Source organism: Thalassotalea profundi, assembly GCF_014653195.1.
Lineage (GTDB): Bacteria > Pseudomonadota > Gammaproteobacteria > Enterobacterales > Alteromonadaceae > Thalassotalea_B > Thalassotalea_B profundi.
Genome location: NZ_BNAH01000011.1, coordinates 115,344 through 163,109 on the forward strand (window position 1 = coordinate 115,344; position 47,766 = coordinate 163,109).

47 protein-coding genes (1 of these 47 cut by a window edge) are annotated in these 47,766 nt (G+C 35.7%); 22 read left to right on the top strand and 25 right to left on the bottom strand.

The window, feature by feature from the left end; translation table 11 throughout:
• The 17 genes from atpG to rpmH form a co-directional block, all read right to left on the bottom strand.
• Nucleotides 1-813: the 5' portion of a F0F1 ATP synthase subunit gamma gene (atpG, locus tag IE155_RS13670; RefSeq protein ID WP_189378806.1), read on the bottom strand. 48 nt of this gene lie to the left of the window's left edge; only the first 813 of its 861 coding nucleotides appear in the window; its start codon is at nt 811-813; its stop codon lies beyond the left edge, outside the window.
• 28 nt (nt 814-841) lie between these two features.
• On the bottom strand, nt 842-2,383 hold the full coding sequence (atpA, locus tag IE155_RS13675; RefSeq protein ID WP_189378807.1) for a F0F1 ATP synthase subunit alpha: 1,542 nt from the start codon (nt 2,381-2,383) through the stop codon (nt 842-844).
• A gap of 13 nt (nt 2,384-2,396) precedes the next feature.
• Nucleotides 2,397-2,930, bottom strand: coding sequence for a F0F1 ATP synthase subunit delta (gene atpH, locus IE155_RS13680; RefSeq protein ID WP_189378808.1), 534 nt, complete (start codon nt 2,928-2,930; stop codon nt 2,397-2,399).
• 14 nt (nt 2,931-2,944) lie between these two features.
• A complete protein-coding gene (atpF, locus tag IE155_RS13685; protein WP_189378809.1) occupies nt 2,945-3,415 on the bottom strand; it encodes a F0F1 ATP synthase subunit B in 471 nt (156 codons plus the stop codon).
• 40 nt (nt 3,416-3,455) lie between these two features.
• A complete protein-coding gene (gene atpE, locus IE155_RS13690; RefSeq protein WP_444545874.1) occupies nt 3,456-3,701 on the bottom strand; it encodes a F0F1 ATP synthase subunit C in 246 nt (81 codons plus the stop codon).
• A 48-nt stretch (nt 3,702-3,749) separates the two neighbouring features.
• Nucleotides 3,750-4,604 carry a F0F1 ATP synthase subunit A gene (gene atpB / locus IE155_RS13695; RefSeq protein WP_189378810.1) on the bottom strand — a complete coding sequence of 285 codons (855 nt, stop codon included), beginning with the start codon at nt 4,602-4,604 and terminating at the stop codon, nt 3,750-3,752.
• Nucleotides 4,605-4,650: 46 nt separating this feature from the next.
• On the bottom strand, nt 4,651-5,034 hold the full coding sequence (locus IE155_RS13700) for an ATP synthase subunit I (protein ID WP_189378811.1): 384 nt from the start codon (nt 5,032-5,034) through the stop codon (nt 4,651-4,653).
• A 145-nt stretch (nt 5,035-5,179) separates the two neighbouring features.
• Nucleotides 5,180-6,064: a ParB/RepB/Spo0J family partition protein gene (locus IE155_RS13705; protein ID WP_189378812.1), complete on the bottom strand. Its 885-nt coding sequence runs from the start codon at nt 6,062-6,064 to the stop codon at nt 5,180-5,182.
• The gene (locus IE155_RS13710; RefSeq protein ID WP_189378813.1) at nt 6,061-6,879 is read right to left on the bottom strand and encodes a ParA family protein; all 819 of its coding nucleotides are present in this window, start codon (nt 6,877-6,879) and stop codon (nt 6,061-6,063) included. Before IE155_RS13710 ends, IE155_RS13705 begins: the two co-directional genes overlap by 4 nt.
• 26 nt (nt 6,880-6,905) lie before the next feature.
• The gene (gene rsmG, locus IE155_RS13715; RefSeq protein ID WP_189378814.1) at nt 6,906-7,532 is read right to left on the bottom strand and encodes a 16S rRNA (guanine(527)-N(7))-methyltransferase RsmG; all 627 of its coding nucleotides are present in this window, start codon (nt 7,530-7,532) and stop codon (nt 6,906-6,908) included.
• 23 nt (nt 7,533-7,555) lie between these two features.
• Nucleotides 7,556-9,445, bottom strand: a complete 1,890-nt coding sequence (gene mnmG / locus IE155_RS13720) for a tRNA uridine-5-carboxymethylaminomethyl(34) synthesis enzyme MnmG (RefSeq protein WP_189378815.1) — start codon at nt 9,443-9,445, stop codon at nt 7,556-7,558.
• 401 nt (nt 9,446-9,846) lie between these two features.
• Nucleotides 9,847-10,299, bottom strand: coding sequence for an FMN-binding protein MioC (gene mioC, locus IE155_RS13725; RefSeq protein ID WP_189378816.1), 453 nt, complete (start codon nt 10,297-10,299; stop codon nt 9,847-9,849).
• 264 nt (nt 10,300-10,563) lie between these two features.
• Nucleotides 10,564-11,949, bottom strand: a complete 1,386-nt coding sequence (mnmE, locus tag IE155_RS13730; RefSeq protein WP_189378817.1) for a tRNA uridine-5-carboxymethylaminomethyl(34) synthesis GTPase MnmE — start codon at nt 11,947-11,949, stop codon at nt 10,564-10,566.
• Between the two features lie 138 nt (nt 11,950-12,087).
• Nucleotides 12,088-13,737 carry a membrane protein insertase YidC gene (gene yidC / locus IE155_RS13735; RefSeq protein WP_189378818.1) on the bottom strand — a complete coding sequence of 550 codons (1,650 nt, stop codon included), beginning with the start codon at nt 13,735-13,737 and terminating at the stop codon, nt 12,088-12,090.
• A 4-nt stretch (nt 13,738-13,741) separates the two neighbouring features.
• Nucleotides 13,742-13,990 (bottom strand): membrane protein insertion efficiency factor YidD, encoded by a 249-nt coding sequence (gene yidD / locus IE155_RS13740; protein ID WP_189378819.1) that lies wholly within the window; start codon nt 13,988-13,990, stop codon nt 13,742-13,744.
• Complete coding sequence (gene rnpA, locus IE155_RS13745; protein WP_189378820.1) at nt 13,957-14,331, bottom strand: ribonuclease P protein component; 375 nt, start codon at nt 14,329-14,331, stop codon at nt 13,957-13,959. The genes yidD and rnpA overlap by 34 nt, the downstream gene beginning before the upstream one ends.
• Nucleotides 14,332-14,355: 24 nt before the next feature.
• Nucleotides 14,356-14,490 carry a 50S ribosomal protein L34 gene (gene rpmH, locus IE155_RS13750; protein ID WP_011045771.1) on the bottom strand — a complete coding sequence of 45 codons (135 nt, stop codon included), beginning with the start codon at nt 14,488-14,490 and terminating at the stop codon, nt 14,356-14,358.
• A gap of 461 nt (nt 14,491-14,951) precedes the next feature.
• Between rpmH and dnaA the strand changes: the two genes are divergently transcribed.
• The 6 genes from dnaA to glyS all read left to right on the top strand — a co-directional run bounded on the left by dnaA (nt 14,952) and on the right by glyS (nt 24,145).
• Complete coding sequence (dnaA, locus tag IE155_RS13755; RefSeq protein WP_189378821.1) at nt 14,952-16,310, top strand: chromosomal replication initiator protein DnaA; 1,359 nt, start codon at nt 14,952-14,954, stop codon at nt 16,308-16,310.
• 29 nt (nt 16,311-16,339) lie between these two features.
• Nucleotides 16,340-17,443, top strand: coding sequence for a DNA polymerase III subunit beta (gene dnaN, locus IE155_RS13760; RefSeq protein WP_189378822.1), 1,104 nt, complete (start codon nt 16,340-16,342; stop codon nt 17,441-17,443).
• A gap of 3 nt (nt 17,444-17,446) precedes the next feature.
• Nucleotides 17,447-18,535 carry a DNA replication/repair protein RecF gene (gene recF / locus IE155_RS13765; RefSeq protein WP_189378823.1) on the top strand — a complete coding sequence of 363 codons (1,089 nt, stop codon included), beginning with the start codon at nt 17,447-17,449 and terminating at the stop codon, nt 18,533-18,535.
• A 10-nt stretch (nt 18,536-18,545) separates the two neighbouring features.
• Nucleotides 18,546-20,990 carry a DNA topoisomerase (ATP-hydrolyzing) subunit B gene (gene gyrB / locus IE155_RS13770; protein WP_229817322.1) on the top strand — a complete coding sequence of 815 codons (2,445 nt, stop codon included), beginning with the start codon at nt 18,546-18,548 and terminating at the stop codon, nt 20,988-20,990.
• Nucleotides 20,991-21,158: 168 nt separating this feature from the next.
• Complete coding sequence (gene glyQ, locus IE155_RS13775) at nt 21,159-22,076, top strand: glycine--tRNA ligase subunit alpha (protein ID WP_189378824.1); 918 nt, start codon at nt 21,159-21,161, stop codon at nt 22,074-22,076.
• A complete protein-coding gene (gene glyS / locus IE155_RS13780; protein WP_189378825.1) occupies nt 22,076-24,145 on the top strand; it encodes a glycine--tRNA ligase subunit beta in 2,070 nt (689 codons plus the stop codon). The genes glyQ and glyS overlap by 1 nt, the downstream gene beginning before the upstream one ends.
• Nucleotides 24,146-24,241: 96 nt before the next feature.
• On the opposite strand, the gene tusA is transcribed toward glyS, so the two are convergent.
• Entirely contained in the window at nt 24,242-24,493 is a 252-nt protein-coding gene (gene tusA / locus IE155_RS13785) for a sulfurtransferase TusA (protein ID WP_189378826.1), read from the bottom strand.
• 327 nt (nt 24,494-24,820) lie between these two features.
• On the opposite strand from tusA, the gene IE155_RS13790 reads away from it, so the two are divergent.
• The 5 genes from IE155_RS13790 to IE155_RS13810 all read left to right on the top strand — a co-directional run bounded on the left by IE155_RS13790 (nt 24,821) and on the right by IE155_RS13810 (nt 31,286).
• Nucleotides 24,821-26,743, top strand: a complete 1,923-nt coding sequence (locus tag IE155_RS13790; RefSeq protein WP_189378827.1) for a transglycosylase SLT domain-containing protein — start codon at nt 24,821-24,823, stop codon at nt 26,741-26,743.
• Nucleotides 26,744-26,823: 80 nt separating this feature from the next.
• Complete coding sequence (gene pepQ / locus IE155_RS13795) at nt 26,824-28,143, top strand: Xaa-Pro dipeptidase (protein ID WP_189378828.1); 1,320 nt, start codon at nt 26,824-26,826, stop codon at nt 28,141-28,143.
• 20 nt (nt 28,144-28,163) lie between these two features.
• On the top strand, nt 28,164-28,775 hold the full coding sequence (locus IE155_RS13800; protein ID WP_189378829.1) for a YigZ family protein: 612 nt from the start codon (nt 28,164-28,166) through the stop codon (nt 28,773-28,775).
• Between the two features lie 83 nt (nt 28,776-28,858).
• A complete protein-coding gene (locus IE155_RS13805) occupies nt 28,859-30,250 on the top strand; it encodes a TrkH family potassium uptake protein (RefSeq protein WP_373295375.1) in 1,392 nt (463 codons plus the stop codon).
• 241 nt (nt 30,251-30,491) lie between these two features.
• Complete coding sequence (locus tag IE155_RS13810) at nt 30,492-31,286, top strand: NF038132 family protein (protein WP_221435178.1); 795 nt, start codon at nt 30,492-30,494, stop codon at nt 31,284-31,286.
• Between the two features lie 62 nt (nt 31,287-31,348).
• Here the strand turns inward: IE155_RS13810 and trkA are convergent, their stop codons facing one another.
• From trkA to def, 4 genes are read right to left on the bottom strand one after another with little or no spacing between them, the layout of a single operon-like run.
• Nucleotides 31,349-32,728 (bottom strand): Trk system potassium transporter TrkA, encoded by a 1,380-nt coding sequence (trkA, locus tag IE155_RS13815; protein WP_189378831.1) that lies wholly within the window; start codon nt 32,726-32,728, stop codon nt 31,349-31,351.
• On the bottom strand, nt 32,725-34,020 hold the full coding sequence (gene rsmB / locus IE155_RS13820; RefSeq protein WP_189378832.1) for a 16S rRNA (cytosine(967)-C(5))-methyltransferase RsmB: 1,296 nt from the start codon (nt 34,018-34,020) through the stop codon (nt 32,725-32,727). Before rsmB ends, trkA begins: the two co-directional genes overlap by 4 nt.
• The gene (gene fmt / locus IE155_RS13825; RefSeq protein ID WP_189378833.1) at nt 34,020-34,994 is read right to left on the bottom strand and encodes a methionyl-tRNA formyltransferase; all 975 of its coding nucleotides are present in this window, start codon (nt 34,992-34,994) and stop codon (nt 34,020-34,022) included. The genes rsmB and fmt overlap by 1 nt, the downstream gene beginning before the upstream one ends.
• Nucleotides 34,995-35,035: 41 nt before the next feature.
• Nucleotides 35,036-35,548, bottom strand: a complete 513-nt coding sequence (gene def / locus IE155_RS13830) for a peptide deformylase (RefSeq protein ID WP_189378834.1) — start codon at nt 35,546-35,548, stop codon at nt 35,036-35,038.
• A gap of 117 nt (nt 35,549-35,665) precedes the next feature.
• Between def and IE155_RS13835 the strand changes: the two genes are divergently transcribed.
• The 4 genes from IE155_RS13835 to IE155_RS13850 all read left to right on the top strand — a co-directional run bounded on the left by IE155_RS13835 (nt 35,666) and on the right by IE155_RS13850 (nt 39,243).
• Complete coding sequence (locus IE155_RS13835; protein WP_189378835.1) at nt 35,666-36,808, top strand: LysM peptidoglycan-binding domain-containing protein; 1,143 nt, start codon at nt 35,666-35,668, stop codon at nt 36,806-36,808.
• Nucleotides 36,809-36,854: 46 nt separating this feature from the next.
• Nucleotides 36,855-37,985: a DNA-processing protein DprA gene (gene dprA, locus IE155_RS13840; RefSeq protein ID WP_229817324.1), complete on the top strand. Its 1,131-nt coding sequence runs from the start codon at nt 36,855-36,857 to the stop codon at nt 37,983-37,985.
• 9 nt (nt 37,986-37,994) lie between these two features.
• Complete coding sequence (locus IE155_RS13845) at nt 37,995-38,468, top strand: DUF494 family protein (protein ID WP_189378836.1); 474 nt, start codon at nt 37,995-37,997, stop codon at nt 38,466-38,468.
• Nucleotides 38,469-38,685: 217 nt separating this feature from the next.
• A complete protein-coding gene (locus tag IE155_RS13850) occupies nt 38,686-39,243 on the top strand; it encodes a DNA topoisomerase family protein (RefSeq protein ID WP_189378837.1) in 558 nt (185 codons plus the stop codon).
• Nucleotides 39,244-39,352: 109 nt separating this feature from the next.
• Here IE155_RS13850 and IE155_RS13855 read toward each other — a convergent pair whose 3' ends face one another.
• Together IE155_RS13855 and purE are read right to left on the bottom strand one after the other, a co-directional pair.
• A complete protein-coding gene (locus IE155_RS13855; RefSeq protein ID WP_189378838.1) occupies nt 39,353-40,513 on the bottom strand; it encodes a 5-(carboxyamino)imidazole ribonucleotide synthase in 1,161 nt (386 codons plus the stop codon).
• Between the two features lie 13 nt (nt 40,514-40,526).
• Nucleotides 40,527-41,009, bottom strand: a complete 483-nt coding sequence (gene purE / locus IE155_RS13860; RefSeq protein ID WP_189378839.1) for a 5-(carboxyamino)imidazole ribonucleotide mutase — start codon at nt 41,007-41,009, stop codon at nt 40,527-40,529.
• A gap of 356 nt (nt 41,010-41,365) precedes the next feature.
• On the opposite strand from purE, the gene IE155_RS13865 reads away from it, so the two are divergent.
• From IE155_RS13865 to IE155_RS13895, 7 genes are all read left to right on the top strand, one after another.
• Nucleotides 41,366-42,994 (top strand): acyl-CoA synthetase, encoded by a 1,629-nt coding sequence (locus IE155_RS13865; protein ID WP_189378840.1) that lies wholly within the window; start codon nt 41,366-41,368, stop codon nt 42,992-42,994.
• Between the two features lie 95 nt (nt 42,995-43,089).
• On the top strand, nt 43,090-43,647 hold the full coding sequence (tsaC, locus tag IE155_RS13870) for an L-threonylcarbamoyladenylate synthase type 1 TsaC (RefSeq protein ID WP_189378841.1): 558 nt from the start codon (nt 43,090-43,092) through the stop codon (nt 43,645-43,647).
• Nucleotides 43,644-44,555 (top strand): oxygen-dependent coproporphyrinogen oxidase, encoded by a 912-nt coding sequence (hemF, locus tag IE155_RS13875; protein ID WP_189378842.1) that lies wholly within the window; start codon nt 43,644-43,646, stop codon nt 44,553-44,555. Before tsaC ends, hemF begins: the two co-directional genes overlap by 4 nt.
• 2 nt (nt 44,556-44,557) lie before the next feature.
• Complete coding sequence (locus IE155_RS13880) at nt 44,558-44,929, top strand: diacylglycerol kinase (protein ID WP_189378843.1); 372 nt, start codon at nt 44,558-44,560, stop codon at nt 44,927-44,929.
• 156 nt (nt 44,930-45,085) lie between these two features.
• Nucleotides 45,086-45,760 (top strand): OmpW/AlkL family protein, encoded by a 675-nt coding sequence (locus tag IE155_RS13885; protein WP_189378844.1) that lies wholly within the window; start codon nt 45,086-45,088, stop codon nt 45,758-45,760.
• Between the two features lie 148 nt (nt 45,761-45,908).
• A complete protein-coding gene (aroE, locus tag IE155_RS13890; protein ID WP_189378845.1) occupies nt 45,909-46,721 on the top strand; it encodes a shikimate dehydrogenase in 813 nt (270 codons plus the stop codon).
• A 7-nt stretch (nt 46,722-46,728) separates the two neighbouring features.
• Nucleotides 46,729-46,950 carry a hypothetical protein gene (locus IE155_RS13895; RefSeq protein ID WP_189378846.1) on the top strand — a complete coding sequence of 74 codons (222 nt, stop codon included), beginning with the start codon at nt 46,729-46,731 and terminating at the stop codon, nt 46,948-46,950.
• A gap of 13 nt (nt 46,951-46,963) precedes the next feature.
• Here IE155_RS13895 and IE155_RS13900 read toward each other — a convergent pair whose 3' ends face one another.
• A complete protein-coding gene (locus IE155_RS13900; protein WP_189378847.1) occupies nt 46,964-47,497 on the bottom strand; it encodes a gamma carbonic anhydrase family protein in 534 nt (177 codons plus the stop codon).
• Nucleotides 47,498-47,766 lie beyond the last annotated feature (269 nt).

Consider the following 47,766-nt stretch of genomic DNA (forward strand, 5'->3'; position numbering starts at 1 on the left):
ACTTGCTTGGCGAGCTTTGTTATATATCAATTGTAAATCATCAATTAAGTCACCCGCATTATCAGTTGCAGCTTTCATTGCAACCATACGAGCAGCCTGTTCACATGCGAGATTTTCAACCACACCTTGATATACTTGAGATTCTGTATATCGAACTAATATTTGCTCAAGAATTTCTTGAGCATCTGGTTCGTATAAATAATCCCAGCGATGCTTATAAGCGTCATCATCTGACTTAGGCAAAGGTAAAAGTTGATCGATTGTCGGTTTTTGCGTCATCGTATTTACAAATTTATTATATACGATGTACAACCTGTCTATCTCTTCATTATCATAGGCATCTAACATAACACGAACACTACCAATTAAATCAGTAAGTGAAGGGTTATCACCTAATCCTGAAATTTGTGATACGACTTTAGCCCCCATATTATTGAAAAAGGCTGTAGCTTTAGAGCCTACTACGGCAAATTCAACTTGAGCGCCAGCTGCTTGCTGTTTACCAGCATCAGCAAGTACCTGTTTAAATAAATTAATATTTAAACCACCACACAAACCTCGGTCTGTTGAGACAACAATATAACCTACGCGCTTAGCTTCACGTTCAACCATATAAGGGTGACGGAATTCTAAATTACCTAGCGCGATGTGACCGATCACATTTCGCATATTTTCAGCGTATGGACGAGAGGCAGCCATGCTATCTTGCGCTTTGCGCATTTTACTAGCTGCAACCATTTCCATTGCGCTGGTGATTTTCTGTGTATTTTGTACACTTCCAATCTTCGATTTTATCTCTTTAGCGCCGGACATGACTATATCTCCCGAAAAGGTTAACTAATTACCAAGTTTGGGTTGCTTTGAAAGCTTCTATTGCTTTCGAAAGACCTGACTCGATATCTTTATTATAGTCACCCTTTTCGTTGATAGTAGCCATCAACTCAGCGTGATCATTGTTTACGTATGTACGTAATGCTGCTTCAAAATCAACTACTTTGTTAATTTCAACATCATTTAAATAGCCTTTTTCTGCGGCAAATAACGATACTGCTGTTTCAGCAATTGACAATGGGCTGTATTGCTTTTGTTTCATTAACTCAGTTACACGTTGTCCATGCTCTAATTGAGCACGAGTCGCATCATCTAAGTCAGAAGCAAATTGAGCAAAGGCTGCTAATTCAGCATATTGTGCTAATGCTAAACGAATACCACCACCTAATTTCTTAATGATTTTCGTTTGAGCTGCACCACCTACACGAGAAACTGAAATACCAGCATTAACCGCAGGACGAATACCTGAGTTAAATAAGTTAGATTCTAAGAAAATCTGACCATCGGTAATTGAGATTACGTTTGTTGGTACGAATGCTGATACATCACCTGCTTGTGTTTCAATAATTGGTAATGCAGTTAAAGAACCTGTTTTACCTTTTACTTCACCGTTAGTGAATTTTTCAACATAAGCTTCGTTAACACGAGCAGCACGTTCTAATAAACGACTGTGAAGATAGAAAACATCACCTGGGTATGCTTCACGGCCCGGTGGACGACGTAAAAGTAATGAAATTTGACGATAAGCAACAGCTTGCTTAGACAAATCATCATATACAATTAGTGCATCTTCACCACGGTCACGGAAGTATTCACCCATAGTACAACCAGAGTAAGCTGATAAGTACTGTAAAGCTGCAGCTTCAGAAGCGGAAGCAACAACAACGATAGTATTATCTAACGCGCCGTGCTCTTCTAATGAACGAACTAAGTTCGCAACAGTAGAAGCTTTCTGACCGATTGCTACGTACACACACTTAATACCTGTGTTTTTCTGGTTAATAATTGCATCTAGTGCGATCGCTGATTTACCAATTTGACGGTCACCAATGATAAGTTCACGTTGACCACGTCCAATTGGAATCATTGCATCAATTGATTTGATACCAGTTTGTACTGGCTCATCAACTGATTTACGATCGATAACACCAGGAGCAACTACTTCAACTGGTGCAAAACCATCATTTTCGATTGGTCCTTTACCGTCAATTGGTTCACCTAAAGTGTTTACTACACGGCCTAATAAGCCACGTCCTACTGGTACTTCTAAAATACGACCAGTACCTTTTACTTTTACGCCTTCAGCTAGATCCGCATAAGGACCCATAACTACCGCACCTACCGAATCACGGTCTAGGTTCAACGCTATTGCGAAGCGGTTGCCAGGAAGTTCGATCATTTCGCCTTGCATTACATCAGCAAGACCATTGATACGAATAATACCATCTGTTACAGAAACAATAGTACCTTCGTTACGAGCTTCACTAACTACGTCAAACTGTTCAATACGATTTTTGATCAGTTCAGCGATTTCAGTGGAATTCAGTTGCATGCTCTATTCCCCGTTAAGATTGCATTGTTGTTGCTAAGCGGCTCAATTTACCTCTAATTGAACCATCTATCACCATGTCGCCAGCTTTAATAACTAAACCGGAAACTACGTTTTTATCAACATTACAATTGAGCTTTACTTTTCGAGCCAAACGCTTTTCAAGCGCAGCGCTAATAACTTTTTGTTGGGCTACTTTCAACTTAACAGCTGATGTAACATCCACTGTGATCTCTTTCTCATATTCAGCTTTTAATTCGCTAAATAAAGTAAGCACTTGTGGTAATACCAACAAACGTTCGTTTTCGGCCATTACTTTTATTAAGTTTTGACCGTTACTATTAAGTTGCACATCACAAACTTTCAAAAAAATGTCAGTTGCTTGTTCAACTGATGCTCCACCAATAATATATTCTTTGATGGTGACATCTTTTGAAACTTCCGCAGCAAATACTAGCATTTCATGCCAGCTATCAAGTGCATTAGCTTCAACAGCATAATCGAACGCTGCTCTAGCGTAGGGACGAGCGACGGTTGTCAATTCAGACATAGCTCTATCCCCTCTTAAAGTTCAGCTACAAGTTTATCTAAAATGTCGCTATGTTCAGCGGCATCAATTGAACGTTCGAGAATTCTCTCTGCACCAGCTATAGCAAGAACAGCAACTTGTTTACGAAGCTCTTCTTTAACTTGATTACGTTCATTCTCTATTTCTGCATAGCCAGCAGCGATAATTTTCGCTTTTTCTGCTTCAGCTTTTTCTGCAGCTTCTTCAACTATTTTAGCTTCACGCTTTTTAGCAGCATCAACAATACCTGCCGCCTCTGCTTTCGCTTCTTTTAGTTGAGCCGTGGCTTTTTCTTGAGCAAGCTCTAAGTCTTTAGCAGCACGATCTGAAGCAGCTAAACCATCTATGATTTTTTTCTGGCGAGCTTCAATAGCGTCGTTTAGTGGTGGCCACACAAATTTCATGCAGAACCAAACAAAAACGATAAAAGCTATTAATTCACCAATTAGAGTGGCGTTTATACTCACAACCGCTCCTCCTTAATAGTAAGCTGTTCAAAGAATGGAATTAAAGTACAAACAATAATACCATCGCGATACCAACACCGATCATTGCTACAGCATCGATTAGACCAGCTAGAATGAACATTTTTACTTGTAGTGAAGGTGCTAATTCTGGTTGACGTGCACACGCTTCCAAGAATTTACCACCCATGCTACCAAAACCAATAGCAGTACCAATAGCACCAAAACCGATTAGTAAAGCAACAGCAATAAACTTAATTGCTTCTGGCATTGTTAAAAGTTGTTCCATTTTGTTTCTCCAAAGTTTTAATTACAAAGTTTAAGTTAAAGTTAAAAATTAATGATTGTCTGAACTAGCCATACTTAAGTAAACAATTGTTAGCATCATAAATACAAATGCTTGAAGTACAATTACTAATATATGGAAAACAGCCCAAACAAAATGTAACGGTAGTTGCATTAGACCCACCGCGCCGATTAGGATAAATATTAATTCACCGGCATATAAGTTACCAAATAAACGCAATGCTAATGAAAAAGGTTTAGCAATCAATGCAATAGTTTCAAGTAGTAGGTTACAAGGAATTAAAAAGACCATTGCAAGTTTGTTATCTGTGCTAAAAGGGTGCAACGTAAGCTCTTTAATGAAACCACTAAGTCCTTTAATTTTGATCGAATAACCAACCATCAATAAAAACACACCTACAGCTAAAGCTGCTGTAAGGTTAATATCTGTCGTTGGTACGATTTTCATATAAACATCATGAGAGTCCATACCAAAAGCGGTTTCACCTACAAACCCAGCAAACGCAGGCAAGAAATCAACAGGAATTAAGTCCATTAAGTTCATCAAAAACACCCAAACAAATATTGTTAGCGCTAATGGAGCAATTAATGTGCTTTTACCTTGGAAAGTTTTATTAACGTTATCGCCAACAAAATCAATAATCATTTCAATAAAACATTGAAATTTACCAGGAACACCAATTGTTGCTTTGTTTGCTGCTCTGCGGAATATCCATAAGAATAAAAGCCCCAAACCTATTGACCATGCAAGGGTATCTATATGCCATGTCCAGAAACCACTATCACTACATGCTTTATTAAATGCTAAACCGCTGTCAGTTGAACACATTTTTGCATTAGTTAAATGATGCTGAATATGGCCTGAGAGAGTAACTTCTTCTGCCATTTTCTTTTCCCAAAAGTTAAAGTTTATAAATTTTTTATACCGACGTTTAATGTTCTCTTAAAACAGCCGGAAGTAGTAGTGGTAAAAACACGACTACGCAATATGTACTTAAAAGCGCTACGGGTGTAATAACTAAAAACTTAAAAGCTAACGCAAATAAAAGCGCTGTATATAACATTTTAATTTTTACACCACTATAAAAAGATTCCATCACCTTTCTAGCTGACTGCGCGCCCGCATATTTAAATGCTTTAAAGGCAAAAATAATATTGGGTATTATTGCTATTATGCCGCCAACAAAGGCTGATTTTGCATAATTTGCACCCCAAATAAAATAAACCATCAGTGTTATTAGCAACATTAAAACAGTAGTGAATAATATTTGTGTAAGTGCTATTTTTCGCCCTACCGTTGCTAATTTATTATTCATATATGCTAATAAAAAACAGGTTTTAAAAGTTTGCGCAAGTATACTTAACTTGTCTTTTATTGCAAGAAAATAGGGCAGTAACGCCCTATTTTTGTGCTAATAGTTATTATCAATAAAATATATATAACTAAATGTATAAAATATTTTAATTTATTTTAGAGATAATACCATCTAATTCCTCTAAATTTGCATATGAAATAACTAAGGTACCTTTACCTTTTTTGCTATGTTTAATTGTTACTTGTGATCCTATTTTTTCTGATAAGTTCTGTTCAAGTGATTTAGTATCGGGATCTTTTTCAACTTCTACTTTAGGTTTTTCTGGTTGTTGAATTTTTTTAATTAACGCTTCTGTTTCCCGTACTGTTAATTCTTTAGCTGCAACAGTACGTGCTGTTGTTGTTTGTAAATCATTTTCTAATGCTAGTAGGGCACGTGCATGGCCCATATCAATATCACCATGTTCTAGTAATGTTTTAACATCAGAGTTTAAGTTATTTAATCGTAAAATATTGGTGACAGTTGTCCGTGATTTTCCTACAGCATCGGCAACTTCTTGATGCGTTAACTCAAATTCAGTTAATAAGCGCTCTAATGCAACAGCTTCTTCCATTGCGTTAAGATCTTCACGTTGAATGTTTTCAATTAATGCAATTGCAACAGCAGCTTCATCGGGTACTTCTTTTATCAAACAAGGTACTAAGTCTAATTCGGCTAACTGTGCTGCACGCCATCGACGTTCACCAGCAATAATTTCATAACTGTCTTTACCTATCGGACGAACAACAATAGGTTGAATAATTCCTTGGGACTTTATTGAAGATGATAATTCTTCTAAAGCATCTGGAGACATATCTTTTCGCGGTTGATATTTGCCAGGTGATAGCTGTTCTATAGGAAGTTTTTGTAGTTCACTTGTATCAGTATGTGTTGTTGGTGTTGAATCACCATTTTCAGCTTCTTTATTTGGGGCATTAGTTAATAATGCATCTAAGCCTCTACCTAGGCCTCTACGTTTTGTCGGGCTCATATTTTTCCTTGCTGAATTGGTAATTCTGCTTGTTTTTTATTTTTCTTTTCTTGTTCTGTTTTTCTAAGTACTTCACCCGCTAATGCTAAATAAGCTTTAGCGCCTGTTGATGATTTATCATAGTACATAACTGGTGCTCCAAAACTAGGCGCTTCGGCAAGTCTTACATTCCTTGGAATAACAGTACGATAAACTTTATCGCCAAAATGTCGTTTAAGTTGTTCTGACACATCATTAGCTAAACGATTTCGAGGATCGTACATAGTTCTTAATATTCCCTCAATATGTAAATCACCATTTACGACAGAAGTTAATTGAGAAATGGTATCCATTAATGCAGTAAGCCCTTCTAATGCATAATATTCACATTGCATTGGAACAAGTACAGAATCTGCCGCAGTCATAGCATTAACAGTTAAGGTATTTAAAGAAGGGGGGCAATCAATGATAATAAAGTCGTATTGGTTAATAACAGGAGATAATGCTTTTTTTAAGCGTTGTTCTCTAGCATAGACTTCCATTAACTTAATTTCTGCGGCTGTTAAATCTGAATTTGCAGCAATTAAATCATAAATACCGCTAGTATCTTTACAAACAACTTGTTCAAACGGTTTTTCTTCTACAAGTAATTCATAACAAGTGGCAGGAACTTCATATTTATCTATTCCACTCCCCATAGTTGCATTACCTTGAGGATCTAAATCTATCAACAATACTTTACGTTTGGTTGCGGCTAAAGATGCCGCTAAATTAACAGCGGTAGTTGTTTTGCCTACTCCACCTTTCTGGTTGGCAACTGCGATTATTTTTCCCACTAGCACCTCAAACCTTATTATTGTTGTTAGATTTTTTTAAGCTCTATTAAATGCCTTTCACCCTGAAGTTGTGGCACAACAATAGAATAACTTGTTACTAATTCTATATCATCAGGTAATTTAGACAATTCACTTTCTGGATATTGCCCTTTTAACGCATAAAATCTTCCATTTTCGTTTGCTGGTAAATGTTTACACCAGCTAACCATATCGTTTAAAGAAGCAAATGCACGACTCAGTACACCATCAAATAACTGTTCCGGTAGAAATTTTTCAACTCTACTTAAAGCAGGAGATACATTATCAAGTTTTAATTGAAATACAACTTGTCGTAAAAAAGTAATTCTTTTACCTAAACTATCGAGTAAAGTAAATTCTTTTTCAGGGTATAAAATAGCTAATGGAATTCCTGGTAAACCAGGGCCTGTACCCACATCAATAAATCGATTACCTTTTATGTACTGACCTACCATTAAACTATCCATTATGTGCTTAACTAGCATATCACTTGGATCTCTAACAGATGTTAAATTATAAGCCTTATTCCATTTTATTAACATCTCAACATATTGTATTAATTGCGAAATTTTTTTATCTGTTAATTTAAGACTTGATTGATCTAACAATCCAATTAATTGATCTTGTAATGACATTTGTTTACCTGAACAATGTATGATTAAGCTGATTTACGTAATAAACCATGTTTTTTTAAATAAACTAATAGTAATGATACTGCAGCAGGAGTTATACCTGATATACGTGATGCTTTACCAATAGTTTCAGGTTTTGCTTCGGTCAATTTTGCCACGACTTCATTTGAAAGCCCTGATATTTGGTCATATTTAAAATCAGAAGGTATTAAAGTATCTTCATTGCGCTTTTTCTTTGCTATATCATCTAACTGTCTTTCAATATAACCAGCGTATTTTATTTGTATTTCAATTTGTTCAGAGGCTTGAACATCTGTTAGTGCTGGGCCTAATCCTTCTATTTTCATTAAGTCTTCGTAACGTACTTCAGGACGTCTTAATAAATCTTCAAGACTATTTTCTTTCGTGATTGATGACTTAACTAAGGCATTAATTTGTTCAACGGCTTTATGATCTTTTTGGATCCATGTTGATTTTAAACGTTGGCGTTCTAATTCGACACTTTCCATTTTTTCATTAAACCTAGCCCAACGTTTTTCATCAACTAAACCAAGTTTATAACCAATTTCTGTTAAACGAATATCAGCATTATCTTCACGTAATAATAAACGATACTCAGCTCTTGAGGTAAACATTCTATAAGGTTCTTTCGTACCAAGCGTTGATAAATCATCAATGAGAACTCCCATATAAGCTTGATCTCTACCTAATATTAATTGATCTTTACCTTGAACTTTCGCTGCAGCATTAGTTGCTGCAATTAATCCTTGGGCCCCAGCTTCTTCATAGCCAGTAGTGCCATTTATTTGGCCTGCAAAATATAAATTTTCGATAAACTTACTTTCAAGCGTTTGTTTTAAATCTCTTGGATCAAAAAAATCATATTCAATAGCATAACCAGGGCGGGTTATATGTGCATTTTCAAAACCTTTAATTGATCGGACTAAGTTCATTTGGACATCAAAAGGAAGACTAGTTGAAATTCCATTAGGGTAAATTTCATGCGTTGTTAAACCTTCAGGCTCTACAAATATTTGATGCGTTTCTTTATCAGCAAAACGCATTATTTTATCTTCAATTGAAGGACAATATCTTGGTCCAATACCTTCGATAACGCCTGTATACATAGGAGAACGATCTAATCCATTACGAATTATATCGTGAGTATTACTATTGGTATGAGTGATATAACATGAGATTTGTTTAGGGTGATCTTCCCGTGATCCCATAAATGAAAATACTGGACGAGGATCATCACCAGGTTGTTCTTCCATTTGAGAAAAATCAAGACTTCTAGCATCAAGTCTTGGCGGTGTACCCGTTTTCAGACGATCCATTCTAAATGGCATATCACGCAATTTATTTGCTAAGTTAACACTTGCAGGATCTCCTGCTCTACCACCTTGATAGTTATTCAAACCTATATGTATTTGGCCTGCTAAGAACGTTCCTACGGTTAATACAACTGAGTGAGCTTTAAATTTTAAACCCATTTGCGTTGATACACCAATGACCCGATCGTTTTCTAAAATAAGATCGTCGCATGGTTGTTGAAATATGGTTAAATTTTCTTGATTTTCTAAATAACTTCTTACAAATGAACGATATAGCACGCGATCAGCTTGAGCTCTAGTTGCCCGTACAGCAGGACCTTTACTCGCATTTAATGTTCTAAATTGGATAGCTGAATGATCAATTGCTGTAGCCATCAATCCGCCCAAAGCATCTATTTCTTTTACTAGATGTCCTTTTCCTATTCCGCCTATGGCTGGATTACATGACATTTGGCCTAAAGTATCAATATTATGGGTAAGCAATAATGTTTTACAGCCCATACGTGCTGAGGCTAAAGCAGCTTCTGTACCTGCGTGACCACCACCAACAACAATAACGTCATAAGACTCTTGATACCACATTGATTAACAACCTTTGTTAAAAGTATTTAAAAATAAAAGGGCACGTATTTTAACTGTTTTTATCGATTAGGGGAATGATCATTTTAAATAAAAGATCATCTTAGGATCCTTTAATAATATATAAGATCTATTTAAAGATCTTATTATTACTTATTATTAGTAAATTGCTTTTCTGTTGATAAGTAATTTATTTATATGTATTTCATAATGTTAGTACACATCTAATACTGTGATCAAACTTTGATCTCTTATAGGAAAAGCTATGATCAAAAGGGCCTTTTATCCACAGTGATATTTTAAATAAATACTGTCAACTGAATAATAACTATTAATTAATAGCTTATCCTTATAGTTATCCACAAAAGTTATTTTTAAACTATTTTTTTGTGAATAACTAGTTGTTAACTCTGTATTAAAAGATCTTTATTAAATGATATCCATTGTTGAGCAATTTCTTCAGGATCTTCTTCATCTAGAATATTAAGAGTTTTTAATTCTATTATTTCACTGCAACCCTTTGATTTTAATAAGTTTGATATATTTTTAGCCGCATAACAATATGTATCATAACTGCTATCTCCTGTACCAATAACCCAAAAATTAATTGAAGATAGATCGTCTTTACTACTTTCTAACTCTTTTACGAAAGCTTGTATATTATCTGGATAATCACCCGCTCCGTGTGTTGAAGTACAAATAAGCCAAGTGGTACCTTTATGTAAAATTTCTAAGAAATTAGGTTGAAAATGTAGATCTGATTGAATATTTAGATCATTAAGTGCCTCCTGACATGCTTCTGCAACATATTCAGTGCCACCTAACATACTGCCAACTATTATTTGGATATTAGCCATTAATTGAACCTTTTTGAAAGTGTTATAGTCTGTCTATAATTATATTAACGTTGGCTGCTTTAATTTGGAAATTAATACATTAACGAATAAGAATGGTTTTACATTGATAGTGATGAAGATTTTTAATTAATCGAAAGCAATAATATAAATGCTGATTATTGTCATCTTCGTTATACTCAAGACAGTGATCAGATTATATTTTTTATCTACAATGGTAAAAATTCTAGTTGTTATAACCTTAACTGGAAAGTAACTAATTACCAATTATTTTCCAATACAAAATGATGAAAATATCTGACCAAGTAGATCATCGTTTGTAAATTCACCTGTGATCTTATTAAGTTCTTGCTGACATAATCGGAGCTCTTCAGCTAGTATTTCTCCTGCTACAAAAGATTCAAGTTGATCTAAACCTGTTATTAAATGTTGATAAGCCGATTCTAGTGCCGCTAAATGTCTGCGTCTTGCCATAAAGCCGCCTTCATTACTACCTTGATAACCCATGATAGCTTTTAGGTGTTCTTTTAGCTGCTCAACTCCATCGCCTGTTTTAGCCGATAATGTAATAGTGGGTATTTTATTTTCTGTTGTTAACCCTGTAACTCTTTCGCTAATATCGGCTTTATTTTTAACTACAGTTAATCCTATATTTTTCGGTAATTTTTCAAAAAACTCAGGCCAAATTTCAGTTAAAGTTTCTGTTTGTTCTTTGCTTGAGTCAACCATGAGTAATACACGGTCGGCTTGATTAATTTCTTGCCAAGCGCGTTCAATACCTATTTGCTCTACCTTGTCAGCACTTTCTCTTAATCCTGCTGTATCGATTATATGTAATGGCATTCCATCAATATGTATTTGTTCTGACAAAACATCTCTTGTTGTTCCTTCAATATCAGTCACAATAGCGCTCTCACGTCCACTGAGCGCGTTTAATAGGCTTGATTTACCTGCATTAGGCCTACCTGCGATAACGACTCGCATTCCTTCTCTAATAATTGCTCCTTGTTGAGCTTGCTTCTGAACAGTTTCAACTTGGTTAATTATTACTTTTAAATCAGTTATTATTTTTTTATCAGCTAAGAAATCAATTTCTTCTTCAGGAAAATCAATAGATGCTTCAACATACATCCTCAAATGAATGGTATCTTCAACCATTTTATTGATTAAACTTGAAAACTCACCTTTCAGGGAATGTAAGGCACAACGAGCTGCTTGTTCGGAGCTAGAATTGATTAGATCAGCAATTGCTTCTGCTTGAGTTAAATCGAGTTTGTCATTTAAAAAAGCTTGTTCACTAAACTCTCCTGGATTTGCCATTCTTACTCTAGGTAATGATAATATTTCTTTTAACAGCATATCTAAAATAACAGGGCCACCATGACCTTGTAATTCAAGAATATCTTCTCCGGTAAAAGAGTTTGGTCCTTTAAAATATAAGGCAATCCCTTGATCTAGTGGTTGTTTGTTTAAGTCGTGAAAAGTTAGATATTCAGCCTTACGTAATTCTGGTAACTTTCCAAGAATAACTTGTGCAACATTGATTACTTCTGGACCAGAAATTCTAATAATTCCAACTCCACCTCTTCCTGGCGCTGTTGCTTGTGCTGCTATAGTTTCTTTATCAGAAAAAGGTGTAACTTGGTCATTCATGTAATATTCAACGTGTTTTTAATAGTTAAAAGAATTTTAATTATAAACGTTAAAACTTTAGGGTGGTAGCTCACTTATATTTATATGCTTATTAGACATAAAAAAAGCGACCTAAGTCGCTTTTTATTTTAGTAAACTTTATTTACTCTCAATCTTTTTTCCTGCTTTTTTCTCTAAACCTGAGAATATTATTTTCATTTGAATTATTGAAATAATATTACTGACTAACCAATACAATACTAAGCCTGAAGGGAACCAGAAAAAGAATATAGTAAACATAACTGGCATATATTGCATGATTTTTTGCTGCATTGGATCTTGTACGGTCATCGGCTGCATTTTTTGCATGATAAACATACTGACACCCATTAATACAGGGAGAATAAAATAAGGATCTTTTGATGACAGATCTTGTAGCCATAAACCAAATGTAGCATGGCGTAGTTCAACACTTTCTAAAAATACCCAATATAAAGCTAAGAAAATAGGCATTTGAATAAGCAAAGGTAAACAACCCCCAGCAGGATTTACTTTTTCTTTACGGTAAAGCTCCATCATTCCTTGCGACATTTTTTGTCTATCATCACCAAAGCGCTCTTTAAGTTGAGCCATTTTAGGTTGTAATGCTCGCATTTTTGCCATTGATGTATACTGAGCTTTCGTAAGCGGATACATTAAACCTTTAACAATAATTGTAATTATAATAATGGCTAAGCCCCAGTTAACTACAAATGATTGAATCATTATTAGTAACCAGTGTAATGGTTGGCTGATCATGAATAAGAAACCAAAATCGACGGTTAATTCTAAACTTTTCGCAATTTCAGCTAGTTTTTCTTGATTCTTAGGGCCCACATAAAAAGCCGTAGATGCGATTGCTTCGTTATTAGGTTCAATTATTATGGCTGGTGATTTAAAGCCAATAACGGCTTCTTGATTGCGCGTATAACTTGTATAAAGTTGGTTAACATCATCTTTATTAGGAATCCATGAAGTAACAAAGTAATGTTGAAGCATTGCTACCCAACCACCTTGGGTTGCTACGTTTAAATTAGCATCAGCAATATCGTCAAAGTCATACTTCTCATAAGGGTCTTCGGTTGTTGAATATGCCGCACCACGATATGTAGGAATTAATGCACTTGTTTTATCAACATTAGTTGATTGTTTTAATTGGGCATATAACTCAATACTTGCAGCGGTACTTGCATTATTATTAACGATATAATCTAAGTTAACTTTGTAACTATTTGGTTCAAAGGTAAAACGTTTAGTAACAACTAACCCATTTTCAGCGGTGTAATTCAAATTAACAACTAATGGGTTATTATCTGTTAATGTAAATTCAGATGCATTAACTTGATAAATAGGGCGACCTTTAACTACTCGGTCTATACCTTGAGCCCCTGTTAAGCCACTTTGAGCTACATAGTTAAAATTACCATTTTGCATTATAGTAAATGGTATTCCACTATTTTGTTCTGTCTCATACTTTAATAAAGTTGCTTCAACAATATCGCCACCTTGTGTATTAATTTTTAACTTTAATACATCAGTTGTAACAGTGATTATGTTAGCAGTTGTTTTTGTTTCTTTAATAGCAGGTAATTCACCAGCACTGGAGGCGGGTACAAAATCATTATTATTTGCTTCTGTGTTATTTTCGCCAGAGGTTTTAACTACTTCAGTTGATTGTTGAACTGGAGTATTATCTACTTGCCATTGCTGATATAACAAAAATGTTACAACCATTAGTGCAATGAAAAGAAAACTGCGTTGAGATTCCATAAAGCTACTTCTCTTTTTTTATTGGTGGAACGGGATCATCACCGCCCTCATTAAGTGGGTGGCATTTTAGTATACGTTTGCCTGCTAACCAAGTCCCTTTTATTACACCGAAGCGATTTATTGCTTCAATAGCATAAAATGAGCATGTTGGATTAAATCTACAATTATTGCCAAGTAGAGGGCTAATAAAGCGTTGGTAGCTTTTTATAATGGCAATCGCTAACGTTTGTAACGCTGATTTATTTTTTGCCATATTTTATCTAATTGGTGATTGATTTCGTGGTTTTCAAGTTTATCAATACCTGATTTAACCATAACTACAATATCAATGTGAGGAATTGTTGTCTGATTTAATCTAAAGCTTTCACGAGTAAGGCGTTTTATTCTATTACGTTGAACAGCTAATTTAACTCTTTTTTTAGCAATAGCTAAACCTAGACGGTTATTGTTATCAGTATTTTTGGTTATTAGAATGGTAAAGTGCTTTGAACTAAAACGTGTAGCATTAGAAAATACAGCTTTGAAATGATCGGGAGTCAACAAACGTGACTCCCGATTAAATTTATTAGTAACCTTGTTGGCTACTGATTTCATTTACTTAAATCTTAAGTAAAGAAATTATGCACTAAGTCTTGCACGACCTTTTGCACGACGACGTGCAATTACAGCACGGCCGTTTTTAGTAGCCATACGAGCACGAAAGCCATGGTTGCGCTTACGCTTTAATACACTAGGTTGAAATGTTCTTTTCATTACGCTAATCCGTCGGTTGTTGTTGCCCAGGCAAAACAGCCATTTTGAGCATACTGGTCTAAAAAAGAGGGCGAATATTACATAGAGAGGTAACATTTGTCAATATAATATCCGTTTTATTTATAACAAAGATCACTTTACGATCCTGAAGGATCTTTTTATATCCACAGTTTTTTAACAAAAAATAATTTTATTTGGCCTTAATTTAATTATATTCGTACTTTTATGGTTGTTTTTGAGTTTTTTATTGTATTTTTTATTATTGGTTAGATTATTTTATGCCATTAAATACGGGGTTATATTAAAATAATTGGTACAAATTGTCTCTATTTTAAATGTCAATATTGAAGTTGTGGATAACTAAAGGGATAATAGATAAATTAAAGAATAATAATATATCTTCAACCTACTCCTCTTTTCAGATTTTTGGTCAATGTAGTGTTGTTGCTAGGAGCTTTTACTTGGATCACTCACTTTGGCAACGTTGCCTTTCTATTTTGCAAGAAGAGTTGCCCGCGCAGCAATTCAGTATGTGGATTCGTCCTCTTCAATGTGTGATCACCGATAATATTATGACCTTATACGCGCCTAATCGTTTTGTACTTGATTGGGTTAGAGATAAATATGTCAATAGAATTAATGAACTTGTTTCTTTAGATGAAGGTGGTAATCCACCATTATTGCGCTTCGATGTAGGCAGTATTCCAAATAACAAACCTATTATTGATAAAATTAGCGCATCTTCAATGTTCGCACCATCAAATAAATCTAAATCAGAACCAGAATCAAATTTACCTAAAACGACTAATGTCCGAGGAAAGTATACCTTTGAAAATTTCGTTGAAGGTAAGTCTAATCAATTAGCTCGTGCGGCTGCTTCACAAGTTTCGGACAATCCGGGTAATGCCTATAATCCATTATTTATTTATGGTGGTACAGGGTTAGGTAAAACACATCTATTACATGCTGTTGGAAATGGTATTTTATTGAATAAACCTAATGCAAAAATTGCTTACATGCATTCTGAGCGTTTTGTTCAAGATATGGTTAAAGCTTTACAAAATAACGCTATAGAAAAATTCAAGCAGTATTATCGTTCTGTTGATGCTTTGCTTATAGATGATATTCAATTTTTTGCTAACAAAGAGCGTACACAAGAAGAGTTTTTCCACACTTTTAACGCACTTCTTGAAGGTAACCAACAAATTATATTAACGAGTGATCGATATCCTAAGGAAATTGATGGCGTTGAAGATCGCCTAAAGTCTCGTTTTGGTTGGGGGTTAACTATTGCTATAGAACCGCCTGAACTCGAAACTCGTGTTGCTATTCTCAAAAGAAAGGCTCAAGAAAGTCATATTAATTTAGCCGATGAAGTTGCTTTTTTTATTGCCAAACGTTTACGCTCTAATGTCAGAGAGTTAGAAGGGGCATTGAATCGAGTTATTGCCAATGCAAATTTTACTGGAAGAGCCATTACCATTGAATTCGTTAAAGAAGCTCTAAGAGATTTACTTGCTTTGCAAGATAAACTAGTGACTATAGATAATATTCAACGTACAGTAGCAGAATATTATAAAATTAAAGTTTCTGACTTACTTTCTAAACGGAGAAATAGGTCTGTTGCTCGACCAAGACAAGTTGCTATGGCATTATCAAAAGAGCTAACTAATCATAGTTTGCCTGAAATAGGTGAAGCGTTTGGTGGCAGAGATCATACAACTGTATTGCATGCTTGCAGAAAAATTAAAACATTACGAGAAGAATCTCTTGATATAAAAGAAGATTATTCCAATTTAACAAGAACACTTTCATCATAGTTTAAAAGGCATATTCAAATAGGTTTAACATGAAGTTTTCATTGAATAGAGAATTATTACTAAAGCCGTTATTACTTGTTTCTGGTGCGGTAGAGCGGAAAAGTACATTACCCATTCTTGGTAATATATTATTGGATGTTAGTGAACAGTCACTTACGTTAATAGCTACAGATTTAGAGCTTGAAATGGTATCTTATGCTGTAATTGATAATCAAGGTGAGAACGGTAAAATAACTGTACCAGCGCGTAAACTATTAGACATTTGTAAAGGTTTACCCGATGGGGCACTAATCACATTCGAAACTGATAACGATGTTATAAAAATTACATCAAACAGAAGTAAATACTCATTATCAACTCTATCAGCAGCAGATTTTCCTAATATAGAAGAATGGAAAGGTGATGTTGAATTTAAATTATTAAAATCTGAGTTACTACGTTTGATAGAAAGCACTCATTTTTCAATGGCTAATCAAGATGTTAGGTATTACTTAAATGGAATGTCTATTGAAACGGAAGGTTCTGAAATCAGATCTGTTGCTACCGATGGACATAGATTAGCTATTTGTAAAATTAATAATGAATCTCTTACTTTACCCACTCGACAAGTTATTGTACCTCGTAAGGGTATTTTAGAAATAATTCGTTTACTGGACCCTGTAGATGAAGAAATTCAAGTTTATTTAGGTTCTAACCATATTCGCATAATTGACTCAGAATTTTCTTTTACTAGTAAATTGGTCGATGGTCGCTTCCCTGACTATCGTAGGGTGTTACCACGTAATGGAGATAAATTTCTTCATACAAATAAAGAAAATTTACGACAACTTCTTTCCAGAGCATCAATTTTATCCAATGAAAAATTTAAAGGTGTACGTTTAAATTTTTCAAATACAGATTTAAAAATTACTGCTAATAATCCAGAACAAGAGCAAGCTGAAGAAATATTAGAAATAGATTTTCCTTATGAAGAAGTCGAAATTGGTTTTAATGTTAATTATGTTCTAGATGTTTTAAGTGCTATTAAAGATTCTGAAGTTAAATTTACATTAGCTGATGCCAATAGTTCCGTAGTAATAGAAGGTGAGGATTCAGGAGAAGCTTTATACGTTGTTATGCCTATGCGTTTATAATGAATGAGTATAGTAAAATTAACGACCAACAATTTTAGAAATTTAGAGAATGTATCTACAACGTTTCATTCTGATTTCAATTTTTTTATCGGGCAAAACGGTAGTGGAAAAAGTAGTTTATTAGAATCTATTTTCTTTCTTGGCCATGGTAAATCGTTTCGTACTGCCAAAATAGATAATGTTGTTACATTTAAGCATACTAATTTTATTGTTAGTGTTATTGATAGTAATAATAAAAGATTGGGGTTATTAAGAGATACTGCTACAGGTTTATCGGAAATTAAAATTGATGGCTTACGTCATAATAAATTTTCAGAACTTGCTCAAAATATTGCTGTTCAGATTATTACGCCAGAGAGTTTTAAAATTTTTTTTGGAGGACCTAGAGAAAGAAGACGATTTGTTGATTTAGGCATGTTTCACGTGAAACATAAATTTTCAGAACAATGGAAAGAGTTTACCCAGGTTTTAAAACAAAGAAATGCATGCTTAAAAAATCAATTAATTGGGCAGCAATTTGACTACTGGACAAATTCTTTCTGCCAAACTTGTATTAATATTGCTTCGTTAAGAAATGAATATCTGAAAGATTTAAAAAAAGAGCTAGATAAGTGGTTAACAATTTTACTTCCGGAATTTCAAAACGAAATAAATGTCATGTATTTACAAGGTTGGAATAGTAAAAAATCGTTGCTTGATATATTAAACCAAAATAAAGAAAGAGAATATGAAAAAGGGCATAGCTTATTTGGCGCTCAACGATTTGATGTCAGATTTCAATACAAAGGCGTAGCAATTGAAACTTTTTTATCAAGAGGTCAACAAAAGTTGTTTTTACTGGCTTTAACTTTTGCGCAAGCAAAATTAATAGGTCAAGTTAAACGAGTAAAACCAATTTTATTAATTGATGATATAGGAGCTGAACTAGATGCAAATTCTAGAAATGCTTTCTTTCAGTCAATTAAGGAACTTAATTGTCAGCTATTCATAACGGCAATTGATGAACAGGCTTTGGAACCTATTATTCCAAAAGATAATAATTATTATATGTTTCACGTGGAACATGGAAGAATTTCAGCAATAAGTAAGTAGGCTAAATGCTATGACAATAGAAAATGAATATGACTCGGCTAGTATTAAAGTACTTAAAGGTCTTGATGCAGTAAGAAAACGTCCAGGTATGTATATTGGTGATACAGACGATGGTACTGGTTTACATCATATGGTTTTTGAGGTTTTAGATAACTCAATCGATGAGGCCTTAGCTGGTCACTGTAGTGATATAGTAGTTAAAATTCACTTAGATGGTTCAGTTTCTGTAAGAGATGATGGACGTGGTATTCCTACCGAGTTACATCCTGAAGAAGGTGTTTCAGCTGCTGAAGTTATTATGACAGTTTTACATGCTGGGGGTAAGTTTGGTGGAGAAGACTCAGGATATAAAGTATCTGGTGGTTTGCATGGAGTTGGTATATCGGTTGTTAATGCATTAAGTAGTAAATTAAAACTTAATATACGCCGAGAAGGTAAATTATACGAACAAATTTATCATGTGGGTGAGCCTCAAGAGCCACTGAAAATTATAGGTGAAAGTGATAAAACAGGTACAGAAGTTCGCTTTTGGCCAAGTGAGGAAACGTTTTCAGATGTTTTATTTCATTATGACTTGTTAGTAAAAAGAATTCGTGAGTTATCATTTTTGAACTCAGGTGTCTCAATTCGCTTGATAGATGAAAGAGAAGAAGGAAAAGAAGATCACTTTCATTTTGATGGTGGTATACAAGCCTTTGTTGATTATCTAAATACAAATAAAACCCCTGTAAATGAAGAAATATTTTATTTTGATTTAGCTCGAGAAGATGGCATTGTTGTTGAGGTCGCAATGCAATGGAATGATGGATTTCAAGAAAATATTCATTGCTTTACTAACAATATACCTCAGAAAGATGGTGGAACACATTTAAGTGGTTTTAGAACAGCGTTAACAAGAACACTTAATAGCTACATGATAAAAGAAGGTTTAAATAAGACGAAAAAAGGTGGAACAACAGAAACTAGTGCTTCTGGTGATGATGCCCGTGAAGGATTAACTGCTGTTATTTCAGTTAAAGTACCTGATCCAAAGTTTTCATCTCAAACTAAAGATAAACTAGTTTCATCTGAAGTCAAAACAGCTGTTGAGCAAGCCATGGGTGAAAAGCTAGGTGAATATCTTCTGGAAAAACCAGCTGTAGCGCGCACCATAATTATGAAAATAGTTGATGCTGCTAGAGCTCGTGAAGCTGCACGTAAAGCTCGTGAAATGACAAGGCGTAAAGGCGCTTTAGATATTGCTGGGCTACCAGGTAAACTTGCAGATTGTCAGGAAAAAGATCCTGCATTATCTGAATTATATATTGTGGAAGGGGACTCTGCTGGCGGTTCAGCCAAGCAGGGACGTAATCGTAAAAATCAGGCAATATTACCGCTTAAAGGTAAAATATTAAACGTTGAAAAAGCACGTTTTGATAAAATGATATCTTCACAAGAAGTAGGAACATTAATTACTGCATTAGGTTGTGGAATTGGGCGAGATGAATATAATCCGGATAAGTTAAGGTATCATAGTATTATTATCATGACCGATGCTGATGTGGATGGTTCACATATACGTACATTGCTGCTTACATTCTTTTATCGCCAAATGCCAGAAATTATGGAAAGGGGTTATGTGTATATAGCACAACCGCCATTGTATAAAGTTAAAAAAGGCAAGCAAGAGCGTTATATAAAAGATGATGAAGGCTTAACAGAGTATCTAACAACTCTGGCCCTAGAGACTGCTGAGATACATGTAAATGAATCAGCACCTGCTATTTCAGATGTATCTTTAGAGAAGTTGGTGAACCAGTACCGTGACACAAAAGCAATGATTAAACGCGTATCACGTCAAATTCCTTCCGATATTTTAGAGAAAATGATATATGGATTAACTATTACTCCGGAAGATTTTTCAAATAAATCAAAAGTTGAAGAATGGACAAATGAAATAATTGATCAACTTCAAAACCAAGACGGAAATGGGTCTATATATTCAGGAAGTGTAAAACACGATAGTGAAAGAAATATCTATTTTGCAAGCTTTAATGTAAGACAACATGGTATTGATAAAGTATATAATTGTAGTTATGACTTTATTCAATCAAAAGAATTTGCTGCCATAAATAGTTTAAATAAAGCTATAAATGGTTTAATGGAAGAAGGTGCTTATGTTAAACGAGGTGAAAAAATAAAACCTGTAGACTCTTTTGAAGAAGCATTAAATTGGTTAATGGCTGAATCTAAACGTGGACAATATATACAGCGTTATAAAGGGCTAGGGGAAATGAATCCGGATCAATTATGGGAAACAACAATGGATCCGAATACTCGTCGTATGCTACAAGTAACAATTGAAGATGCAATTGCTGCGGACCAATTATTCACTACATTAATGGGTGACCATGTTGAGCCACGCAGAGCATTCATTGAAGAGAATGCATTGAAAGTGGCAAACTTAGATATATAGTTACCATTAAGTGAATTAAAACACCCGGACATCATAAGTTCGGGTTTTTTGTTTTAAAACATAATAAAAATTTGAGTAAAAACTCAAAAAAACAATACAGATGCTAGGCTAAAATAACGTCAAACGTTATACTAGTGTAATTTTAATAGAACGATAGTACGGGCAACCATGAGTACGTTTAATGTAAAAACCTTCCAAGGGTTAATTTTGCAATTGCAAGATTATTGGTCAAGACAAGGCTGCGCGATCGTACAGCCACTAGATTTAGAAGTAGGTGCAGGCACATTTCATCCTATGACATTTCTTCGCTCAATAGGTCCTGAGCCTATGAGTAGTGCTTATGTGCAGCCATGTCGCCGTCCTACTGATGGACGTTATGGAGAAAACCCTAATAGGTTACAGCACTACTATCAATTTCAAGTAATGTTAAAGCCATCACCAAAAAATATTCAAGAGCTTTATCTAACCTCATTAAAAGAGCTTGGAATAGATCCTTTAGTACATGATATTCGCTTTGTAGAAGATAATTGGGAGTCTCCAACATTAGGTGCATGGGGGCTAGGCTGGGAAATTTGGTTAAATGGCATGGAAATCACTCAGTTTACATACTTTCAACAAGTAGGTGGTTTAGAGTGTGCTCCGGTAACCGGAGAAATAACTTATGGCCTAGAACGTTTAGCTATGTATATTCAAAATGTAGATAGCATATATGACCTTGTTTGGACTGATGGTCCCATGGGGAAAGTATTGTACGGTGATGTCTTTCATCAAAATGAAGTAGAACAGTCGACTTATAATTTTGAATATGCTGATGTAGATGCATTGTTTGGTACATTTGATCAGTGTGAAAAAGAAAGTGAAAAATTAATTGAAGCAGGGCTTGCATTACCAGCTTATGAGCAAGTAATGAAAGCATCGCATGCTTTTAATTTACTTGATGCGCGCCATGCAATTTCTGTAACCGAGCGTCAACGTTATATATTAAGAGTTAGAACACTTTCTAAAGCATGTGCGCAGGCTTATTATGATAAAAGAGAACAGTTAGGCTTTCCTCTGTGTCAAGCTGAAACGGTTAGGGAAAAATAATGCTTACTAATACTTTATTAATAGAATTAGGTACAGAAGAGTTACCACCAAAATTATTAAAAACCTTGGCAACCACATTTTATAAACAAATAAAGTCACAAATTGATGATTGTGGATTAGTTTATGATGATATCAAGTGGTATGCGACTCCAAGACGCTTAGCAATAAAAATAAATGCTTTGGTTGAAAAGCAGGAAGATAAAGAAGTTGAGAAAAGAGGTCCTGCAATTAATGTAGCGTTTGATAGCCATGGAAATGCAAGTAAAGCGGCGTTGGGTTGGGCAAAATCAAATGGTATTACAATAGAGCAGGCTGATAGGTTAATTACGGATAAAGGTGAGTGGTTATTACATAAAGCTATTCAACCGGGACAGACCGTACATGAGTTAATCCCTCAAATAGTATCAAGTGCAATTGCTAAATTACCTATCCCTAAACCTATGCGCTGGGGTAGTGAAAGAACACAGTTTATTCGACCTGTACACACCTTAACTATGTTATATGGTGACCAAATTATAAAAGGTGAAATTTTAGGTGTTAGCTCAAGTAATTTAACACAAGGACATAGATTTCATCATGAAGGGGCAATAGTATTAACAAATGCTAATACTTATGAGCAAGAGCTCAAAGATGCATATGTGCAAGTTGACTATCAATTGAGACAAAGCTTAATTGTTAGTGAAATTGAAAAAGCAGCAGAAAAGATTAATGGTGTTGCTTTAATTGATGATGACTTACTAGAAGAAGTGACATCACTTGTTGAATGGCCAGTCGTTTTAATTGGTAGTTTTGACAAAAATTTCTTGCAAGTACCAGCTGAACCATTGATTTACTCGATGAAAGATCATCAAAAATATTTCCCTGTTAATGATAAGCAAGGTAATTTACTTAATCAGTTTATTTTTGTTACAAATATTGAAAGTAAAGATCCTCAACAAGTTATTTCAGGGAATGAAAAAGTCATAAGACCTAGGTTGGCCGATGCAGAGTTTTTTTATAAAACAGATAAAAAACAAACACTTGAATCAAGGTTGTCTAGTTTAGAATCTGTATTGTTCCAAAAAGAACTTGGTACACTTAAAGCAAAGTCTGAACGTATTGCATTAATGAGTGAGTATGTTGCAGAAAAGCTCAATGAAAACAAAAAACAAGCATATCGCGCTGGTTTATTAAGTAAAACAGATTTGATGTCTGAAATGGTATTAGAATTTCCACAAGTTCAAGGAACTATGGGTAAATACTATGCAGAGAATGATAATGAAGACATTGAGGTAGCTCAGGCTCTGGAAGATCAATATCGTCCTCGTTTTGCTGGTGATGCTTTGCCTAAAGCAAATATCGGTTGTGCTGTTGCTATCGCTGATAAAGTAGATACATTAGTAGGCATTTTCGGTATAAATCAGCCTCCTAAGGGGGATAAAGACCCTTTTGCTTTACGAAGAGCAGCTATAGGCATTATCAGAATTATTATCGAAAAACAGCTCGATTTAGATATTGCGGATCTAGTGTCAAAAAGTATTGAATCTTATGGTAATAAAATTAGTAATAAAGAGACTAAACAACAAGTATTAGATTTTGTACTGGCCCGCTATAAGGCACATTATCAAGAACAAGATATTGCTATTGATGTTATACAGGCTGTATTAGAAAACGCACCATCAGCACCACTTGATTTTGAAAAGCGAATTAAAGCTGTGAGTCATTTTAAAACACTAGCCGCCGCCGAAGCGCTAGCAGCAGCAAATAAGCGGGTAGGTAATATACTAGCAAAATTTAATGGTGAGCTTTATTTGGCGTTTGATCGTAATTTAATCGAAGATGTTGCAGAAATAGAACTTGCAGACGTATTTGATAGTTTAAATGAAAAAGTCACGCCGTTAATGGGTGTAAAGGACTATCAAGCAGCATTAACTACATTAGCAGATATCAAGCAACCGATAGATAAATTTTTTGATAATGTAATGGTTATGGCTGACGATGAGAAAATTAAAATTAATCGCTTAACTTTACTTAATCAAATAAGAAATAGCTTTTTAGCTATTGCGGATATATCTGTTTTACAGAATTAGTAATAATATAATAAATGCTATATCGAATAAAAAAGGGAGGTTTACCTCTCTTTTTTTATAAAAAATTAATGAGTGAAAACGTAAAAGAAGGCAATGTTATTGTTTTTGTATTAAGTATTGGTATGGTTTAGTGTCGGTTTGGCTGGCAACTAAGATGTGATCCATAAATTGACAAAAGCTTGGTACATCTCGGGTTGTGGCTGGGTCATCAGCAATTACTAGTAATAAATCACCTATTGATATTTCACGTATTTTTTTTCTAATTAGCATTACTGGTTCAGGGCACCGTAAAGATAAAGTATCTAATTGATGTTGGGCTTTTTGAAACGTTTGCTCTAGTTCTGACAAAATAAATACTCAAATATAAACATATAAATAATTCTATATCTGATTTTAACGCGGTTTAACTAATAGAAAAAGGTTTCTAATCTAATTGTTTGACTAAGTATTTGTAGAGCTAGCGAAAATAAGAAATAAAAAGATTAAAGATTTAGTCAGAAAAAGTCTTTTTATTCTATTTTACCTGCCGGGAGATAATAGGGCAATTATTGAACGAAAAATGAAGTCAAAATTTGAAAAAAGTTAGTCAATAAATTCATAATTTTTTATGGATTTAACTTGCTTTGTATTGCAGCGATGCATAACCTAATAATATATGTATTAAATGGTAAATATATGCTTAGAAAAATAGTCTGCTTGCTATTCTTTATAACAATATTTTATACATTATCTGGTGTTGCAAGCGCAGATTCTTCAATATTAAGAGATAAGTTTGCACAAGCCGATAAGCTGGTTTGGGATGAAAACTCGGAAGAATATCGAGCTTTGTATAACGAACTTCATTTTTACCCGTTACAACCCTATTTAGATCAGAAACGATTAATGTATAGAATTAAACTTTCAGATCATAATGAAATATCAAAATTTTTAACTAAATATAGAAATACACCACTAGATTGGCCCTTAAGAAAAAAATGGCTTAATTATCTAAAAGAACGTGATAATAAATTATTGTTTGTTGAATATTTCAAGCCAACGTCTGACGTTGAATTGACTTGTCAGTATTATCGTTACAAATTAGCACTAGGCACAAAAAAAGAAGAAATATTATCGAAAATTACACCTTTGTGGGTGGTGGGGAAATCACAACCTAAAGTGTGTGATCCATTGTTTTCTCTGTGGCAAAAAGCAGGTTACCGAACAAAAGATATAGTATGGGAACGTTTAGGGAAAGCTGCTGATGGCGGTAAACATACATTAATACCTTATTTAACTAGTTTACTACCAACGTCAGAGCAATATCTTGGTAAGTTGTGGCATAAAGTGCGTAAAGACCCTTCAGTTATCACTAAATTATCTCGATTCCCTCAAAAATCAGATAAAGAAGCTGAAATTTTTGTTTATGGAATTAAGCGCTTTATTTGGCGAGACCCGAATAGAGCATTACATGCATATCAGGAAGCGAACCAAGTATTTCAGCTTAATCACAATCAACAACAACAAATTGCATTGAAATTTGCTTTAGCACTTGCCAGTAAAAAACATGAAAAAGCTCAGTATTGGCTTCAAAAAGTTGATGATGATAATTTAACTAGTCGTCTAATCCAATGGCGTATTGCCGATGTGCTAAGGCAACAAGATTGGCCGCAAATTAAAGCAGAATTAATATCGCTACCATTATCTCAACAAAAAAGTAGCCAATGGAAGTATTGGTACGCACGTAGTTTAGTGGAAAGTAATGATGATAAGGAAAAAGGCTTAGCGCTTTTACAAGAGCTAGCTGAAACCAGGCATTATTATGGATTTTTAGCCGCAAGTATTGTTGATACGCCAATAAACTTTCAGAATAAACCTATCTTAGTTTCAGAAGAAGAAAGACGTGAAGTTTTCAAACATTTAGCTGGAAAAAGAGCGTTTGAATTATTTCATCTTAAGCGTTATTACCATGCAAGAATGGAATGGAATTACTGGATGACGGAACTAAATGATCGTGAAAAGTTAGTTGCGGCTAAACTGGCGAATGAAATTGGTTGGTATGATCGTGCAATATTTGCATTATCAAAAGTGGGTTATTTAGATGATGTAGATTTAAGGTTTCCGCTGGCCTTTAATGATGAAATAACACTAAATGCGAGTAAATACGCCATTAGTCCTGCTTGGGCTTTTGCTATAACACGTAGAGAAAGCTCCTTTATGAGCGATGCTAACTCTCCAGTAGGCGCAAAGGGGTTGATGCAGGTTATGCCAGCAACAGCTAAACAGCTAACTAAGCGTAAGCGAATTAGTAAAAATTACTTATTTGATAGTGAAAAAAATATTAATTTAGGGACAAAATACTTAAAAAAATTACTTGATAAGCATCAAGGTAATTGGGTGTTAGCTACTGCAGCATACAACGCAGGACCATATCGAGTAAAAAGTTGGCTTAAATCAGTTGATAGTTTGCCCGCAGATATTTGGATTGAAACAATTCCCTTTTATGAAACAAGAGAATATGTAAAAAGTGTCATGGCTTATGAACAAATATATCAAGCTAAAGTAGGGCAGCCAGCGCAGTTATTTGATAAGTTAACCAATATGAGTATTACACAACTTTAACGTATATCAGTGTTAACTCAATTACTGTACTGAAAAAGCCGCTATGATATGATACTCAAAATTTACAACGGGTACTGATCATGACGGCTTTATCAACATTATATCCAGCACATATTCAAGAACTCCAGCAACGAACTAAGATAGCGTTAAAACGTGAGAATTTAGATGGTTTAGTGATTCATTCTGGACAAGAAATAAAAGCATTTCTTGATGATAACTCTTATCCGTTTAGAGTGAATCCTCATTTTAAACATTGGTTACCATTAATTGATATCCCCAATTGTTGGCTAATGGTTAATGGTGAAGATAAGCCAGTGTTAATCTATTATCAACCTGTTGATTTTTGGCATAAAGTGACGCCTTTAACTGATAGCTATTGGAATGAATTTTTTGATATCAAAGTGTTAGCAAATGCTACGGATGTCGAAAAGCTACTCCCTTATGATAAAAAGGGCTTTGCGTATATTGGCGCACATATCGAAGTGGCCAAAGCTCTTGGTTTTGATAATATTAATTCAGAGCCATTACTTAATTATATTCATTATCATCGAGCATATAAAACCAGTTATGAACTTGCTTGTTTACGTAAGGCAAATGCCCTTGCTGTTTCTGCTCATCAAGCTGCTCGGTCGGCTTTTTTTGCTGGAGAAAGTGAATATGATATACAGCAAGCTTATTTGAATGCAATTGAGTTTACCGAGGCTGAAACACCTTATGGCAATATCGTTGCTCTTAATGAAAATGCATCAATATTGCACTACACCGCATTAGAGAGAAAGGTACCACAATCACACCGTTCTTTTTTAATTGATGCTGGAGCTAATTTTCACGGCTATGCTGCAGATATCACCAGAACGTATTCTTTTAAGCGTGATAAATTTGCTGAATTAATTGCGAGAATGGATCAGTTAATGTTGGCAGCCGTAGAAGGCTTGAAGCCTGGTAAAAGTTATGTAGATTTACATATTGAAACTTATCGACAAGTTGCTGCGGTTTTAAATGAGTTTAATATTATTACCGTAGATGCTGACACGGCTGTAGAAACAGGAATTATTAGCACATTTTTCCCTCATGGTCTGGGTCATCATCTTGGTTTACAAGTGCACGATGTAGGAGGGTATATGGCTGATGCACGTGGAACCCATGTTAAGCCACCTAAAGAGCATTGTTTTTTAAGAACCTCTAGAGTAATAGAAACTAATCAGGTATTTACAATTGAGCCAGGTTTATATTTTATTGATTCATTACTACAAGATTTAAAAAGCTCTCCTCATGCCGAACTAGTAAATTGGAGTATTGTAGATAGCTTCAGACCTTTTGGTGGTATAAGAATAGAAGATAATATTATTGTACATCAATCGCATAATGAAAATATGACACGTGATTTAGAATTAAACTAACGATTGCAGCCATTGATTTAATGTCATTACCTTATTTAGTTGCCGCAGAACCGGTTGAAGATGAAACAATTGTTAATCGCAGTCGGTTTATTTGTTATTTATCACCTTGTCAGTCTAATGAGATGGCAAAGGAGTTTATAAAACAGATACAGCAATTACACCCGCAAGCAAATCATCACTGCTATGCGTTTGTCTCATCTCACCCTCTAGATAGTCAGAGTTATGGTTTTTCTGATGATGGAGAACCGTCAGGAACTGCAGGAAAGCCAATGTTGATTGCTTTGCAAGGTAGTAATATAGGCGAAATATGTGCTGTTGTTGTACGTTATTTTGGAGGCACTAAATTAGGTACGGGTGGTTTACAACGAGCGTATGGAGGGAGTGTAAGACAAGCATTAAGGTTACTTACCACGAAAACCAAAATACCTATGGTGCATAAAACATTAGCATGTCAATATACTCATATAAATGATGTTATCCATGTACTTGAAAAATCGGGTGGAAATATTATTTCAGAAGACTATCAAATTGATATACATTTAGAAATTGCTTTACCTGAAACTATGCTTGATAAGTTTACAGCGCAAATCCAAACTTTATCGGCAGGGCAGATAGAACTTCAAAATCCATAATTGAATGAAGATGAAATAACCTAGTGCAAATAAAAAATATAGTTAGAATTTTGGGGTTATTAGTTACCTTGCTTAGTGTAACTATGCTGCCACCCGCCTTAATATCTTTACTTTATAGAGATGGTGGTGGTGTTGCTTTTTTAGTTTCCTTCGTTTTTTGTTTGATTGCTGGTCTTGCTTTTTGGTATCCAAACCGAGGCCAAAAAGGTGAATTGAGGGCGCGTGAAGGCTTTCTAATTGTTGTGCTTTTTTGGACAGTACTTGCAAGCTTTTCTGCCGTTCCTTTGATTTTATTAGAAAGTCCTAATTTATCTATTACCGATGCATTTTTTGAATCCTTTTCTGGGTTAACGACAACTGGCGCGACAATCTTAACTAAAATAGATGGTTTACCTCACGCCGTACTTTGGTATCGCCAGCAATTGCAGTGGTTAGGTGGTATGGGGATTATTGTTTTGGCAGTGGCTGTATTACCTATGCTTGGGATTGGGGGAATGCAGTTATACCGCGCTGAAATTCCTGGGCCTGTTAAAGACAATAAAATGACCCCACGTATTGCCGATACCGCAAAGCATTTATGGTATATCTATTTAACATTAACTATTGCATGTGCAATTAGTTACTGGGGGGCGGGGATGAACCTCTTTGATGCCATTTGCCATTCATTTTCAACTATTGCAATTGGTGGTTTTTCTACACATGATGCGAGTATTGGTTACTTTAATAGCCCGCTTATTAATTTCATTTGTGTGTTTTTTCTATTAATTGCAGGTGTTAATTTTACGTTGCATTTTGCTGTTTTACACAGTCGTTCGTTACGTAATTACTTTTATGATCCTGAGTTTAAGGTGTTTTTAGCGATACAATTTTCTTTAACTATTATCTGCTTTGTTGTGTTGTTGATTAGTGGTGTAGCTGATACAGGCTTTGAAGCTTTTGATTTAGCATTGTTTCAGGCGGTATCAATAAGTACAACGGCGGGATTTGCCACAACTTCTTTTGCTGACTGGCCAACGCTTTTACCTGTATTGCTAATTTTTGCGAGCTTTGTCGGTGGTTGTGCCGGTAGTACCGGCGGTGGCATGAAAGTGGTTCGTGTAATTTTGCTTTATTTACAAGGTCTACGAGAGCTTAATAAATTAGTCCACCCTAAGGCAATATTTACGATAAAGCTAGGCAACAAAGCGCTTCCTAATCGCGTTGTTGAAGCTATTTGGGGATTCTTTTCTGCTTATGCAGCAGTATTTGTTATTTGTATGCTGTTATTACTTGCTGCAGGAATGGATGATATTAGTGCTTTTACTGCTGTTGCTGCATGTTTAAATAATTTAGGCCCTGGCCTGGGGGCTGTGGCTGCAAACTTTGCTGATATTAATGACTTTAGTAAGTGGGTACTGATTATTGCGATGCTTTTTGGGCGATTAGAGATATTCACGTTATTGGTGTTATTTACACCTACTTTTTGGCGCTCATAATTATTTTATTTCTTAAACTTATCCATATATGCAATTTATCGATAATTTAAAGGCTTAGAAATAAGCATTGATTATAGTGAGTGGTTTTCCCTTTAGAGTGTCAGCTTTTCTTACACTGTATTTTTTTTTAGGCCTCTTATGTTTTTATCTGCTTGTTATTTATAGTTTATTTATTTTGGTTTGCTTTTTGCTTTGTAAAGCTTAAGTAATAGAGTTAATACCTAGAAAGGATAAAAGTATTATGAATATAAAAAAAATAGCGTCGTTAAAAGTTGTTGGAGCTGTGTTTGCTACAGCATTGCTATCAAGCGCTGCGAATGCATCAATGATTTTTGACTCTGGTATACCAAGCGGTTGGAGTTGCACAGGTAATTGTGGAACATCAGGTGCAGATGGCGATATAACATCTTCACCAATAGGTGGTAATTACGGCTGGGTTTCTACTGAAAACGGTGAATATAATACGAATTTAAGCATTGGTACTGACGAAACAACAGGAACAATTTTACAATCATCATTATTTTCCGCAAATGCAAATGATGATCTTAACTTCTTTTTTAATTATGTAACCTCAGATGGTGCAGGCTTTTCTGATTATGCATGGGCAAGACTGCTAGATAGTTCTTTTAACCAAGTGGCGATGCTTTTTACAGCCCGTACGCTAGAAACTGGTACTATTGTTCCAGGTCTTGATATGCCACTTCCTGAGGCAACGTTAACACCGGGTAGTGTTGATATTATTAGCGGCGCGCCAACATGGAGTCCTTTAGGGGGGAGTTCAGGGGACTGCTGGGATAGTGGTTGTGGTTATACTGGCTGGGTTGAATCAAACTTTAAAATTGCCTCAGCAGGTAATTTTTATTTAGAATTTGGTGTAACTAATTGGAATGATGAAGACTTTCAGTCAGGCTTGGCATTTGATGGAATCACTGTTGGCGGTGTTGTGGTAGGTGAGCCCCCTGTATCAGTGCCTGAAACTGGCACGTTAGCGTTATTCGGTTTAGCATTAGTCGGTTTGCTAAGAAGAAAAAAATAAGGGTAAACTCTTAATTAGTTATCAAGAAGCCAACGTTAAGTTGGCTTTTTTGATGGTTAATATTAGTAAAATTTTAGCGGGTCTACATAAAATAGTTTTTCAACTTCGTGTATATACTTTTTACTGACTAAAAATAATACAACATTATCTTCAGCCTGTATAACCATAGTAGAATGAGATATTAACACTTCATTATCGCGAACAATGGCCCCTATTGTTGTGCCTGGTGGTAGTTTTATCTCAGAAATAGCTCTACCAATAACTTTAGATGATTTTTCATTTCCTTTTGCTACAATTTCTAAAGCCTCAGCTGAGCCGCCTCGTAAACTATAGACATTGTTAATACTGCCTCGCCTAATATGGGTAAGTAACGCTGAAATCGTCGCATGTTGTGGTGATACAGCTATATCAATATTGCTGCCGTGTACCAAATCGATGTAAGCACTGCGCTGAATTAGCACCATGGTTTTACGTACACCAAGTCTCTTGGCAAGCAGTGATGACATTATATTAGCTTCGTCATCATTGGTTACTGCAATAAAAACATCGAATTGGTCGATATGCTCTTCCATCAGTAGCTCTTGATCTGATGAGTCGCCTACGAAAACCAAGGTTTCGTTAAGTTCAGAGGCGAGATAGGCTGCACGTTTAGGTGAGCGCTCAATCAATTTCACTTGATGGTTATGCTCTAACATGCGTGCTAAACCTGAACCAATATTACCGCCGCCAGCGATCATTATTTTTTTATAAGCGGGTTCTAACTTTTGAAGTTCATTCATTACGGCACGAATATGAATTGTTGCTGCAATAAAAAATACTTCATCGTCAGCTTCTATTACCGTAGTACCTAGTGGTCGAATAGGTTTACCATTTCGATATATTGCCGCTACACGTGTATCAATGTTAGGTATGTGTTCGCGTAAGGTTGAAAGGGCATGTCCAACTAACAATCCACCGTAATAAGCTTTTACCGCAACTAAACTGACTTTACCTTCAGCAAACTCTAACACCTGTAAAGCGCCAGGGTAGTCAATCAAGCGCGCTATATCTCTGGTGACTAACTGTTCGGGTGCAATTACATGATCAACAGGAATGTTTTCTGGTTGAAATAATTGCTCTTGGTATTTTAATATTTTAGAGGAGCGAATGCGGGCGATTTTTGTTGCTGTGTGAAATAATGAATAGCATATCTGACAAGCGATCATATTTGTAGAGTCGTCACTGGTAACAGCAATAACTAATTCGGCATCTTCTGCGCCAGCTTTTTTAAGTACATCGGGGTGAGTGCCAAAACCTGTGACGACTTGCAAATCCATTCTATCTTGAAGTTCTCGCAAGGTTTCACTGTTGGTGTCTATGAGTGTAATTTCGTTATTTTCACCAACTAGGTTTTCTGCTAACGTTCCGCCTACTTGGCCGGCACCGATTATAATTATTTTCATGTGCTTTCGTGATTCTTTTTAATTAACGCGTAATAAAAGCCGTCCATATTGTTTTTTCCTGATAATATTTGCCAGCCAATATCTTGGTTTTCATTAGTGTTTATAAGTTCAGCGTTTGGTGTTTCTTCAATAAAGCGTTGAACCTGTTGACGATTTTCTTCTGGTAAAATACTACATGTTGCATATAGCAAAGTACCATTGGGTTTAAGCAAAGACCAACAGTTTTTCAATATTTGCCGTTGTAGTTTGGTAAGGACATCAATATCTGCTGATTTACGTAACCACTTTATATCAGGATGACGACGAATAACACCAGTGCCAGAACAAGGAGCATCGAGTAAAATGCGATCAAATTGCTCCCCATTCCACCAATCTTGTTTTGCCGCATCGGCAGTTATAACTTCTGCCGATAAATTAAGACGAGTTAAATTTTCCTTAACGCGAGTTAAACGACTTTCTTCAATATCAATTGCGGTCATTTTATCTATAGTGGGCGTACGCTCTAATATATGGCATGTTTTACCGCCAGGGGCAGCACAGCAATCTAAAACATTATCGTTGGGTTGGCAGTCAAGTAATACCGCAGCTTGTTGTGCCGCACCATCTTGTATTGAAACGTGACCTAATTCAAAACCTGGAAGTTTATAGACATCGACCGCTTGAGATAACAAGATAGCACCTGAATATTCATCCACATAGGTGAAGCTGATATCAGCTTCTGTGAGTAAAGCTAAATATTGCTTAATACTATGGTGTTGACGATTAACTCTGATCCACATTGGTGGTTTTATTTGGTTGGCGGCAAGGATATCTTGCCAATCATTGGGGTAGCCTACTTGCAATTTTTTAATAAACCAGCCAGGGTGATTATATTTTATCGCATCAGGAAGTTGATTATCTTGATTGTTAACCTCTTTTCGTAAAAAATTACGCAAAATGGCATTCACTAGCCCTTTTAGATAGTTACATTTTAAAGCAGGGCATGCGGCTACTGTTTCTGCAACACATGCATGATCTGGAATTCGCATATATTTGAGTTGGTATAAACCGACTAACAATAAAAAGTGAGCAACGCGTTGTTTACCCACCAATGGCTTATCCATTAAAGACCGTACTTCATGCTCTAATTCGGGTAAAACTCTTAGAACGCCGTAACAACATTCTTGTAATAAACCTTTATCTTTTGGATCGATTTTACTAATTTGTAAGGGGAGTTCGTCTGATAAACTACGCCCTTTATCAATAACCGCGAAAACACATTTCGCGGCAGCGGCTCGGATATTTATTGCCATTATTTTGTATTACCATTGATAGATTGACCGATGGTAAACCATTCAGCGCGTGAGTTTAAAATGTCTTGGCATTGAAGCGCTTTCTTTCCGGGTAACTGCAATATTTCAAGTTTTAGCGCATTTTCAGTGGTTGCTACTGTTATGCCACTTTTTTCTACATTTAAAATGGTACCTGCAACTTGATTATGTTGCATTTGCACAACACTTGCCTGCCAAACACGAATTCGGTGTTCAACTTGCTTTTGATCTAAGTAAGTAAATTGTGCAACTGGCCAAGGGATATAAGCTCTCAACTTTTTATGTAAAATATGGGCAGGTAACTGCCAATTTAATTCTGCTTCAGCTTTATCTAATTTAGCGGCATAAGTTGCATCCTCATTAATTTGAGGGATGCGATTATATTCACCTGTTGCCATCATTGATAATGTCTCAAGTAATGCGCTGGGGCCTAATTTGGCTAATGCCTCATAAATGCTGGCGCTGGTATCTTGATCAGATATTTCACAAGTTGCTGTTAGTATCATATCCCCGGTATCAAGTCCCTTATCCATTTGCATTATAGTAACACCAGTTAATTTATCTCCAGCTTCTACTGCTCGTTGAATAGGCGCTGCTCCACGCCATTTAGGTAAAATAGAGCCATGAACATTAATGCAACCAAGCCTAGGGGTTTTTAGAATGATTTCAGGTAATAATAATCCATAAGCAACTACCACCATTACATCAGCTTGGTAGTTAGCAAGAGTGAGCTGATCACTGCTTTCTTTGAAATTTAATGGTTGCTCTACAGTTAAATTATGTTCAAGAGCCAATAGTTTTGTTGCACAGGCAGTCAGTTTTTTTCCTCTTCCCGCAGGTTTGTCAGGAGGGCAGTACACAGCAACAATATTATGATGAGAGTCTATCAATGCTTGTAAATGCTGCGCCGCAAAATCTGGTGTTCCGGCAAATATAATGTTTAAAGGTTTTGACATAAGTTTATTGATTAATCTCAAGTTATCTATTTAAATTATAATTAATTAGCGCCAGCGAGTTTCGCTTCTTTTTCTAATTTTTTCTGAATACGATTTCTTTTTAATGGGGAGAGGTAATCAACAAATAAAACACCTTTTAGATGATCTAATTCATGTTGAATACAGATACTGAGTAATTCTTCAGCGTCTAACTCAAAAGGATTACCATCAATATCTAAAGCTTTGACGGTTACTTGAGTATGTCGATCAACCTTTGCATAACAGCCGGGAACAGATAAGCAGCCTTCTTCATTAATCATTGTTTCGTCATTGCGTTTAATTATTTCAGGATTTATAAGCACGTAAGCTTGTTCCTTGTTTTCTGAAACATCAATGACAACAATTTGTAGATGAATATCTACTTGGGTGGCGGCTAAGCCAACACCATTTTCATCATACATAGTATCAAACATATCACTTACTATGTTTTTAATTTTGTCATTAACTTCTGTGACAGGAGCCGCTTTTGTTCTTAATCGTTGGTCTGGAAATCTTAATACAGGTAATATAGCCATAATTGTTTAAAAGAGTTCGCGAATTTTCGCATAGAGTGTTATGTTTCAATTTTAGCCATTAAATTAGATTAATAATAGTGGTTTAGGGTAAATGCTAAAAAGAATAGGCAGGTAAGCATGATAAAAAAAATAATATTAATGGTAATTTGCTTTCTTTTACCTAATATTGTCTTGGCGGACGAAGTTTTATTACATAAAAATGCGCCTAGTAAATATGTGGTTAAGAAAGGTGATACGCTTTGGGATATTTCGGGTGTATTTCTTGAACAACCTTGGTTATGGCCTAAAATTTGGCGACTAAATCCAGCTATTGAGAATCCCCATCTTATCTATCCTGGTGATGAATTAAGTCTTGTTTATGACGAAAATGGTTCTCCTATGTTAGTTAAGGTGGATGATAACACTTCAACACCTAACGATGAAGATGAAGTTGGTACGTTAAAAAGCAAACCGGCTTATAAATGGTCTCCTAAATCTCGTATTACTTTAAAAGAACAAAATCCGGTTACTTCAATACCGCTTCATGTTATAGCTCCATTTATTAAATACAATACGATTTTATCAGTACAAGACATAGATTCATCACCTTATGTTATCGGTGGGGAAGAAGGCTATAAGTCGAATATTGATGGTTTCAAAACTTACATTAATGGCGATTTAGTAGCTGGTAAGGCTTATGCGGTATATAAAAAAGGTCGTCCAATTATCGACCCTGAAACTGAGCAAGTTATCGCATATCATGCGACGTTGACCGGTACAGGTAAAGCTTTACGTGCTGGAAACAAAGCCAATAAAGAGCCTGCGACTTTGTTTGTAGAGGGGGCGACTCGTGAAATTCGAGCGACAGATATTTTAAAACCGGTAAACGAAGGGCAACTATTACCGTCCTTATTCACTATGCAAGCGGCTTCGCCAGGGCTGACTGGTAGCATTATAGAAACCTCTACAGGTTTAAGAGAATTTGGTAAGTTAGAAGTGGTCTATCTTAATCGTGGCGCTCAAGATTCAGTTAAACAAGGTGATATTTTAACTGTAGAACGTTTAAGCCCTAGTATTATTGAAACTGATAATGGCCCTGAATATGTTAAAGATACTTCGCGTTGGGCTAAATTGGCCTCAGATACCGGCTCTGAATATAAAATGCCAACAGAAACTGTTGGGCAAATGATGGTATTTAAGGTGTTTGATCAGATCAGTATGGCATTAATCTTAAACTCTGAAAAACCACTTCGACTTCAGGATACTTTCTCTGCGCCATAAATTTTAACACTAACAAGGTAAACGCTTGGTCTTAAGGAGAAGACAAGTGATAAATACAAATGATTTATGCCAGCAACGAGAACTTTCTCGTTACTGGTTAGCATTAAAATTAGTTCCTAGACTTTCGGTACAAAAAAAGCTCGATTTAGTCTCTCGTTATGGATTAAAGAGGCTATTTACCGACGATTCTCTTATTGCTAACCTCAACCTTACTAAAGGTCAACATCAAGGTTTTTTGAAGCCTGACTGGCAAAGAGTTGAAGGGATCATTGAACAAACTTTAGCAGCACATGCCTCTATTATTACCTTTGATGACCCGAAGTATCCATTGTTATTAAAAGAGATTTACGATCCTCCACTTGTTTTATTTGTCAAAGGTAATAGCGATAATCTCACGAAAAATCAAATTGCTCTTGTAGGTAGTAGAAATGCGAGTATTCAAGGAAGAGAAACAGCACAGAGGTTTGCTCAGGAACTTGCTGAGCATGGAGCTGTTATCACCAGTGGGTTAGCGTTAGGAATAGATGCCGCAGCACATAAAGGAGCATTACATGTATCAGCTCCTACAATAGCCGTAGTAGCAACAGGGATAGATAAAATTTATCCATCTCGCCATCGAAATTTACAGCAACAAATTTTAGCGACACACGGTACAATTGTAAGTGAATTTTTGCCTGGAACTCCGCCTAAAACAGGTCACTTTCCTAAACGTAATCGTATTATTAGTGGCATGAGCTATGGTGTAGTTGTTGTAGAGGCTGAGATTAAAAGTGGTTCTTTAATTACAGCTCGCAGTGCCTTAGATCAAAACAGGGAGGTATTTGCTATTCCTGGCAGTATATATCACCAAAATGCTCTAGGTTGCCATTGGTTAATTAAGCAAGGCGCTAAATTAGTTGATCAGATTGCCGATATAAAAGAAGAAATAGGGTTTCTACAAGAAAATAGTCTAAACTTAAGTAGAAACAAAGAGAAAGATAAAGAGTCAAAAAAAAGTTGTAATCAGGACTTGTGTAACGATTCATTGTTAGCTAGTGTGGGGTATGAAATCACTCCCGTAGACATAGTGGTTTCTCGGAGTAAACTACCCACAGATGTAGTGCTAACCCGATTGACAATGCTTGAGCTTAGAGGTCTGGTGTCTGCGGTGCCAGGAGGCTACCTTAAAATTAAATAGGGGCTAGTTATGTTTGATATCTTGATGTACCTTTTTGAAAACTATATTCATAGTGAAGCCGAGGTAATGGTTGATCATGACATACTCACCGATGAATTAACCCGAGCGGGTTTTCATCAAGACGAGATATATAAAGCACTTACGTGGCTGGAAAAGCTAGCTGCTTTGCAAGACACTGATGCTTATCCGTATTTAACCCGCGTTGGTAGAAAATCATTCAGAATTTATACGTCTGAAGAAAAGCAGTTACTTGATGTTGAATGTAGAGGATTTTTACTGTTTTTAGAGCAAGTAAATGTACTTGATTTTACTACCAGAGAAATGGTTATTGACAGAGTGATGGAGCTAGATACCAAGTTCTTTACCATTGATGATCTTAAATGGGTAGTGTTGATGGTGCTTTTCAATGTGCCAGGAAAGGAAAGTGCTTATTCTCAAATGGAAGATTTAATTTTTGATGAGCAAGAAGGTCCTTCACATTAATTGTGTGAGACTATCCGTTTTAGCTTTAGAATAATTTACTCGAGAAAAGGCGAGAGAGCTCTCGTTTTTTCTTTGTTAGCACTATTTTAAGCTAATGCGTCGTGTTAAATAGTTAATTAACTCACCTATATTCAATTTCCATGAAAAGCCAATATTGTTTTTAGTATTTATGTCATAATAGCGTTAGTTAATTTTAACAATAGTTATTCAATATTTCATGTCAAAAGCAGATGATAAATTATTTTCACAACATGAACATGCTTTAGAAAAAGCCAATGAAGTGTGCCCCGAATGTGGTGGTAATGTTATTATTAAGCATGGAAAATCAGGTGCATTCTTAGGCTGCTCATCTTATCCTAATTGTCAGTATACTCGGCCAATTGTAGAACATGAACGTGTTGAAGAAAAATTACTGATTGGTAGTGAATGTCCTGAATGTGGTAGCGAACTGTCGGTCAAACAAGGACGGTATGGTATGTTCATTGGTTGTAGTAACTTTCCTGAATGTCACCATATCGAAGGAACACATCATCATGAAGATGCTGGCGTAGCTTGTCCTAAATGTACAAAGGGTAAATTAACTGAACGGACGAATCGCTACGGTAAAACCTTTTATTCATGTGATCAATACCCGAAGTGTAAATTTGTTGTTAATAACACGCCAGTAGAAGGTGTGTGTCAACAATGTGATTTTCCATTGTTATTGAAAAGGCAAATGGCGGCGGGTGAGAAGTTACAATGCGCGCAAAAAAAATGCGGTTATTTTCAAAAGTAAAAAAGCGAGATGAACTCGCTTTTTGAAAATCTAGTAACTAGGGTCTGTTGATTTTTCCTTTTAGGCTCTGCAATAGAGCTATAAACTGAAATATCAAGAGGCCCTAATGTTAATTAGAAACGTTCGCCAAATAATTAGCGGCAAAGTTATTTAAATCTGGAAAAGAAGTTTTATTTAATACAGCAGCAAGAGTCATTAAACGTTCTGCTAATTCTACTTCGCTTTGTCCGCATAAATTAATATGCCCCATTTTACGCCCGTCACGTTTTTCTTTGTCATACCAATGCATTGCAACGCTAGGGATGGAAAAAATTTCATCAGGTATATCATCCTCTCCAATAATATTGACCATAGCTGTTGGGCGAATTAATTGTGTGCTACCCAGAGGCAAACCACATATTGCACGTAAATGGTTTTCAAACTGGCAAGTGTCGGCACCTTGTTGTGTCCAATGACCAGAATTATGCACGCGAGGAGCAATTTCGTTTACAAGTAGCTGTTCACCTACTTGGAAAAACTCAATGGCTAGTACACCCACATAGTTTAATTTTTCAGTTAATTTTGTAAATACTTCGAAAGCTTGAGCTTGTAGTGCTTCTGCAACAGGTGTAGCTAATGAAACACTCAATATACCATTGGTATGATGATTTTCAGTTAGTGGGTAAACAGCAATTTCACCTGTGGTGCTTCGCGCCCCGATGATAGAGACTTCTCTGTCAAACGCTACCATCTGTTCAGCAATGATACCCTGAGGTGTTGAAGAAGACGCGTTAGCAATAAATTCAGACATTTCCTGCCAGATGATATCAGCTTGTTGAGGATCTTTTAGTCGCCATTGGCCTTTGCCATCATAGCCTTCTAAAGCACTTTTAAAAATTATTGGCAATTGGAGCAAATTAATAGCGCTATCAAAATCCGTTTTGTTTTCAATGACAACATGTTTTGCATTCGCAATATTGCATGTATCTAATAAGGCTTTTTCTAAGCGACGGTCGCCGCCAGTTTTAATCGCATCGCTATTAGGAAATAGTTTGTTTGTTTCCTCACAGACTTTTAACGTGCTATGGGCAACATGTTCAAATTCTGCGGTAATAACATCACATTCAGCAATACCTTGATTTAAGTCACCATATATATGTTCTGGATCTATGGGATGCACAACTTTATTTGTGCGCACATCGAACGCTTTAATATCCATACCGAGTGGAGCGCCCGCTAAATCCATCATGCGAGCTAATTGACCTGCACCTAAAACAAGAACTTTTTTCATTAGAGCCTGGTACCTATTTTGCTGGGTCTGGGTTATTTAAAATATTCTCAGTTTGATCTTTTCTAAACTGTTCAATTTTTTCCATAAGTAGTGGATCATGGGTCGCTAAAATTTGCGCTGCGAGTAAACCTGCATTTGCAGCGCCAGCAGTACCAATGGCTAATGTTCCTACTGCAATCCCCTTAGGCATCTGTACGATAGATAACAAAGAGTCTTGACCACTTAATGCTTTAGATTGTACAGGCACACCTAACACGGGCAATGGCGTATAAGCTGCAGTCATGCCTGGTAAGTGCGCGGCACCACCGGCACCTGCAATAATAACTTTAATACCACGATCTTTAGCCGATTCTGCGTATTCAGCTAATAAGTGTGGGGTTCTATGCGCAGATACAACTTTTGTTTCATATGGAACATTGAATGAATCAAGCATATCTGTTGCATGCTGCATCGTTGGCCAATCTGACTTTGACCCCATGATTATACCCACTTTCATGATATCTCACCTTGTAAATTGCTAGCTTAAGGTAGTGACATGATTATCACTACGAAAATAAGGCGCGCATTATACCTTTGTTTAACATAATACGGAAATAGGATAGGTGAAATTGTTGATAATTCAATCAATAGATGAAAATGCATGAATAATCAATCTTTGCCTTATGTGTATATGTAGACAATAATCTTTAATCCACCCTGAATTACGCTGTATTTTTCATTTTTAAAATTAAATTGTCGACACCATTAGACCAAAGGATAATTTTTAATCATAAATAATCACGTACAATCTTAATTAATATAAATATGTGCATGGCCAATGTAGCTATGAATTTAGTTTTATGAGGAAAAGTAATGAGTAATATATATACGCAAGGCTTAGACAAGGTAGCAGCTAATAATATGCCTTTGTCACCTATAAACTTTTTAAATCGTACCGCAGATGTTTACCCTAATAAAACGGCTATTATTCATGGTAGTGAAAAAATTTCTTATCAGAAATACCGAGAAAATGTTCGTTGTTTAGCCTCCGCACTTATTCAACGAGGAGTAAAGCCAGGTAATACTGTGAGTATTATTGCAGCAAACATACCTGCCTTTTTAGATGCTCATTATGGCGTACCACTAACTGGCGCTGTGCTTAATTCAATTAATATACGCTTAGATGCTGAAAATATCGCTTTTATTTTGGATCATGGAGAGTGTGACGTATTACTAACAGATACAGCATTTTCTAAAGTGGTAAAAAAAGCTTTAGCATTATGTTCTCGTTCACCACTTGTTATTGACATCGATGATGTAATGAGTGAAGGAGGTGAGCGTTTAGGCCAAATTGAATATCAAGAGTTATTAAAAGAGGGTGCCCCTAATTTTAATGGCAATATGATCGATGACGAATGGCAGGCATTGGCATTAAATTATACTTCTGGCACTACAGGTAACCCGAAAGGGGTTGTGTATTCACACCGAGGCGCTTTTTTAAATGCTGTTGGTAATAATATGATTTGGCCACTTGATGGTGAAGCCGTTTATTTATGGACGCTACCTATGTTTCATTGTAATGGTTGGTGCTTTCCTTGGACCGTAGTAGCAATGGGAGGCACACAGGTTTGTTTGCGCCATGTTGAAGCGTCTGCAATTTTACATTCTATTATTGATAATAATGTAACTCATTTTTGTGGCGCACCAATTGTATTAAATATGTTACTTAATGCGGATGCTGACTTACTTGCAAAATTACCGGGTAAAATTAAAGCAATGACTGCAGGAGCACCACCACCAGCGGCTGTTATTAAAGGTATGGAAGCATTAAATGTTGAAATTACTCAAGGTTACGGATTAACTGAAGTATATGGGCCATGTGTAGTGAGTGAATGGAAATCCGATTGGAATAACCTTAATGAAGATGAAAGGGCTGCCTTAAAAGCTCGCCAAGGAGTGCGATATCCAACGCAGGAAGATGTTGATGTCTTAGATCCACAAACAATGCTACCCGTTCCCGCAGATGCAGAAACTATTGGCGAAATTATGTTTCGTGGTAATACAACGATGAAAGGTTACTTGAAAAATGAAACAGCTACAGAAGATGCATTTAAAAATGGTTGGTTTCATTCTGGTGATTTAGCAGTTAAGCACCCAGATGGCTATATTGAAATACGTGATCGTTCAAAGGATATTATTATTTCTGGTGGGGAAAATATATCATCAGTAGAAATTGAAGGGGTTTTATATAAGCATCCTGCTGTAATGGAAGCAGCTGTTGTTGCAAAATCCGATGAAAAATGGGGAGAAACTCCTTGCGCATTTGTGACGTTAAAGCCTGGAAAAGAAGCAACTGAAAGTGAAATAATTGCATTTTGCCGGGAAAATATGGCGACGTTCAAAGCGCCAAAAACTATTGTGTTTAGTGAGTTACCAAAAACTTCCACAGGTAAGATTCAGAAATTTATTCTTCGACAAAAAGTTAAAAACTTAACGGAATAAATCACACAAAGGCAGTTATTTAATAACTGCCTTTTTATTCTCTATGAATTAACAATTAAAACCTCGTATAATTACATACATAATCAATTAAGTTTATGTTTAATTTTGTGACTTCAGTTAAAGATGTTTTTCAACAAGGCGGAATAATTGCTTACCCAACAGAAGCTGTGTTTGGTTTAGGTTGTGATCCAGATAATCAGCAAGCTATAGAGCGATTATTAAGTGTTAAAAATAGGCCGAAAACGAAAGGCCTAATATTGTTAGCGGCGAATTATGCTCAACTTCAGCCTTACATAGATGATAGTGCTTTTACAGTAGAACAACGGAAGCTTATTTTATCTCGTTGGCCCAATGGTATTACCCAACTTATAAAAAAACAGTCAAATACTTCGTCATTGATAAGTGGCGAGTTTAATACAATAGCTGTCCGCATTACTAGCCAACCAGATGTAGTTGCTTTATGTAATAGCGTGAATAAGCCAATTATATCCACTAGTGCTAACTTGTCAGGTCAACCACCCGCGAAAACATGGCAAGAAGTAGAAACCAATTTAGCCAACAAAGTTGATTTTATTATTAAAGGTCAAACTTTAGGTTACTCAAGCCCCTCAAGTATAATTAATGCGATCTCAGGAGAAACAATACGCCCATGAGTCAGGTAAATATTGAACAAGTCATTACTTTTTTGAAAAGCTTACAAGATAATATTTGTGCTGAATTAGAGATAGCTGATGGTAGTGGTAAATTTGTTGAGGATAATTGGTCGCGTGAAGAAGGTGGTGGTGGTAGAACGCGAGTTTTAACTGATGGCACAGTTATAGAGCAAGGAGGTGTTAATTTCTCCTTAGTGTCAGGTACTAAATTACCACCATCTGCAACAGCACACAGACCTGAACTTGCGGGGAGAAGTTGGCAGGCGTGTGGAGTGTCTTTAGTTATTCACCCTAAAAACCCTTTTATTCCTACATCACATGCTAATGTGCGTTTTTTTATTGCTGAAAAAGAGGGGGAAGCACCAGTGTGGTGGTTTGGTGGAGGTTTCGACTTAACACCATTTTATCCTTTTAAAGAAGATGTTATTCATTGGCACCAAACGGCTAAAAACTTATGTCAGCCATTTGGAGATAATATCTATCCAGAGCATAAAAAGTGGTGTGATGATTATTTTTATTTGAAACATCGTGGAGAAACTCGTGGCGTAGGCGGATTATTTTTTGATGATTTAAATCAATGGCCTTTTGAGCAATGCCTAAATTATATTAAAGCTGTAGGTGAGGGTTTTACTAAAGCTTACGTGCCAATTATTAATAAAAGAAAGCATACCCCCTATGAAGACTCTCATCGTCAATTCCAATTATATCGCCGAGGACGCTATGTTGAATTTAACTTAGTCTTTGATCGCGGCACATTATTTGGTCTGCAGTCAGGTGGGCGCACAGAGTCTATTTTAATGTCAATGCCACCGCTCGCGCGATGGCAATATAATTATCAACCTAAAGAAAATAGTGAAGAAGCTTATTTAGCAACCTACTTAACACCACAGAACTGGTTGAATGAATAAATATGAGAGAGAAAAATCAATATAGTCATATACAGCGCTTTGGTCCTGCAACTAGAAATAGCCTAATAGGTCTCAAAGCAGCATACAAATATGAGCTCGCTTTTAGACAAGAAGTCTTTCTTACAATTGTTATGACGCCACTGGCTGCTTATCTAGCTGATAATTTTACCGAGTTTGCGTTATTAATATCCGGACTCTTTGCTATCTTAATTACAGAATTACTTAATTCTGCTGTAGAAGCTACTGTAGATAGGGTGGGCTTAGAGCACCATGAATTAAGTGGACGAGCAAAAGATATTGGTTCGGCCGCCGTATTTATAGCTATTGTTTATTTTTTAATAGTTTGGCTGGCAAAAATATATACCATGCTCTAAATTTTCTTTAAAGATAAGTAAACAATAGTTTTATTGAAAAAAACAAAATAACCTTACACTAAGTAAGGTTTACTTGAGGTAGGTCAAAGTTTTCTAGAATTATCCCCTTACAATAGTACTTAGTTTAAGTATCTCCCTATTGAAAGGAAATTTTCCATGAAAAAAAGTTTATTAGCTCTCGCACTACTCTCTGTTATTTCTATCTCTAATGCTGCCGATTATAAAGCCGGTGATATTGTTGTTCGTGGTGGAATTACTAATGTAAACCCTGATAGTAGCAAATCTGAAATTATGCTTGGTGGCACGGATTCTACAATGTCGTTGTCTGTAGATGATAATTCTCAATTAGGTTTAAATTTTGTGTATTTTTATGATCAAAATTGGGCTATTGAAGTGCTTGCCGCTTCACCATTCACACATGATGTAACTATTCATGATCCAAATGCTGTGCTAAATGTAGATGGAGCAAAACTAGCTGAAGTCACCCATCTACCACCAACGGTTAGCGCAATTTATTATTTTCAGACAAGTACTAGCTTTAAGCCGTATGTAGGGTTAGGTTTAAACTATACAGTATTCTTCGATGAAGGGTTCGAACAGGCACCTAAAAGTTTAGGGCTTAGTAATTTAGAGCTTGATAGTTCATTAGGTCTTGCTGCACAAATAGGGGCAGACTTTCAGTTAAATGACCAATGGCATATTAACGCGTCTGTTCGATATATTGATATTGATAGTGAAGCCACTTTTGATGTGGGTGGAAGCAGCATTGGTAAAGCAGACATTAATGTCGACCCAACAGTAGTTTCTATTTTGATTGGTTATAAATTTTAAGAACAATACCAGTAAATTTAAAGGTTGTCCTAGTACATGCTAGGCAACCTTTATGTCTAAATTTATATGGGTTATGTTAAACAAGCATTGGCAAAATTATTCTAATTAGCTAGTCTATCGGCATTATCCTTTTGTTAGACTTTATTATATGGACCACTATCGCGTATACGGAAATCCGATACAGCAATCAAAATCTCCTATCATTCATAACGCTTTCGCAATTCAAACAGCTCAAAGTATTCAATACGATAAGCAATTAGTTAAACTAAATGAATTTGAACATGTCGTTAAGACTTTTATTTTAGAAGGAGGTAAGGGTGCCAATGTTACCGCACCTTTTAAAGAGCAAGCTTGCCAATTATGTGATCATTTAAGTGATAGAGCCAAATTATCTGGTGCTGTTAATACTTTAAGTTTTCACAAGGGTGAAATTTTTGGTGATAACACTGATGGGCTGGGTTTAGTGCAAGACTTAATTTCTCATCAAGTTAAATTGGCAAATAAAAAAATACTGTTGCTTGGTGCCGGCGGGGCTGCGAAGGGCGTTGTTTATTCATTACTCGAACAAAAACCTGAATTACTTATTGTTGCAAATCGTACGGTAGCGAAAGCACAATTAATTGTAGATCAGTATCCTCATGAAAATATTAAATCAAGCAGTTTCGATGACACTTCAAAGTTTGAGTTTGATGTTATCATTAACGCTACATCTGCAGGTTTATCTGGGGAGAGTGTACCCATACCAAAACAAATAATTAAAGCAAAAACAATTTGTTATGATATGGTTTATGGCAAAGCTTTGACTCCATTTTTAAAAATGGCACAAGAATTAGGAGCCGCTCAGGTAATAGATGGTTTAGGCATGCTTGTTGGCCAAGCGGCAGAAAGCTTTTATATTTGGCGCAATGTAAAACCAGAAACGGATAATATTATGAGACAACTTAGAGCTGAGTTGTCATAGGACGAAAATGAACCAACAAATATTAATAAATGATGATTTTCACTTTAGTGAGTTTCATAAAGCTTGGGTTTTCACGGCGATTAATAGTGGAAGTTTAATTACATTTGTTGTGAAAAAATCAGCTGAGCTAAAAGAGATTACACAAGCGACAAAATTTGACTGGGAAGAAAGAGCTGAAGAATGGTTGGAAGAAAATGAATTAGATGATGAATGCGTTATTCATATCTAATTCATTATTTAGTTCATTGCTCTAGGTAGTCATTTTTTAGAGTGACATAATTTAAAGCGGATTGTTTAAGGAAAGCAATTTCATTTTCTTTTAGTGGCCGAGCTTGCTTTACCGGGTTTCCAACATATAAATAACCGCTTTCTAATGTTTTATTTGGTGGAACTAATGAGCCTGCACCAATAAAAACATCGTCTTGGACTACAACACCATCCATTATTATTGCACCCATGCCTACTAAAATTCGATTTCCAAGTGTACACCCGTGTAACATACATTTATGACCGACCGTAACATCTTCACCAATTATCAAAGGAAAACCATCAGGGTTATGTTCACCTTTCCTAGTAACATGCAAAACCGTACCATCTTGAATATTTGTACGTGCCCCAATTCTAATTATATTTACATCTCCGCGAGCAGCGACTAAAGGCCAAATACTAACATCGGGTCCCAATACCACGTCGCCACCAATAACTGACGATTGATCAATGTAAACATTGTTAGCAATTTTGGGTGTGATCCCCTTAAAACTTCTTATATTCGTCATTACTGTCTTTCCTATAACTATATATTGATAAAGATTTTAACAAAAATATCTATTAATGAGTAAAATTTGTAAAATTAAGAAAAGTAAGATGCTTTTATATAAAGAATACATAGGGTGAGTCAGTACACTTAATGACAGTTAAAATGTATAACTAGACTATATAAACCGCAGTTTGTACGAAATAAAAACAAACAAACTCAAATAAATAAAAAAGTTAAATTAACTGTTGACGCGGCGCTAAAAATCTCTAAAATGCGCTCCACTTCTTC

Coding starts and splice junctions, on each gene's coding strand:
- IE155_RS13885 (WP_189378844.1), top strand. CDS start 45,086: ATGAAAAAAAGTTTATTAGCTCTCGCACTACTCTCTGTTATTTCTATC.
- def (WP_189378834.1), bottom strand. CDS start 35,548: ATGGCTATATTACCTGTATTAAGATTTCCAGACCAACGATTAAGAACA.
- gyrB (WP_229817322.1), top strand. CDS start 18,546: ATGACAATAGAAAATGAATATGACTCGGCTAGTATTAAAGTACTTAAA.
- fmt (WP_189378833.1), bottom strand. CDS start 34,994: ATGTCAAAACCTTTAAACATTATATTTGCCGGAACACCAGATTTTGCG.
- IE155_RS13855 (WP_189378838.1), bottom strand. CDS start 40,513: ATGAAAAAAGTTCTTGTTTTAGGTGCAGGTCAATTAGCTCGCATGATG.
- mnmE (WP_189378817.1), bottom strand. CDS start 11,949: ATGAATGACCAAGTTACACCTTTTTCTGATAAAGAAACTATAGCAGCA.
- yidD (WP_189378819.1), bottom strand. CDS start 13,990: ATGGCAAAAAATAAATCAGCGTTACAAACGTTAGCGATTGCCATTATA.
- IE155_RS13835 (WP_189378835.1), top strand. CDS start 35,666: ATGATAAAAAAAATAATATTAATGGTAATTTGCTTTCTTTTACCTAAT.
- atpB (WP_189378810.1), bottom strand. CDS start 4,604: ATGGCAGAAGAAGTTACTCTCTCAGGCCATATTCAGCATCATTTAACT.
- glyS (WP_189378825.1), top strand. CDS start 22,076: ATGCTTACTAATACTTTATTAATAGAATTAGGTACAGAAGAGTTACCA.
- trkA (WP_189378831.1), bottom strand. CDS start 32,728: ATGAAAATAATTATAATCGGTGCCGGCCAAGTAGGCGGAACGTTAGCA.
- recF (WP_189378823.1), top strand. CDS start 17,447: ATGAGTATAGTAAAATTAACGACCAACAATTTTAGAAATTTAGAGAAT.
- IE155_RS13705 (WP_189378812.1), bottom strand. CDS start 6,064: ATGAGCCCGACAAAACGTAGAGGCCTAGGTAGAGGCTTAGATGCATTA.
- hemF (WP_189378842.1), top strand. CDS start 43,644: ATGAGTCAGGTAAATATTGAACAAGTCATTACTTTTTTGAAAAGCTTA.
- IE155_RS13850 (WP_189378837.1), top strand. CDS start 38,686: ATGTCAAAAGCAGATGATAAATTATTTTCACAACATGAACATGCTTTA.
- rsmB (WP_189378832.1), bottom strand. CDS start 34,020: ATGGCAATAAATATCCGAGCCGCTGCCGCGAAATGTGTTTTCGCGGTT.
- rnpA (WP_189378820.1), bottom strand. CDS start 14,331: ATGAAATCAGTAGCCAACAAGGTTACTAATAAATTTAATCGGGAGTCA.
- IE155_RS13805 (WP_373295375.1), top strand. CDS start 28,859: ATGCTGCCACCCGCCTTAATATCTTTACTTTATAGAGATGGTGGTGGT.
- rsmG (WP_189378814.1), bottom strand. CDS start 7,532: ATGTCATTACAAGATCAATTAATTGGATTGTTAGATCAATCAAGTCTT.
- pepQ (WP_189378828.1), top strand. CDS start 26,824: ATGACGGCTTTATCAACATTATATCCAGCACATATTCAAGAACTCCAG.
- glyQ (WP_189378824.1), top strand. CDS start 21,159: ATGAGTACGTTTAATGTAAAAACCTTCCAAGGGTTAATTTTGCAATTG.
- IE155_RS13895 (WP_189378846.1), top strand. CDS start 46,729: ATGAACCAACAAATATTAATAAATGATGATTTTCACTTTAGTGAGTTT.
- atpA (WP_189378807.1), bottom strand. CDS start 2,383: ATGCAACTGAATTCCACTGAAATCGCTGAACTGATCAAAAATCGTATT.
- IE155_RS13880 (WP_189378843.1), top strand. CDS start 44,558: ATGAGAGAGAAAAATCAATATAGTCATATACAGCGCTTTGGTCCTGCA.
- mioC (WP_189378816.1), bottom strand. CDS start 10,299: ATGGCTAATATCCAAATAATAGTTGGCAGTATGTTAGGTGGCACTGAA.
- atpH (WP_189378808.1), bottom strand. CDS start 2,930: ATGTCTGAATTGACAACCGTCGCTCGTCCCTACGCTAGAGCAGCGTTC.
- mnmG (WP_189378815.1), bottom strand. CDS start 9,445: ATGTGGTATCAAGAGTCTTATGACGTTATTGTTGTTGGTGGTGGTCAC.
- atpE (WP_444545874.1), bottom strand. CDS start 3,701: ATGGAACAACTTTTAACAATGCCAGAAGCAATTAAGTTTATTGCTGTT.
- rpmH (WP_011045771.1), bottom strand. CDS start 14,490: ATGAAAAGAACATTTCAACCTAGTGTATTAAAGCGTAAGCGCAACCAT.
- IE155_RS13865 (WP_189378840.1), top strand. CDS start 41,366: ATGAGTAATATATATACGCAAGGCTTAGACAAGGTAGCAGCTAATAAT.
- IE155_RS13900 (WP_189378847.1), bottom strand. CDS start 47,497: ATGACGAATATAAGAAGTTTTAAGGGGATCACACCCAAAATTGCTAAC.
- IE155_RS13700 (WP_189378811.1), bottom strand. CDS start 5,034: ATGAATAATAAATTAGCAACGGTAGGGCGAAAAATAGCACTTACACAA.
- yidC (WP_189378818.1), bottom strand. CDS start 13,737: ATGGAATCTCAACGCAGTTTTCTTTTCATTGCACTAATGGTTGTAACA.
- IE155_RS13800 (WP_189378829.1), top strand. CDS start 28,164: ATGTCATTACCTTATTTAGTTGCCGCAGAACCGGTTGAAGATGAAACA.
- aroE (WP_189378845.1), top strand. CDS start 45,909: ATGGACCACTATCGCGTATACGGAAATCCGATACAGCAATCAAAATCT.
- IE155_RS13810 (WP_221435178.1), top strand. CDS start 30,492: ATGAATATAAAAAAAATAGCGTCGTTAAAAGTTGTTGGAGCTGTGTTT.
- purE (WP_189378839.1), bottom strand. CDS start 41,009: ATGAAAGTGGGTATAATCATGGGGTCAAAGTCAGATTGGCCAACGATG.
- IE155_RS13790 (WP_189378827.1), top strand. CDS start 24,821: ATGCTTAGAAAAATAGTCTGCTTGCTATTCTTTATAACAATATTTTAT.
- IE155_RS13845 (WP_189378836.1), top strand. CDS start 37,995: ATGTTTGATATCTTGATGTACCTTTTTGAAAACTATATTCATAGTGAA.
- tsaC (WP_189378841.1), top strand. CDS start 43,090: ATGTTTAATTTTGTGACTTCAGTTAAAGATGTTTTTCAACAAGGCGGA.
- dnaN (WP_189378822.1), top strand. CDS start 16,340: ATGAAGTTTTCATTGAATAGAGAATTATTACTAAAGCCGTTATTACTT.